At 69.2% G+C, this 56113-nt stretch carries 49 protein-coding genes and 1 tRNA gene; 24 read left to right on the top strand and 26 right to left on the bottom strand.

Annotation, left to right across the window (positions count from 1 at the left end; translation table 11 throughout):
• Window positions 1-62: 62 nt before the first annotated feature.
• From hemW to ABEA07_RS07175, 3 genes are all read left to right on the top strand, one after another.
• Window positions 63-1250: a radical SAM family heme chaperone HemW gene (hemW, locus tag ABEA07_RS07185; protein WP_345536946.1), complete on the top strand. Its 1188-nt coding sequence runs from the start codon at window positions 63-65 to the stop codon at window positions 1248-1250.
• 9 nt (window positions 1251-1259) lie between these two features.
• Window positions 1260-1952 (top strand): TetR/AcrR family transcriptional regulator, encoded by a 693-nt coding sequence (locus tag ABEA07_RS07180; protein ID WP_345536837.1) that lies wholly within the window; start codon window positions 1260-1262, stop codon window positions 1950-1952.
• A 36-nt stretch (window positions 1953-1988) separates the two neighbouring features.
• Window positions 1989-2076, top strand: a tRNA-Ser gene (locus ABEA07_RS07175).
• Window positions 2077-2102: 26 nt separating this feature from the next.
• On the opposite strand, the gene ABEA07_RS07170 is transcribed toward ABEA07_RS07175, so the two are convergent.
• Together ABEA07_RS07170 and ABEA07_RS07165 are read right to left on the bottom strand one after the other, a co-directional pair.
• On the bottom strand, window positions 2103-3557 hold the full coding sequence (locus tag ABEA07_RS07170) for an HlyD family type I secretion periplasmic adaptor subunit (protein WP_345536836.1): 1455 nt from the start codon (window positions 3555-3557) through the stop codon (window positions 2103-2105).
• Between the two features lies 1 nt (window position 3558).
• Window positions 3559-5745 (bottom strand): type I secretion system permease/ATPase, encoded by a 2187-nt coding sequence (locus ABEA07_RS07165; RefSeq protein WP_425584082.1) that lies wholly within the window; start codon window positions 5743-5745, stop codon window positions 3559-3561.
• A gap of 382 nt (window positions 5746-6127) precedes the next feature.
• Here ABEA07_RS07165 and ABEA07_RS07160 point away from each other — a divergent pair, with 382 nt between their 5' ends.
• Window positions 6128-12145 (top strand): Calx-beta domain-containing protein, encoded by a 6018-nt coding sequence (locus tag ABEA07_RS07160; protein ID WP_345536835.1) that lies wholly within the window; start codon window positions 6128-6130, stop codon window positions 12143-12145.
• On the opposite strand, the gene ABEA07_RS07155 is transcribed toward ABEA07_RS07160, so the two are convergent.
• The gene (locus ABEA07_RS07155) at window positions 12121-13092 is read right to left on the bottom strand and encodes a LysR substrate-binding domain-containing protein (RefSeq protein WP_345536834.1); all 972 of its coding nucleotides are present in this window, start codon (window positions 13090-13092) and stop codon (window positions 12121-12123) included. The two genes, ABEA07_RS07160 and ABEA07_RS07155, sit on opposite strands and share 25 nt — an antisense overlap.
• Before the next feature lie 135 nt (window positions 13093-13227).
• On the opposite strand from ABEA07_RS07155, the gene ABEA07_RS07150 reads away from it, so the two are divergent.
• The 5 genes from ABEA07_RS07150 (at window position 13228) to ABEA07_RS07130 (ending at window position 17757) form a co-directional block, all read left to right on the top strand.
• Complete coding sequence (locus tag ABEA07_RS07150) at window positions 13228-14079, top strand: HTD2 family dehydratase (RefSeq protein ID WP_345536832.1); 852 nt, start codon at window positions 13228-13230, stop codon at window positions 14077-14079.
• A gap of 28 nt (window positions 14080-14107) precedes the next feature.
• The gene (locus ABEA07_RS07145; RefSeq protein WP_345536831.1) at window positions 14108-15268 is read left to right on the top strand and encodes an acyl-CoA dehydrogenase family protein; all 1161 of its coding nucleotides are present in this window, start codon (window positions 14108-14110) and stop codon (window positions 15266-15268) included.
• 18 nt (window positions 15269-15286) lie between these two features.
• Entirely contained in the window at window positions 15287-16465 is a 1179-nt protein-coding gene (locus ABEA07_RS07140) for a CaiB/BaiF CoA transferase family protein (RefSeq protein ID WP_345536829.1), read from the top strand.
• 26 nt (window positions 16466-16491) lie between these two features.
• The gene (locus ABEA07_RS07135) at window positions 16492-17382 is read left to right on the top strand and encodes an HpcH/HpaI aldolase/citrate lyase family protein (RefSeq protein ID WP_345536827.1); all 891 of its coding nucleotides are present in this window, start codon (window positions 16492-16494) and stop codon (window positions 17380-17382) included.
• 159 nt (window positions 17383-17541) lie between these two features.
• A complete protein-coding gene (locus ABEA07_RS07130) occupies window positions 17542-17757 on the top strand; it encodes a hypothetical protein (protein WP_345536826.1) in 216 nt (71 codons plus the stop codon).
• 40 nt (window positions 17758-17797) lie between these two features.
• On the opposite strand, the gene ABEA07_RS07125 is transcribed toward ABEA07_RS07130, so the two are convergent.
• The gene (locus ABEA07_RS07125; RefSeq protein WP_345536825.1) at window positions 17798-18235 is read right to left on the bottom strand and encodes an Lrp/AsnC family transcriptional regulator; all 438 of its coding nucleotides are present in this window, start codon (window positions 18233-18235) and stop codon (window positions 17798-17800) included.
• A 121-nt stretch (window positions 18236-18356) separates the two neighbouring features.
• Between ABEA07_RS07125 and ilvB the strand changes: the two genes are divergently transcribed.
• Window positions 18357-20108 (top strand): biosynthetic-type acetolactate synthase large subunit, encoded by a 1752-nt coding sequence (ilvB, locus tag ABEA07_RS07120; protein WP_345536824.1) that lies wholly within the window; start codon window positions 18357-18359, stop codon window positions 20106-20108.
• A 54-nt stretch (window positions 20109-20162) separates the two neighbouring features.
• Here ilvB and ABEA07_RS07115 read toward each other — a convergent pair whose 3' ends face one another.
• From ABEA07_RS07115 to ureE, 4 genes are all read right to left on the bottom strand, one after another.
• A complete protein-coding gene (locus tag ABEA07_RS07115) occupies window positions 20163-20432 on the bottom strand; it encodes a hypothetical protein (protein WP_345536823.1) in 270 nt (89 codons plus the stop codon).
• Between the two features lie 139 nt (window positions 20433-20571).
• Window positions 20572-21219 carry an urease accessory protein UreG gene (gene ureG / locus ABEA07_RS07110; protein ID WP_345536821.1) on the bottom strand — a complete coding sequence of 216 codons (648 nt, stop codon included), beginning with the start codon at window positions 21217-21219 and terminating at the stop codon, window positions 20572-20574.
• A 16-nt stretch (window positions 21220-21235) separates the two neighbouring features.
• Entirely contained in the window at window positions 21236-21925 is a 690-nt protein-coding gene (locus ABEA07_RS07105) for an urease accessory protein UreF (RefSeq protein ID WP_345536820.1), read from the bottom strand.
• Window positions 21925-22527, bottom strand: coding sequence for an urease accessory protein UreE (gene ureE, locus ABEA07_RS07100; RefSeq protein WP_345536819.1), 603 nt, complete (start codon window positions 22525-22527; stop codon window positions 21925-21927). Before ureE ends, ABEA07_RS07105 begins: the two co-directional genes overlap by 1 nt.
• Window positions 22528-22595: 68 nt before the next feature.
• Here ureE and ABEA07_RS07095 point away from each other — a divergent pair, with 68 nt between their 5' ends.
• Together ABEA07_RS07095 and ABEA07_RS07090 are read left to right on the top strand one after the other, a co-directional pair.
• Entirely contained in the window at window positions 22596-22823 is a 228-nt protein-coding gene (locus ABEA07_RS07095; protein ID WP_345536817.1) for an AbrB/MazE/SpoVT family DNA-binding domain-containing protein, read from the top strand.
• Window positions 22820-23224 (top strand): type II toxin-antitoxin system death-on-curing family toxin, encoded by a 405-nt coding sequence (locus ABEA07_RS07090; protein ID WP_345536815.1) that lies wholly within the window; start codon window positions 22820-22822, stop codon window positions 23222-23224. The genes ABEA07_RS07095 and ABEA07_RS07090 overlap by 4 nt, the downstream gene beginning before the upstream one ends.
• A 3-nt stretch (window positions 23225-23227) precedes the next feature.
• Here ABEA07_RS07090 and ureC read toward each other — a convergent pair whose 3' ends face one another.
• From ureC to ABEA07_RS07070, 4 genes are read right to left on the bottom strand one after another with little or no spacing between them, the layout of a single operon-like run.
• Window positions 23228-24946, bottom strand: a complete 1719-nt coding sequence (gene ureC, locus ABEA07_RS07085) for an urease subunit alpha (protein ID WP_345536813.1) — start codon at window positions 24944-24946, stop codon at window positions 23228-23230.
• Between the two features lie 2 nt (window positions 24947-24948).
• Complete coding sequence (locus ABEA07_RS07080; RefSeq protein ID WP_345536812.1) at window positions 24949-25254, bottom strand: urease subunit beta; 306 nt, start codon at window positions 25252-25254, stop codon at window positions 24949-24951.
• Window positions 25251-25847 (bottom strand): HupE/UreJ family protein, encoded by a 597-nt coding sequence (locus ABEA07_RS07075; RefSeq protein WP_345536810.1) that lies wholly within the window; start codon window positions 25845-25847, stop codon window positions 25251-25253. The genes ABEA07_RS07080 and ABEA07_RS07075 overlap by 4 nt, the downstream gene beginning before the upstream one ends.
• Before the next feature lie 29 nt (window positions 25848-25876).
• The gene (locus tag ABEA07_RS07070; RefSeq protein ID WP_345536809.1) at window positions 25877-26179 is read right to left on the bottom strand and encodes an urease subunit gamma; all 303 of its coding nucleotides are present in this window, start codon (window positions 26177-26179) and stop codon (window positions 25877-25879) included.
• Window positions 26180-26275: 96 nt separating this feature from the next.
• Between ABEA07_RS07070 and ABEA07_RS07065 the strand changes: the two genes are divergently transcribed.
• The 3 genes from ABEA07_RS07065 to ABEA07_RS07055 all read left to right on the top strand — a co-directional run bounded on the left by ABEA07_RS07065 (window position 26276) and on the right by ABEA07_RS07055 (window position 31552).
• Window positions 26276-29788: a hybrid sensor histidine kinase/response regulator gene (locus ABEA07_RS07065; protein ID WP_345536808.1), complete on the top strand. Its 3513-nt coding sequence runs from the start codon at window positions 26276-26278 to the stop codon at window positions 29786-29788.
• On the top strand, window positions 29785-30801 hold the full coding sequence (locus ABEA07_RS07060) for a response regulator (RefSeq protein ID WP_345536807.1): 1017 nt from the start codon (window positions 29785-29787) through the stop codon (window positions 30799-30801). The genes ABEA07_RS07065 and ABEA07_RS07060 overlap by 4 nt, the downstream gene beginning before the upstream one ends.
• A gap of 82 nt (window positions 30802-30883) precedes the next feature.
• On the top strand, window positions 30884-31552 hold the full coding sequence (locus tag ABEA07_RS07055; protein ID WP_345536806.1) for a hypothetical protein: 669 nt from the start codon (window positions 30884-30886) through the stop codon (window positions 31550-31552).
• Between the two features lie 51 nt (window positions 31553-31603).
• Here ABEA07_RS07055 and ABEA07_RS07050 read toward each other — a convergent pair whose 3' ends face one another.
• From ABEA07_RS07050 to ABEA07_RS07030, 5 genes are all read right to left on the bottom strand, one after another.
• Window positions 31604-32089, bottom strand: a complete 486-nt coding sequence (locus ABEA07_RS07050) for a hypothetical protein (RefSeq protein WP_345536804.1) — start codon at window positions 32087-32089, stop codon at window positions 31604-31606.
• A 348-nt stretch (window positions 32090-32437) separates the two neighbouring features.
• Complete coding sequence (locus ABEA07_RS07045) at window positions 32438-33040, bottom strand: hypothetical protein (RefSeq protein ID WP_345536803.1); 603 nt, start codon at window positions 33038-33040, stop codon at window positions 32438-32440.
• 41 nt (window positions 33041-33081) lie between these two features.
• Window positions 33082-33969: an NUDIX hydrolase gene (locus ABEA07_RS07040; protein ID WP_345536802.1), complete on the bottom strand. Its 888-nt coding sequence runs from the start codon at window positions 33967-33969 to the stop codon at window positions 33082-33084.
• A gap of 6 nt (window positions 33970-33975) precedes the next feature.
• Complete coding sequence (recJ, locus tag ABEA07_RS07035; RefSeq protein ID WP_345536801.1) at window positions 33976-35697, bottom strand: single-stranded-DNA-specific exonuclease RecJ; 1722 nt, start codon at window positions 35695-35697, stop codon at window positions 33976-33978.
• Window positions 35697-36662 (bottom strand): hypothetical protein, encoded by a 966-nt coding sequence (locus ABEA07_RS07030; protein WP_345536799.1) that lies wholly within the window; start codon window positions 36660-36662, stop codon window positions 35697-35699. Before ABEA07_RS07030 ends, recJ begins: the two co-directional genes overlap by 1 nt.
• Before the next feature lie 91 nt (window positions 36663-36753).
• Between ABEA07_RS07030 and ABEA07_RS07025 the strand changes: the two genes are divergently transcribed.
• The 5 genes from ABEA07_RS07025 to ABEA07_RS07005 all read left to right on the top strand — a co-directional run bounded on the left by ABEA07_RS07025 (window position 36754) and on the right by ABEA07_RS07005 (window position 44213).
• Window positions 36754-38010, top strand: coding sequence for a lipoprotein-releasing ABC transporter permease subunit (locus ABEA07_RS07025; protein ID WP_345536798.1), 1257 nt, complete (start codon window positions 36754-36756; stop codon window positions 38008-38010).
• Window positions 38003-38692, top strand: a complete 690-nt coding sequence (gene lolD, locus ABEA07_RS07020) for a lipoprotein-releasing ABC transporter ATP-binding protein LolD (RefSeq protein WP_345536797.1) — start codon at window positions 38003-38005, stop codon at window positions 38690-38692. The genes ABEA07_RS07025 and lolD overlap by 8 nt, the downstream gene beginning before the upstream one ends.
• Before the next feature lie 18 nt (window positions 38693-38710).
• Complete coding sequence (locus ABEA07_RS07015; protein ID WP_345536796.1) at window positions 38711-41545, top strand: ATP-binding protein; 2835 nt, start codon at window positions 38711-38713, stop codon at window positions 41543-41545.
• 73 nt (window positions 41546-41618) lie between these two features.
• Window positions 41619-43043 (top strand): flavin-containing monooxygenase, encoded by a 1425-nt coding sequence (locus ABEA07_RS07010; RefSeq protein WP_345536795.1) that lies wholly within the window; start codon window positions 41619-41621, stop codon window positions 43041-43043.
• 36 nt (window positions 43044-43079) lie between these two features.
• Window positions 43080-44213 (top strand): hypothetical protein, encoded by a 1134-nt coding sequence (locus ABEA07_RS07005; RefSeq protein WP_345536794.1) that lies wholly within the window; start codon window positions 43080-43082, stop codon window positions 44211-44213.
• 18 nt (window positions 44214-44231) lie between these two features.
• Here ABEA07_RS07005 and ABEA07_RS07000 read toward each other — a convergent pair whose 3' ends face one another.
• The 4 genes from ABEA07_RS07000 to ABEA07_RS06985 all read right to left on the bottom strand — a co-directional run bounded on the left by ABEA07_RS07000 (window position 44232) and on the right by ABEA07_RS06985 (window position 46703).
• Window positions 44232-44432 carry a hypothetical protein gene (locus tag ABEA07_RS07000; protein ID WP_345536793.1) on the bottom strand — a complete coding sequence of 67 codons (201 nt, stop codon included), beginning with the start codon at window positions 44430-44432 and terminating at the stop codon, window positions 44232-44234.
• A 71-nt stretch (window positions 44433-44503) separates the two neighbouring features.
• Window positions 44504-45694, bottom strand: a complete 1191-nt coding sequence (locus ABEA07_RS06995; protein ID WP_345536792.1) for a PrnB family protein — start codon at window positions 45692-45694, stop codon at window positions 44504-44506.
• A gap of 347 nt (window positions 45695-46041) precedes the next feature.
• Window positions 46042-46473: a TA system VapC family ribonuclease toxin gene (locus ABEA07_RS06990; protein ID WP_345536790.1), complete on the bottom strand. Its 432-nt coding sequence runs from the start codon at window positions 46471-46473 to the stop codon at window positions 46042-46044.
• On the bottom strand, window positions 46470-46703 hold the full coding sequence (locus ABEA07_RS06985; protein ID WP_345536788.1) for a CopG family transcriptional regulator: 234 nt from the start codon (window positions 46701-46703) through the stop codon (window positions 46470-46472). The genes ABEA07_RS06990 and ABEA07_RS06985 overlap by 4 nt, the downstream gene beginning before the upstream one ends.
• A 233-nt stretch (window positions 46704-46936) precedes the next feature.
• Here ABEA07_RS06985 and ABEA07_RS06980 point away from each other — a divergent pair, with 233 nt between their 5' ends.
• Entirely contained in the window at window positions 46937-47821 is an 885-nt protein-coding gene (locus ABEA07_RS06980) for an NAD(P)-dependent oxidoreductase (RefSeq protein ID WP_345536787.1), read from the top strand.
• Here the strand turns inward: ABEA07_RS06980 and ABEA07_RS06975 are convergent, their stop codons facing one another.
• Genes ABEA07_RS06975 through ABEA07_RS06955 form a run of 5 tightly spaced genes read right to left on the bottom strand, consistent with a single transcriptional unit; the run spans window position 47822 to window position 53030 of the window.
• Window positions 47822-49045, bottom strand: coding sequence for a porin (locus tag ABEA07_RS06975; protein ID WP_345536785.1), 1224 nt, complete (start codon window positions 49043-49045; stop codon window positions 47822-47824).
• Window positions 49046-49067: 22 nt separating this feature from the next.
• The gene (locus tag ABEA07_RS06970; RefSeq protein WP_345536784.1) at window positions 49068-50036 is read right to left on the bottom strand and encodes a quinone oxidoreductase family protein; all 969 of its coding nucleotides are present in this window, start codon (window positions 50034-50036) and stop codon (window positions 49068-49070) included.
• A 52-nt stretch (window positions 50037-50088) separates the two neighbouring features.
• Window positions 50089-51057, bottom strand: a complete 969-nt coding sequence (locus tag ABEA07_RS06965) for a Bug family tripartite tricarboxylate transporter substrate binding protein (RefSeq protein ID WP_345536782.1) — start codon at window positions 51055-51057, stop codon at window positions 50089-50091.
• 19 nt (window positions 51058-51076) lie between these two features.
• Entirely contained in the window at window positions 51077-52135 is a 1059-nt protein-coding gene (locus ABEA07_RS06960) for a beta-keto acid cleavage family enzyme (RefSeq protein WP_345536780.1), read from the bottom strand.
• 46 nt (window positions 52136-52181) lie between these two features.
• Window positions 52182-53030, bottom strand: coding sequence for a TauD/TfdA dioxygenase family protein (locus ABEA07_RS06955; RefSeq protein WP_345536779.1), 849 nt, complete (start codon window positions 53028-53030; stop codon window positions 52182-52184).
• A gap of 117 nt (window positions 53031-53147) precedes the next feature.
• On the opposite strand from ABEA07_RS06955, the gene ABEA07_RS06950 reads away from it, so the two are divergent.
• The 3 genes from ABEA07_RS06950 (at window position 53148) to ABEA07_RS06940 (ending at window position 55886) form a co-directional block, all read left to right on the top strand.
• Window positions 53148-54173, top strand: coding sequence for an AraC family transcriptional regulator (locus tag ABEA07_RS06950; RefSeq protein WP_345536777.1), 1026 nt, complete (start codon window positions 53148-53150; stop codon window positions 54171-54173).
• 99 nt (window positions 54174-54272) lie between these two features.
• Window positions 54273-55178, top strand: a complete 906-nt coding sequence (locus tag ABEA07_RS06945) for a DMT family transporter (protein WP_345536776.1) — start codon at window positions 54273-54275, stop codon at window positions 55176-55178.
• 72 nt (window positions 55179-55250) lie between these two features.
• Window positions 55251-55886 carry a GAF domain-containing protein gene (locus tag ABEA07_RS06940; RefSeq protein WP_345536775.1) on the top strand — a complete coding sequence of 212 codons (636 nt, stop codon included), beginning with the start codon at window positions 55251-55253 and terminating at the stop codon, window positions 55884-55886.
• Window positions 55887-56113: the final 227 nt, after the last annotated feature.

Here is a 56113-nt window from a genome sequence, read left to right as displayed (position 1 = left end):
AGCAGCTGCCCCTGCAGGAGGGGGCAGGCGAAGCGGAGCGCGCCAACGACGTGCTGCACTGGATGCGCCCCGGTCCGCTCCAATTGACCGCCTTGCCCCCGCTCGCGCTCTACGTCCACATGCCGTGGTGCCTGCGCAAGTGCCCCTACTGCGATTTCAACTCGCACGAATGGCGCGGCATGGCCGATGACAGCGACGCGCCATGGCCGGAGCAGCGCTACCTCGACGCGCTGATCGCGGACCTCGATGCGGCGCTGCCGCTGATCTGGGGGCGCAGCGTGCACAGCGTCTTCATCGGCGGCGGCACGCCCAGCCTCTTCTTGCCGACCTCCATCGACCGCCTGCTCGGCGATCTGCGCGCCCGCCTCAAGCTGGCGCCCGACTGCGAGATCACGCTGGAGGCCAATCCGGGCACCTTCGAGCGCGATCGCTTCCGTGCCTACCGCGCCGCAGGGGTGACGCGGCTGTCCGTCGGCGTGCAGAGCTTCGACGACGCCCATTTGAAAGCGCTGGGCAGGGTCCACGACCGCGCCCAGGCCATCGCCGCCGTGGAGGAGGCCGCCCACGCCTTCGACACCTTCAACCTCGACCTGATGTATGCGCTCCCGGGCCAGACCCTCGAGCAACTCGACGCGGACCTCGGCCAGGCGCTGGCGCTCGGGCCGCCGCACCTGTCCGTCTACCACCTGACGATCGAGCCCAACACTTATTTCGCCAAGTTCCCGCCCGCGTTGCCGGACGACGACAGCGCCTACGCGATGCTCGACCGCATCACCGAACGCACCGGGCAGTCCGGGCTGGAACGCTACGAGATCTCCGCCTATGCGGGCAGCGGCCACCGCTGTGCGCACAACACCAACTACTGGCAGTTCGGCGACTACCTCGGCATCGGCGCGGGTGCCCACAGCAAGCTGAGCTTTGCCCACCGCATCGTGCGGCAGGTGCGCTTTCGCGAGCCGCGCCTCTACATGGACAAGGCCCTGGCCGGGCGTGCGGTCGCGCAGTGCGACGAGGTCGGCATCGCCGAGCTTCCTTTCGAATTCATGCTCAATGCCTTGCGTCTGAAGGATGGCTTCACGCTGGCCCAATTCGGCGAGCGCACCGGCCTGGCCGTCACGGCGATCCAGCGTGGCCTCGAGGAGGCCGAGCGCAAAGGCCTGGTCGAGCGCGACCTTGCACGCGTCTGGCCCACCACCCGCGGTTTCGATTTCCTGAGTGACTTGCAGACCATCTTCCTTCCCGACCGCTGAGAGTTCCCCATGTCGACCCGAACCATGCCGGACGAAGTCAAGCGCCGCTCGCGCGGACGTCCCAGCCCGGAACAGGCGGCCGCGCTGCGAGAGTCCTTCCTCGCCGCGGCGCTGAAGTCCTTCCTCGAACTGGGCTATGCCGCCACCAGCATCGAGGCCATCGCGCGCGATGCCGGCGTCGCCAAGATCACCATCTATCGCCAATTCGAAAACAAGGAGGCCCTGTTCCGCGAGGTTGTCCACCGGGCCGTCAGCAGTGCCCGCGAAAACATGCAGGCCCCCCTGGTGCGGACCGATGCGGACGAGCGGGAGGTGCTGCTCGACCTGGTCGAGCGCATGTACCTCAGCGCCACAGAACCGCAGACCCTGGCGTTGCTGCGCCTGGTCATCGCCGAAGCGGTGCGCTTCCCGGAACTGGCGAAGTCGCTGTACGCGGAGAACAGCTACGTGCTGGCGCCGGTGGTCGAGTACCTGGCCGAGGCGCACCGTGCCGGCAAGCTGTATGTGCCCGATCCGGAGCTGTCTGCGGTCCAACTCTCGACACTGGCTTTCGGCGGTGTGCGCTTCTTCATCTCCAAGCCCTTGGCCGGGCCCGAGGAGCGCCGCGCATGGGCCGAGGGCGTGGTGTCGCTGGTGTTGCGTGGCTGGATGCCGGCGCCCGCCGGCGCCGGTGCCGCCGACATGCCCGGCGGCGGGCACTAGAATCGATGCCGCGCCCGTGCAAAGCGGGTGCGCTCCGGAGAGTTGGGTGAGTGGTTTAAACCAGCAGTCTTGAAAACTGCCGACGGGCAACCGTCCGTGAGTTCGAATCTCACACTCTCCGCCACCTGCGGTACAGCACGGCTTGCGCTCTCAGCGTTCCTTCAGGCTCTCGTTGGCGTGCTGCAGCAGCGGGCTCAGAAAGTACTCGATGACGCGCCGCTTGCCGGTCTTGACTTCGACGGCGACGGCCATGCCCGGGCTCAGGTTGACCTTTCTGCCCTCGACCTGGACGGCAGCCTCCGACAGCTTGACGCGCATCGAATAGATCAACCCGCGCTTTTCGTCCTGAATCGCATCGTTCGACACGTGGTTCACCTCGGCAGGGATGACGCCGAACTTGGTGTATTCGAAGGTCTCCACCTTCACCGCGGCCTTCTGGCCTGCGTGAACGAAGCCGATGTCCTTGTTCTCGATGAACGCTTCGACTTCCAGCGCATCATCGCGCGGAACGATGACCATCAAAGCCTGTGCCGGCGTGACGACGCCCCCCACCGTATGAATCGCCAGCTGCTGCACGACGCCATCCACCGGCGACGCCAGCGTCATGGCACCGGCGCGCGAGTCCGCCTTGATGTGGTCCTGGCGCAGCAATTCGGACTTCTGCCGCGCCTCGTTGGCGCCGTCGTATGCCGCGCGCACTGCCTCGGCGACCGTGGCCTTGCGCTGCGCCCGTGCCTCTCGCAGCGATGCGTCGATCTCGCGCAAGCGACTGCGCTGTGTCGCCAGATCCGCTTCCAGTTCGATGCGCGCCTGCTCGCGCTCGAGGTAGCCGTGTCGCGACACGAAGTTCTCTTCGACCAGGCGCTTGTAGTCCTGCGCGCGCTGCCGCACGATCGGCGCGGTCTGCTCCAGCTTGCGCACCATGGCCGAGACCGTCTGCTGTTCCGCCTCGCGCCGCTCGATGTCGCTCTCGACGCGCGCGAGCTTGGTGCGCAGTTCAGCATACTGGGCGTCCAGCAGGGCCTGCGCCTGCGCCCGCTCATTCGGCGCTGTCCCGGGGACGGACCCCAGCCGCGGCGGCGCGGAGGCGCGGCCGAGTTCCAGAGGCCGCAGCGCGGCCAGGAGCGCCTCGGCGCGCGCACCCTGCAGATAGGCTGCAGTCAGTTCGCCGCCCACGCGGCTGACATCCGCCGACGCCGTGGTCGCGTCGAACTCCACCAGCACCTGCCCGGCCCTCACCGCCTGGCCGTCGCTCACCAGGATGCGCTTGACCAGCGCGGTCTCCAGCGGCTGGATCGTCTTGACCCGGTTGCCCGGCACGACCTTGCCCTGGCCGGTCGCCACGACATCGATCCTTCCGAAAACGGACCATGCCAGCGTGATGAACGCGAAGGCCATCAGCAACCACATGGTCACGCGAGGCAGGGGCGAAACCGGGGTCTCCTGCAGCGACAGCGCGGCCGGCAGAAATTCCGCCTCTTCCGGCAGCAGTCTGCGCGGCGCCATCGTCTTGCGCTGAGCCCATGCGAAGCCGAAGACTTTTCGATAGCGATCCAGCAAATCGCCAGCCGCCTGGAAGCGCTGCTTCATTCCCAAGGCGCTCATCTCAACCCTCTTGCATGCGGCACAGCCGCGCGTAGTAGCCGTCGTCGTTGGCTGCGAGCTCGGCGTGGCTGCCCGTTTCGACGATCTGTCCCCGGTCGATCACGACGATGCGATCGGCGTTGCGCACCGTCGACAGCCGGTGGGCGATGATCAGCACGGTGCGACCGCTGCAGATCGCCTTCATGTTGTCCTGGATGATCCGCTCCGATTCGTAGTCCAGCGCGCTGGTGGCTTCGTCGAAGATCAGGATGCCCGGGTTGGTCAGGAGCGCTCGGGCGATCGCGATGCGCTGGCGCTGCCCGCCCGAGAGCGAGGCGCCGTGCTCTCCCACCATCGTGTCGTAGGCGTCGGGCAACTCGCTGATGAAGTCGTGCGCGCCTGCCAGTTGCGCGACCCGGATCACCGCCCCCATCGGCGCGCCCGGGTCGGACAGCGCGATGTTCTCGCGGATGGTGCGGTTGAACAGCACGTTCTCCTGCAGCACCACCCCGATCTGGCGGCGCAGTGACGAGGTGTCGGCGAGCGCCAGATCCGTGCCGTCGATCAGCACCCGCCCGCGCTCGGGCACGTACATGCGCTGGACCAGCTTGGCCATGGTGCTCTTGCCCGAACCGGAGCGGCCTACGAAGGCCACCACCTGGCCCGGCTCGATGGTGAGCGACACGCCGCGCAGGACTTCGGGCGTGTTCGGCCGATAGCGGAACACCGTCTGATCGAACTCGATGCGGCCGCGCACGGCGGGCATTGCCGTCTTGTTGCCGACGATCTCCGTGCGGGTGTTGAGGATGTCGCCCAGTCGCTCCATCGAGATGCCGATCTGCTGGAACTCGGTCCACATCTGGGCGAGGCGCATCACCGGGTTGGCCACGTGGCCGGCGAGCATGTTGAACGCGATCAGCTGGCCGACCGTCAACTGGCCGTCGATCACGAGCTTGGCGCCCATCCACATCGTGGCCACCGTCACGAGCTTGCCCACCAGGTTGATGCCGCTGCCCGCCACCGTGGAGATCGACACGGCGCGCAAGCCGGCCTTGACGTAGGCGGCGAGCTGGTTGTCCCATTTGCGCGTCCACTGCGGCTCGACCGCCATGGCCTTGATCGTGTCGATGCCGCTGACCGACTCCACGAGGAAGGACTGGTTGTCCGCGCCGCGGTTGAACTTCTCGTTCAACCGGGCGCGCAGCGCCGGCGTGAACAGCAGGGACAGCATGAAATAGCAGGGCAGCGAGAGCACGACGATCAGCGTCAGCCACGCGCTGTAGTACAGCATCACGCCCAGGAAGACGACGGAGAACACGAGGTCCAGCACGACGGTGATCGCGTTTCCGGTGAGGAAGGAGCGGATGTTCTCCAGCTCACGCACCCGCGCGACCGAGTCGCCCACGCGCCGCGCCTCGAAGTAGGCCAGCGGCAGGGCCAGAAGGTGGCGGAAGAGCCTGGCTCCGAGCTCCACGTCGATGCGGCTGCTGGTGTGCGCGAACACGTAGCTGCGCAGCGCGCCCAGGATCACTTCGAAGATGCTCACCACGAGCAGGCCGACCGCGATCACGTCCAGTGTCGAGTAGCCCCGGTGCACGAGCACCTTGTCCATGACCACCTGGAAGAACAGTGGCGTCACCAGGGCGAACAGCTGCAGCACCAGCGACACGAACAGGACTTCGAGCAGCAGCTTGCGGTACTTGACCACCGCGGGAATGAACCAGCTGAAGTCGAACTTGGCCAGCTCGCCCGCCAGCGAGGCCCTCGATGCGAAGAGGATCATCTCGCCCGACCAGCGCTCGGCGAAGGCCTGCACGGTCATCAGCTCGGGCCGGCCGACCTGTGGATCCTGGACCAGGACCCGCGCCTCTTCTCCTTCACCATGGCAACGGCCGACGATGAAGAAGGTGCCGTCCTTGCCCGTCGCGATGGCCGGCAGCGGTGTGGTCGGCAGGCGGGACAGTGCCGGCCGCACGCGCCTGGCCTGCAGGTCCAGCTTCTTGGCCGCGAGCAGGATCTCGAACGGACCCAGCGGCTTGCCCGATTCCGTGAACTCGTGCGCGATCTGCATCGGATCGACTGCCACTGAATGAAACCGGGCGATTGTCACAAGGCATGCCAGCCCGGTATCAGGAGGCGCCGTTGCTTGCGCGGTCGAAGCTCCATGCGGGTCCAGGGCCGCCGCAGCCGGCATGACGGTGCTAGTCATTCATCTCTTCGCTCGCTTTGCAGCGCATGAGCCGGCTGAGTTGCCGATCTTGGAAGGGTCCCCGAGGGTGGACGGTAGGCCCCGGAAAATTACATGCAAGCTACACATCGCGGACGAGGCGGACTTTGCAAACTTTGCAACGATGCCGCGCGACGCGCGCACTGGGTTCGTTCACTAGTTCTCATCCTGACCGACCTCCTTGGTCGCGTATGGCATCGGTAACGGGCGTGGCTCTACCTTGGCAGGGTGCGGGTTCATACCGCAGCGTGGAGAACGTGGTTCACCGGTCTGCCCTTGCTGCTCCGCTCGTCGAATCCAGGTGTTCGCCTTCCTCGTCATGCCGCGCGGCTTGAACCGGTCGCACGGGCCTCAGGAGCCCTGAATGAGCGCTTCCGTTTTTTCCTTCGTTCCCTTCGTCGGCGCCGGTTTGGCCTCGATCCTGTCCGCGCTCGAAGACGTTCGCGAGACGCAGGCAGGCAGCGACATCTTCCAGTTGCGCAGCGCCGACCCTGGCGACCTCGCGGGCCTCGCCGAGGCGCTGCAAGCCGCCGGCACGTTGAGCGCTCCGGCATCGGCCTCGACGGCCAGCATGCTGACCGCAGCCGACTTCATCTGCTGCCTGCGCGTCGAAAGTGCTGACGTTCACAAGCTCTACATGACGCGATCGGCATGGCGCAGCGCCATGCTGGCGCTCGATGCGCTCGTGGCCGACGCGCAGCTCGGGCCGGCATTGGCATTGCTGCGCAGTGCGGCAGGCACCGATGACAGCGGGACGGGCGATGTCGTCTGCATTTCTGCGGACGGCAGCGCGGCATTGACCGAGCTCTGGGACCGCCTCCAGTCGGTCGGCGCCGTCAGCGATTCGCAATGCATCCAGACCGATGCCGCATTGAGCGCCCCGCCGCTGACGGCCATGGCCTTGCTGCAACGCATCGCCAGCGCGGCGGCTGCCGCGGGCGTGAGCTCCAACGTCGTCATGCTGGACCCGGCCATCGCCGACGAGGACCGGTTCCTCGCCAATGGCGTGCTGGTGCGCCGGCAGGCCACCTCCACGGATCTGTTCCTCAGCCGCTCGCTGTGGGGCTGCTTTGCCGGCGCATTCCCGAATTCATTCGTCCTGGCCAACGTCACCGAACTGGCTGGCGCAACCGGCATCGTCAGGCTGAGCGGGGGCACTGCAGAGATCGACGCGTTGATCCAGCAGCTCGAGCAGCGTGATCTCGCGCAGGCATCGCAGTTCATCGACGTGGGCAGCGGCTCTGCCGACCCCACCTCGGCCGCCAGCTTCGCCACCCTGGTGCAGACCCTGGCGCCCGAGGACTTCCCGTCTATCGGTGATTCAACCCTCTATATGTCGGGCGAGACCGCACGCCGTCTCGCGGAAGGAGCGACCCGGGGTGCTCTCGAAGCGGGGGCCGCCTGGCTGGTGGATGCGGCAACCAGGTTGCAGACAGTCCAGGCTCACACGCAGGGCAGCACGGCGGATGCCGGCGGGTGGATCAGCTTCTTCGTTCCGCCCGACCAGGTGGCGCCGTGGCGTACCTGGCTTGCGAACGACCCGCTGCTGAAGAACGCCTTCCTGGACGGCAGCTCGCTGCGCAAGGAAGCGACCGACGGAACACTCACCGGCGTGCTGGCCCGACCGCTGCGCGCGGGCCAGAGGCTGCAGATCAGGGTCGATGGCACCCTGTACAGCTTGCCCGGCAGCGACACGCTGGCCATCACCTCCTGGAACGTCATCACCGGCATCACCGACACCGGCCCGCACGCAGTCACCGTCGTTCTCACCGACACCGCCACCGGCGAGAACACCCCCGTGGAGCAGTACCAGGCCGCGTTCAACCAGGCGCAGTCCCGTCTGCTGATCCAGCAGTCCGTGGCCGAGCAATGGGCCGCGCAGGGCCAGGCCGACCTGCCCAAGGCGGTGGCCGCCTTGTTGCGCGCCGCGGCGGCCTGGTCTGGCACGCCCCAGGCCGGCCAGGCTCCCACCGGCACCGACACCGTGTCCCTCGAAGCCCTGGACGATCTGCTCGCAGACGCCAACGTCCGCAGCATGCTGGCCGCGCACGGTCTGCACCTGCCCGCTGTCGTGAGCGGCGCGCTGCCCACCAGCCCCGTCGATGCCTTCGGCGAGCTCTACGAGGACAACGGCATCGAGAAAGCGACCCGCGAAACCGTGCTTGGCTGGGCCAACCTGCTGGAGCAGGGGGGTGGGTACCAGGCGCTGCCACCCGATCCCTTTGCGCCGTCAGCCGATGGCCGGCGACTGGAGAGGCCGCGCGCCCTGACATCCGGCGAAGTCGCGGCCTTGACGTCCGCAGTGGCGCAGGCTGCATCGTTGTCGACCCTGCCAGCGCCGGTCCGGGTCGCTCAGTCCATCGACCTCGCCTTCGCCTCGGGCGGAACGGCGACCGGCGGCGGCGTCGACTATGGCTTCGTCCAGGGCGTGGCGGACAACGACCTGGAAATCTCCACCGACGGCGGCCTGACCTGGCACGCACCTGGCACGGTCACCACCCTCACGGGCTCCGAAGTCATTCTTGCGCGCACACCCATCACCCGGGACAACGTCAGCGACGTCGGCGAAACAGTCGGGCTGTCCGTCACCCAGACCGGGACGCGCAGTTCGGCGGCACTGAACACGTCTGCTTCATTGGCGACAGGCGACATGCCTGTCATCACGGAGGCCGGCCTGCCCCGGCTGCGGATCTACGGCGACGTCGTGGCGCGCGATGCGGGCTATGCGGTCTTCACGCTGGTGCTGTCCAAGCGCCTCACCCAGGCCACGGCTTTCGACCTGTCGCTGGTGGATGGCACCGCGCAGGGCCAGGGCGTCGACTATGGTTCCAGTGTCGCGAACGACAGCCTGGAAGTCTCTTATGACGGGGGACAGAGCTGGACCAAGACAAGTGCCGCCACCTTCCAGCCAGGCAAGACACTGGTACAGGTACGCACGCAGGTCGTTCCCAAAGTCACCGACGAGAAGCTCGACTTCCAGCTGAAGGCCGACCTGGCCTCGACACAATCCGGGCTCCTGGCCCTGCCTTCCGCGACAGGCCAGGCCACGCTGGAGTACGTTCCCCCGCCCACGATCAGCGTCGACAGCGAACGCGTCGGCCAGGCCGAGGGGGCTGCGATCTTCCACGTCCGCCTCGACCGCGCGCGCGATGCGGACACCTGGCTCAGCCTGAGCTTCACCCGCAACAACCTCACGTTGAGCCAGTACGCCGTCTCCACCGACTACGGCAGGAGCTGGAGCCAACTCACGGTCGACAGCAACGACACGGCCACCCTGTCGCTGCCCGCCGGCTCGGCGGAGCTCATGGTCCGGGCCTCGTTCCAGGGCTACCCCGACGGCGCGGATGCCGTGCCGGTCGCGCTGGGCGCCACGGTCACGACCGCCGGCGCGACCGCGAACACCAGTGCGACCGGCACCGTCACGGTCTTCAGGCACGGCACGACGCCGCAGGTCTGGGTGGACGACACCGAGGTCGACGACGACGCCATGGCAGCCACCTTCCGCGTCAAGCTGTCGGGCCCGGCCACCGTGCCCATCACCGTGGACTACGGCACCGCGGAAGGCTCCGCGACACTGGCCGATGACTTCGTGCAGGCAACGGGCAAGCTCACCTTCGCGGTGGGCGAGACGGAGAAGCTGGTCACGGTTCAGTTGCGCAGCAACCGCAGCTACACGGTGACGGACCCGCAGTTCACGCTCAACCTGAGCAACCCGCTGAACGCGAACCTGGCCGATGGCAGTGCCACCGCCACGCTCAAGGCGGAGAAGCCCGTGGTGCTCGTCTCCAACACCTACGCGCGGGAAGACCGCAACGGCGGTGCCGACAACTACGCCACCTTCTCCGTGGGGCTTTCGCATGCGAGCGCCACGGACGTCACGGTCGGCCTGCGCCTGATCGAGGGCACGGCCAAGAAGGTCGCCGGCACCGGCACTGCCGCCAGCGGCGACTATGACGAGGAGCTGCTCTATCAGGCCGGCGACGGCACCTGGCAGACTGCGACCAACGCTCAGCTGACCTTCGCCGCGGGGCAGACCCACACGCTCGTGCGAGTGAAGCTCCATCCGCGCGAGAGCACGACCTCCGGCACCACCACGACCGTGGCCCGCGAGGCCGACGAAACCTTCACGCTGCAGGCCAGCGTCGCGACCGGCAGCAACGCCGTCGCCGACGAACGCAGCGCGGGCCGGGCGACACTGCTCGGCAACGCGCCGACGCTGCGCGTGCAGGCGCTTGCGCCCGAGGCCGCCGAAGGCGGCTACGCACGGTACAGCGTGCAGTTGGCCGACCAGGACTGGGTCGACACGGCCAGGCTCGGCACCGGCGTGAGCGTCGAAACACTGATGGCGGCTGCCGGCCTGCCGATGCAGGACTGGCTTACCCGCACCGTCGCGGACGACGCGGCGAATCCTGTTGTTGCCATGGACCAGGAGCGGCTCGGCCGGATCGAGGGTGCGGCGCAGCGCCGAGGCGAGGCCGCCGAGCTGCGGCTGCGCCTGGATGGCGCGATCGCCGCCGCCGGCAGGACCGTCTCGGTGCAGGTCAACGGCCAGGCGCAGGACTGGTACGACCTGGGCGAGTACGACGGCCGGGGCAACGGCGCCGCCGACAAGATCTACGCGGCCGCGGCCGTCGCGAGCAAGGCCGCCGGCGGCGTCTATGCGGTGCTGCCCGAGGCCCGAATCGGCGAGGCCGCGGACAAAGGCGCCCCGGTCACTCACGACATCGGAGGCCAGCCGCACCTGATCGTCGACGCGGCCACGTTGCAGCAGTGGACCCAGCGCATGCAGCTGGACTGGGAAAAGCAGAACAGCTACGCGCTGGAGGCGCGGATTCTTGCCATCCGGCCCGACGACGACAAGGTGCTCGTCGACCTCGGCATCTCCCTGGCCGACACCGACGGCGACGGCGTCGGGGAGGGCGCGGGCGACCGGTTCCTGGCCAGTCTCGAAGACGGCCACGCCGTCATTTCCGATCCCTCCACGGCGGGCTTCGACCCCCACGCCATCGGCGTGCCCTTCAAGCTCAAGGGCGAGGACGGCAACGAGCACCTGTATGTGAGCCAGGCCACGCTGGACGCATGGAGCGTCGAGCTGAGCCTGCGCGGCGCCATGGCGGAGGAAGCGGCCTCGGGCGGCAGCACCGACTGGGTCATGGCCTACACCAGCCATCGCAGGGCCTTGCCCTACGGCAGGCTGCCGAAGAGCAACAACACCGGTTACGACACCGACAACCTCAAGTACGACATCTCCGGCGCGAAGTACGACCTGACCAAGGCGCGTACGGAATACGCGATGGTCACGCTGATGCGCAATTTCGTCTGGATACCGAAGAACATGGCGCAGGAGCAGCGGCGCTGGTACCAGGCCCAGCTCAACAAGACCGTGTCGGAACTGCTGGAGCGCCAAGACCTGGTCAATGATTCCGCCATCGGGTCCGAACTCCAGGCCGACGTGCTGATGAGCGTCAACCGCAGAGTCACTGCCACGGGATCTCCGGCCACCAGGCTCAAGCTCGCGGAGCTGTACCACGACCAACAGGCGGCCCATGCCGCCTATCTGGAGGCAAGGAACAGCGTCCTCGCGCACGAGATGAGCGCGGAAGACTTCATCGCCCGGGGCAACGAGCTCACCCTGCAGGGCGGGGCGGGCAGCGACGGCCTCTCCGGCGGTGCGGGCAACGACGTGCTGGACGGCGGCGCCGGCGCGGACCGCATGGCAGGTGGTGCGGGCAACGACACCTACGTGGTGGACGACGTGGGCGACGTGGTGAAGGAGAACGCCAATGAAGGCACGGACACGGTGCAGTCGAGTGTGAGCTGCACGCTGGGTGCGAACGTGGAGAACGGCACGTTGATGGACGGGGGCGACACCAGCATCACGGGCAATGCGCTGGCCAACATCCTCACCGGCAACAGCGGCAACAACGTGCTGGACGGCGCCGGCGGCGCGGACCTGCTGTCCGGCGGCGCGGGCAACGACACCTACAAGTTCGGCCGCGGTGGCGGGGCTGACTGGATCGTCGAGTCCGGGGGCACGGCCGACGAACTGGACTTCTCACTCACCGGGGGCGCGGCGGGGCGGATCGACTTCGATCAGCTGTGGTTCAGCCATGAGCAGGGCTCGTCCGACCTGACCATCACCGTGATGGGCACCGGCGACAGCGTCAGAATCGCCGACTGGTATGCGGGCGGGTCGCACCAGGTGGAGTCCATCCTGGCGGCTGCGAACGCGGATGGCACCTCGCGCACCTTGTCCAGCGCAGACGTGGATCTGCTGGTCAGCGCCATGGCCTCCATGGCCCCTCCGACCGGCGCCACCAGTTGGGCCGCCTTGGGCTCCCAGCAGCAGTCCCAGCTTCAGGCGCTCGCGGTCTGGCGCTGAACCGGCTGCCGAGCTCCCTTGCCGGCGTCGATCCAGCGGGCGGGCCAGGCACCGGAAAGAACCATCTGCCGCAGCACGCCCCGCACCAGCGCGGCGACGGCTGACTTCGCCACGCTCTCGGGCCGCGCCGCGTTCGTGGAGAAGACGACGCGCCGGGACATGGCCGGGCTGTCGAGCGTGGCGGTCCGCAGGCGGCCCGCCGCCACTTCTTCGGCGACGGCGCCCAGGGTCAGGATGGTTTCGCCGATCCCCGCTTCCGCGGCGCGCTTGACGCTGGCCAGCGACTCGACTTCCGCCACCACGTCCAGCTGCAGCTTCAACGGTGCGCATGCGTCGTCGATGATGCGCCGCAGGCCATGGTCCTTGCCGGGGAGCAGCAAGGGGCGACTCGCCAGGGCCGTCAGCGGAAGTTTCTTCGGCAGGCGCCGGCGCGACACGCCCGAGACCAGCACGAGCTGCTCGTCGAGCAGGGGATGCTTGACGAGCCCGGCTTCAGGTTCTTCACCGTACATCAGGGCCAGGTCGAGCCGGCCCGATTGAAGCCATTCGCGAAGAAAGCCGCTGTAGGCCTCGATGACCTTGAGCCGGACCTGCGGCAACTGGGCACGGCATGCGGCCAGGATGGGAAGGGTGGCGGTCAGGCCCACGGTGGTGGTCAGGCCGATCGCGACCTCGCCGCGCGGCACCGAGCCGAAGTCCTGCACCGCGGTGCGGGCGCGCTCGAGGTCGGCGAGCACGACCTTCGCATGCGCGAGGAAGACCTTGCCGGCCTCGGTGAGGCTGATGCCCCGGCTCGAACGGTCGAACAACTGCGCGCCGATCTCGCTTTCCAGCGCGGCGATCTGATGGCTGAGTGCCGGCTGGGCCACGTGCAGCGTGGCCGAGGCCTTGAGCAGGCTGCCCGCTTCGCTCGCACCGATGAAGTACCGAAGTTGTCGCAGTTCCATGGCGATCCAGGTGAGGCGGTCGATCGGTGCATTATGGAATGCTGCTATCGCCCGCCGCGATAGCCGATAGCGGTAATCCGTATTTCCCATATATCGGGGCCCCACCCAGAATCGAAGCGACAGGAGACACGTTTCATGACTCTCGACATCGACCACCTGCGCACGTGGATCGGCCGCACGGCCGTCATCGACGATGTGGTGACCCCTGTGCCGTTGCATGCGCTCACGGCCACCCTCGACCGGGACGATCCACCGGTGACGCCGTCAGACCACCTGCCGCCTTGCTGGCACTGGCTCTACTTCCTGCCGATCCACCGCCAGTCCGAGATCGGTCCCGACGGGCATCCGAAGCGGGGTGGCTTCCTGCCGCCCGTGCCGCTGCCGCGCCGGATGTGGGCGGGCAGCCAGCTCCAGTTCAAGGCGCCGCTGCGGGTCGGCCAGGCGATCTCGCGCAGCTCGCGCATCGCCGACGTGCGCGTCAAGGAAGGGCGCACCGGCCCGCTGGTGTTCGTCAACGTCGATCACGAGATCCGCGCGGACGGCGAACCGGCGATCCTGGAACGCCACGACATCGTCTACCGCGACAACCCGAGGCCGGGCGACCCCACGCCGGCACCGCAGGCTGCGCCGGCCGATGCCGCATGGTCGCGGGAGATCGTGCCCGACGACGTCCTGCTGTTCCGCTACTCCGCGCTCACCTTCAACGGCCACCGCATCCACTACGACCGCAAGTACGTGACCGAGGTCGAGGGCTATCCGGGCCTGATCGTGCATGGGCCCCTGATCGCCACGCTGCTGCTGGACCTGCTGCGGCGCCGACTGCCCGATGCGTCCGTCAAGTCCTTCTCTTTCCGCGCCGTGCAGCCGCTGTTCGACGTCGCGCCCTTCAGCGTCTGCGGCCGGCAGGAGGATGCCGAGACCGTCAGGCTCTGGGCGCGCACGCCGGACGGCCACCTGGCCATGGATGCCACGGCGCAACTGTACTGACGACGATCACTGTTCAAGGAAGCACCCCATGTTCAACGAAGCCGACGACTACCAGGACATCCGCGACGCCGTGCGCAGCCTGTGCAGGCAGTTCCCCGACGAGTATTTCCGCAAGGTCGACGAGCGGAAGGCCTATCCCGAGCAATTCGTCGATGCGCTGATGGAGGCCGGCTGGCTGGCCGCCATGATCCCGGAGGAGTACGGCGGCACCGGCCTCGGCCTGGGCGCTGCGACCGTGATCATGGAAGAGATCAACCGCTCGGGTGGCAACGCCGGCGCGGTGCACGGCCAGATGTACAACATGGGCACGCTGTTGCGCAACGGCAGCCAGGCGCAGAAAGAGAAGTACCTGCCCGGCATCGCGGCCGGCAAGCTGCGCATCCAGTCGATGGCGGTGACCGAGCCCACCACCGGCACCGACACCACCAAGATCAAGACCACCGCGGTCAGGAAGGATGGCCGCTGGGTCGTCAACGGCCAGAAGGTCTGGATCTCGCGCGTGCAGCACTCCGACCTGATGATCCTGCTGGCGCGCACCACGCCGCTGGCCGAGGTGAAGAAGAAGTCCGAGGGCATGTCGATCTTCATCGTCGATCTCAAGCAGGCCATCGGCAGCGGGTTGACGGTGCGGCCCATCCCCAACCTGGTCAACCACGAGACCAACGAACTCTTCTTCGAGAACCTGGAGGTCCCGGAAGAGAACCTGATCGGCGAGGAAGGGCGGGGCTTCAAGTACATCCTCGACGGCCTGAACGCCGAGCGCACCCTGATCGCCGCCGAGTGCATCGGCGATGGTTACTGGTTCATCGAGCGGGCGCGCAAGTACGCCAGCGAGCGCATCGTGTTCGACCGCCCCATCGGCAAGAACCAGGGCGTGCAGTTTCCGATTGCCGATGCCTTCATCGAGGTCGAGGCGGCCAACCTGATGCGCTTCGAGGCGGCCCGCCGATACGACGCGCACCAGGACTGCGGCGCCCAGGCCAACATGGCCAAGTACCTGGCGGCCAAGGCGAGCTGGGAGGCCGCCAACGTCTGCATGCAGACCCACGGCGGCTTCGGCTTCGCCAACGAATACGACATCGAGCGCAAGTTCCGCGAGACCCGGCTCTACCAGGTGGCGCCGATCTCCACCAACCTGATTTATGCCTACGTGGCCGAGCACATCCTCGGGTTGCCGCGATCGTTCTGATCCGGCGAGGTGATTCTCATGACACGACCTTTGGATGGCGTGACGGTCATCACGCTGGAACACGCGATCGCGGCGCCCTTCTGCACCCGCCAGCTGGCGGACCTGGGCGCCCGGGTGATCAAGGTGGAACGGCCCGGCGTGGGCGACTTCGCCCGCGCCTACGACGAACGGGTGCGGGGCATGGCCTCGCACTTCGTCTGGACCAACCGGTCGAAGGAGAGCCTGACGCTGGACGTGAAGCAACCCGTCGCGCAGGAGGTGCTCGGCAAGCTGCTCGAAGGCGCCGACGTGCTGGTGCAGAACCTGGCGCCCGGCGCCGCGGCCAGGCTGGGGCTTTCCTTCGAGGCACTGCACGAGAAGCATCCCCGGCTCATCGTGTGCGACATCTCGGGCTATGGCGACGACGGGCCGTACCGCGACAAGAAGGCCTACGACCTGCTGATCCAGAGCGAGTCCGGCTTTCTGTCCGTCACCGGTTCGGATGCCGAGCCGGCGAAGGCAGGCTGCTCCATCGCCGACATCGCCGCGGGCATGTACGCCTATTCGGGCATCCTGGCCGCGTTGCTCCAGCGCGGCAAGACCGGCAAGGGCAGCCGCATCGACGTGTCGATGCTGGAGAGCATGGTGGAGTGGATGGGCTTTCCCATGTACTACGCCTTCGAGGGGGCGGCCGCGCCGCCGCGCGCGGGGGCCTCGCACGCCACGATCTTCCCCTACGGTCCCTTTCCCGCCAGCGACGGCACGGTCATGCTGGGCCTGCAGAACGAGCGGGAGTGGGGCCTGTTCTGCAAGACGGTTCTGCAGCAGCCCGAGCTCGCCGGGGACGAGCGCTTCGCCTCCAACACCCGGCGCGTGGCACACCGCAACGCGCTGCGCGCCCTCATCGTCCAGGCCTTTTCTTCGCTGACCGCGGAGCAGGTGGTGGGGCGGCTGGAAGCGGCCCAGATCGCCAATGCCAGCGTCAACGACATGCACGACGTCTGGAAGCATCCCCAGTTGAAGGCCCGCGAGCGGTGGACGCAGGTCGCGACGCCCGGCGGCCTCATCCCGGCGCTGCTGCCGCCCGGCACGACCCAGGCCTTCTCGCCGCGCATGGATGCGGTGCCGGGACTGGGCGAGCACACCGACGCCATCCTGCAGGAATTGGGCTGCTCGAACGAAGCCATCGCCTCCATGCGCGGCGCGGGCGCCGTCTGAGATCCCACCGAAACCCGGACATTCCCATGAAGACACTTCCCACGCCACCGACTGCCGGCGCCATTGCGCTCGCGAGCGCGCGAACCTTCCTGTTCGTGCCCGGCAACCGCCCCGAACGCTTCGAGAAGGCATTGCGAAGCGGCGCCGATGCGATCGTCATCGACCTGGAGGATGCCGTGCCGCACGCCGAGAAGGCGGCGGCGCGCGAGGCCATCGGGGCGCGCTGGGCGCAGCTGGATCGGCAAGCGGTGCCGCTGGTGCTGCGCATCAATCCCGCCGACACTCCGCTGGGCCTGCAGGACCTCGAATGGCTTCGGGGCCTGGGCGCGCCGGCCGCGGTGATGGTGCCCAAGGCCGAATCGCCGGAGGTCTTGTCGCAGGTGGCGGTCAGGCTGCCCGGGACGGCGATCCTTCCGCTCGTCGAGACCGCGGCGGGCTACGCGGCGGTCCATGCACTGGCGGGCGCCCCCCAGGTGCTGCGCCTCGTGGTGGGCCACATCGATTTCATGGCCGACACGGGCGTGCGTTGCACGGAAGGGGAGCCCGAGTTGCTGCCCCTGCGCTTCGCTGTGAACATCGCCACCCGCCTGAACAGGCTCGCACCGGCCGTCGATGGCGTCACCGTCGACATCGGCAACGACGCACTGCTGCGGGCCGATACGCAACGCGCACTGAACCTGGGCTTCGGCGCCAAGCTGTGCATCCACCCGCGGCAGGTCGCGGTCGTGCACGAGGCCTTGTCGCCCTCGGCGGAGGAGATCGCGTGGGCCGAGCGCGTGCTGGCCGCGGATGCCGCGTCGGGCGGCGCCGCAGTGCAGCTCGATGGAAAAATGGTGGACCTGCCGGTCGTGCTGCAGGCGCGGCGCACCATGGCGCGGCTCGGCGACCGCGGGCTCGCGGCACCGGCAGATAAGTAACTGCGCCGGCAACATGCCCATTGGCTGGCGCCCGGCGCGGTGCGCGACCCATAATGCCCGTCCGCGGCCGAGCCGGGGCCGCGTTCGACGCGATGAAAGACTGCACCTCTCCGGCGCAGTGCTGAGGTCTTCGTTTTCCGGCGCTCAAGGACGACCACGATGAGTTCATTGCAGAAGTTGCTGCCGGCCTGCGAGCCGGCGCGCAGCGAAGCCTTGGCGCTGCTGGCCAAGGCACACCATCTGCCGAGGCACCTGGTGAAGGGTATTGCGAGGCGCGGCGTGGCGGTCGACGGCGTGCCGCCGTTGCATCAGGAGCAGCAGCAACAGGGCGCCGTGCAGGGCCAGCAGCCACAGGCACCCCGGCAGCCGAGCTGATTTCTTTTTCTTCGTCCGCCCTCCGCGGCGCGCCCGCGCCTCAGATCAGCGGGGCGCTCGCTTCCTTGAGCACGCGCAGCACGAAATGCGACTGGCTGTGCCGGATGCCGGGGATCTTGTAGAGCTTCTCCCTCAGGAGGCGCTCATAGTCCCGCGTGTCGCGCACGGCAATGCGGATGTAGTAGTCGTAGTCGCCTGACACCAGGTAGGCCTCCTGGATCTCCGGGATGGCGGCCAGCGTGCGGCCGAACTCGTACAGCGTTTCGTCGCTGTGGCTCTCCAGCGTGAGCTGCACGATCACCGAATCCTGGTAGCCCAGCTTCCCGGCATTGACGTCGACCGTGTAGCGCTTGATGACGCCGCTGGCCTCCAGCTTCTTGATGCGATTCCAGCAGCTGGTGGCCGCCAGGCCCACCTCGGCGCCGATCTCCTGCAGCGTCTTGCGCGAGTCGGCCAGGAGCACGCGCAGGATCGCCATGTCGATCCGGTCGAAAGATTCTTCGCCTTCTTGCGATGATTTGCGATGGTTTTTCAAAGGAAGTGCCGAATGATTCCGAAATAAGAAGCAAATTCTGCGTCAGAACCAGAAAAATCGACGCATGCAATCCCTCGCTCCCACCCCCGCGCTGCTCCAGTTGCGCAACGGCGCCCAGGCCCTGCTGCAGACCCTGGTCGAATGCGGCGTCGACACCGTGTTCGGCTATCCCGGCGGCGCCGCGCTGCCGCTCTACGACGCGCTGCATGGTGAGCCTCGCCTGCGCCACGTCCTGGTGCGCCACGAGCAGGCCGCCGTCCATGCAGCCGAGGGCTACGCGCGCAGCACCGGGCGGGTCGGCGTGGTGCTGGTGACCTCCGGCCCGGGCGTGGGCAACACCATCACCGGTCTGCTGGACGCGATCAGCGACTCGGTGCCGCTGCTGTGCATCAGCGGCCAGGTGGCCAGCACGGTGATCGGCACCGATGCCTTCCAGGAAAGCGATGCCCTCGGCATGTCGCGGCCGGTGACGAAGTGGAATTGCCAGTTGCGTTCCGCCGGCCAGGTGCCGGCGCGGGTGCGGCAGGCGCTGGAGATCGCGGCCTCCGGCCGGCCCGGGCCGGTGTTGCTGGACATGCCCAAGGACGTGCAGCTGGCCATGATCGGCGAGGAAGAGGCTGTGCCGGCGCGGCGTCCCCCGCGTGGTGTGCCGCAGCGCCTGCCGCAGTCCAGCCTCGAGCGCGCGGCCGACCTGCTCTCCACCGCGCGCAGGCCGGTGCTCTACGGCGGCGGCGGCCTGGTCAACGCCGGCCCGGCCGCCTGCGAGGCCTTCACCTGCCTGGTGCGAAAGCTCGACGCCCCCTGCACGCTGACGCTGATGGGCCTGGGCGCCTTTCCGGCCTCCGACCCACGCTACCTCGGCATGCTGGGCATGCACGGCACGCTGGAAGCCAACCTCGCGATGCACCAGGCCGACCTGGTGCTCTGCGTCGGCGCGCGCTTCGACGATCGCGTGACGGGCAAGCTGGCCGAGTTCTGCCCGGACGCGCGCAAGATCCACATCGACATCGACCCGGCCAACATCAACAAGGTGGTGAAGGTCGACGTGCCCATGGTCGGCGACTGTGGCGCGGTGCTGGACGCGCTGCTGCGCATGCCGGCGCTCGACGGCCTGGCTCCCGGGCGCCTGGCGTCCTGGTGGCGGCGCATCGAAGGCTGGCGCGAAGCGCGTTGCCTCGACTACGTGCCGCGCGACGGCGCGATCTTGCCGCAGCAGCTCATGGCCTCGCTGCGCAAGGCGCTCGTGGGCCGCGACCCCATCGTCTCCACCGACGTGGGCCAGCACCAGATGTGGGCGGCGCAGCACCTGCGCTTCGAGCGGCCGCGCCGCTGGCTGACCTCGGGCGGCGCCGGCACCATGGGCTATGGCCTGCCCGCCGCGATCGGTGCCCAGCTCGCGCACCCCGGCGCGCTGACCGTGTGCGTGAGCGGCGACGCCTCGGTGCTGATGAACATCCAGGAACTGTCCACTGCCGTGCAGCACCGCGCGCCGGTCAAGCTGGTGCTGTGCAACAACGGCTACATGGGCATGGTGCGCCAGTGGCAGGAGCTCAACCACGGCAACCGCCTGAGCCACAGCTGGAACGAGGCGTTGCCCGACTTCGTCGCGCTGGCCCGCGCCTTCGGTTGGAGCGCGCGGCGCGTGGCCGACCCATCCCAACTGGAAGAGGCACTGGCCGAATGCCTGGCCGCCGAGGGGCCCTTCTTCCTCGACGTGCAGGTGGCGGCGCAGGAGAACTGCTTTCCCATGATCCCGGCCGGCGTCGGCCACCACCGGGTGATGCTGGCCAAGGACCGGTGGTACGAGGAGGGCTGAGCCTGAGCGTGCGTCAACGGCCCGGTGCGGCCGCCCGCCGAGCCGCGGCCCGAGTTAGAACCCGCTCGCCTGGAAATCCGTGCTGTGCAGGCAGATCGCCGCCCTCGGGTTCTCCCGGTAGCGGGCGGTGGCGAGCGCGTCGATCGAATCGGCGTTCTCGTCGTAGGTACGCACCAGTGCCGATTCGCCGTCAGGTGCATGGAAGCGCGCGTGCAGCGCCTCCTCGTCGATCCTGGCGATGATCCGGGCCCCGTCGTACCCGTCGGGGTAGATGGCGAACTGGACGCTGCCAGCCGCGGGAAGAAAGATGGCTTCGGAGGGCATGATTGTTCGTAGGAACTTTGGTACTCGTTTCGAAGTATCAAACTTCCACCTCCTGCAAAAAATACGCCCGAAGCACTATGCCGCTTACCATGTGTGACGTATTTCACATTCGTTCCGCCTTTGCAGGCGGCCACCGGGCCTACTCCTCCAGCATTCCCCGGTCCTCGATGAAGGCGATGACTTCGGCCAGTCCCGCCTTCGTCTTGAGGTTGGTCATCACGAAGGGCCGCTGCTTGCGCATGCGCTTCGTGTCGGCCTCCATCACGGCCAGATCGGCACCCACATGGGGCGCGAGGTCCGTCTTGTTGATGACGAAGAGGTCGCTCTTGGTGATGCCGGGGCCACCCTTGCGCGGGATCTTCTCGCCGGCCGCCACGTCGATCACGTAGATCGTCAGGTCGCTGAGCTCGGGGCTGAAAGTGGCGGCCAGGTTGTCGCCGCCGCTCTCGACGAACACCACGTCGGCATCGGGAAACTCGGCCAGCATGCGGTCGATGGCCTCGAGGTTGATCGAGGCGTCCTCGCGAATTGCGGTGTGCGGGCAGCCGCCGGTTTCCACGCCCATGATGCGCTCGGCCGGCAGCGCGCCGGCGACCGTCAGCAGGCGCTGGTCTTCCTTGGTGTAGATGTCGTTGGTGATGGCGATCAGGTCGTACTTGTCGCGCATCGCCTTGCAGAGCATTTCCAGCAGCGTGGTCTTGCCGGAACCCACCGGCCCGCCGATGCCCACGCGAAGCGGCGGCAGTCTCTTGGTGCGGTTGGCGATGTGGTGAAGGGCGGCGCTCATGGTGGCAGTTGCGGGTTCAGCTTCGGAAGAGTCGCGAGTACTGGGTTTCATGCCGCGCCGACAGCACGGCGAGCATGGGCGAAAAAGCCTGGCGTTCATCATCCGCCAGGGCGAGGGCCTGGTCCACTGCCGCGGGGATCTCGGCGGCCAGCCGGCCGAGGATGCGCTGCCCGGCGCTCTGGCCCAGCGGTACCGCCTTGACCGCGGCGGCCGCCATGTTCTCGGCCCAGCCGAAGGCGAAGGCCAGGCAGGCGTCCGGTGCCGGTGCCTCTGTTCGGCTGGCGGCGAAGGCGAAGGCGACCGGGTAGCTGGCCGGCAGGCTGTCGAAGACCGCGGCGGCATCGGCATGGCGCAGCTTGAGCCATTCGACGAAGGAGCGACCCATCTGCTCGGTCTGCAGAAGGAACTCGGCCGATTCGCGAGTGCGGAACACCCAGTCGTTCAGGGCGCGGACCCGGGCCAGGTCGCCCGCGCGCCAGGCGTGCACGGCCTGGCCGACGACGGCGAGGTCGCTGCGCGCGAGGCTCATGTGGAGCTGATCGGCGAGCCAGTCGGCCGCGGCCTGCTCGGTCGTGACGCCGGCCCATTCGATGGCGGCCTCCAGCCCCTCCGAATAGGAAAAGCCGCCGACCGGGAGGGCGGGTGAGGCGAGCCAGATCAGCTGCAGCAGGCTGGCCGCGGGCAGGGCGCCCGGCGCGTCATCCATCAGTGCGAATGGCCGTGGGGGTGGCCGTGCGAATGGGTGTGATCGTGGCCAGGGTGCTCGTGCTCATGCGGTGCGGCATACGCATCCGGATGCAGCACCGGCCCCAACGGTGCGCTGCCGCCATGCGAATGACCGTGGCCGGCGCCGTGGGCGCCGTAGGCCCCGCCCTCGGGCTCGAAGGCTTCCTCCGCTTCCCGCACGATCAGGTGCATCGAGCGCAGCATGCCGGCCAGCACATGGTCGGGTTCGATCTTCAGGTGGTCGGGCTGCAGCTCGATCGGCACGTGCCGGTTTCCCAGGTGGTAGGCCGCGCGCATGAGGTCGAAGGGCGTGCCGTGCTCGCTGCAGTGCGTGATGACCAGCACCGGCTGCTTCGCCGCGATCACCTTCACCAGCGAGCCGTCTTCCGCCACCAGCACGTCGCCGCCGCGCACCGCCGTCCCGCGCGGCAGGAACACGCCGAGCTGGCGGCCCTGCGAGTCGGTGGCATCGAAGCGGCTTTTCTGGCGCACGTCCCAGTCGAGTTCGACCGTGGCGGCGCGCTTGAGCAGCACCGGCGCGAGGCCGCCGCCGCGGGGCATGAGTTTGTTGGCTGTGAGCATGACCATTGCGATCGGGGTATCGGGCGGATAATATAACGGTTGTTATAACTTAACCGCGTGGAGGTCCCATGTCTGCCCTCAAGCTCACACAGATCGGCAATTCGGTCGGCCTCATCCTGCCCAAGGAGGTGTTGGCAAAGATGAACGTGGGCAAGGGGGACACGGTGTATTTGACGGAGTCCGCAAGCGGGGGATTCAACCTCACGCCGTACGACGATGAGTTCGAACGGCAGATGGAAGCGGCACGCCGCATCATGAAGAAGCGGCGAAATGTCTTGCGCGAGTTGGCCAAATGACGGCGGCCAACGAAGCCTGGACTTGGTTGAGCGTCGAACTCATCCGCGCGGCGCACGAAGAACAGCTGGTAGAGCACGGCGGGCCGCCCGGCATTCGCGACGAAGGCTCGCTGGCCTCTGCAGCCGGGCGCCCTCAGCATCGCGCGGCATACGGGACGCCTGATGCGGCCGAACTCGCTGCGTGCTATGCCTTCGGCATTGCGCGAAACCATCCATTCGTTGACGGCAACAAGAGAACCGCCTTCGTGGCGATGGAAGTCTTTCTCGACCTCAACGGATGGGAACTCGGCGCCTCCGACGAGGCGTGCGTCTTGTCGATGCTCGCGCTTGCCTCCGGTCAGTTGGAGGAAGAGGCTCTCGCACAATGGATTCGCGAACATCTCCGATCGCGCGGCGCCTGACATTCAGAATAGAAAGTACCGCTGCGCCATCGGCAGCACCACCGCCGGATCGCAGGTGAGCAGTTGCCCGTCCGCCCGCACCGCATAGGTCTGCGGATCGATCTCCATCTTCGGCGCGTAGCCGTTGTGGACCATGTCCTTCTTGCGCACGTTGCGGACGTTCTTCACCGCGCTCAGTGTCTTCGCCAGCCCATAGCGCTCGCCGATGCCCGCCGCCAGCCCCGCCTGGGAGACGAAGGTCAGCGAGCTCCTGGCGAGCGCGCCGCCGAAGGCGCCGAACATCGGGCGGTAGTGCACCGGCTGCGGCGTCGGGATCGAGGCGTTGGGGTCGCCCATCGCCGCCATCGCGATCGTGCCGCCCTTGAGAATGGTGAAGGGCTTGATGCCGAAGAAGGCCGGCTTCCACACCACCAGGTCGGCCCATTTGCCGACCTCGATGCTGCCCACCTCGTGCGAGATGCCGTGCGCGATGGCCGGGTTGATCGTGTACTTGGCCACGTAGCGCCTCGCGCGCGCGTTGTCGTGGCGGCTGCCGTCCTCCGGCAGCTTGCCGCGCTGCGCCTTCATCTTGTGGGCGGTCTGCCAGCAGCGGATGATCACCTCGCCCACCCGCCCCATCGCCTGGCTGTCGGAACTGAACATGCTGATCGCGCCCAGGTCGTGCAGGATGTCCTCGGCCGCGATGGTCTCCTTGCGGATGCGGCTTTCGGCGAAGGCCAGGTCCTCCGGGATGCCGGCGTCCAGGTGGTGGCACACCATGAGCATGTCGACGTGCTCGTCCAGCGTGTTCACCGTGTAGGGCATGGTGGGGTTGGTGGAGGAGGGCAGGAAGTTCTGCTCGCCCACCACGCGCAGGATGTCCGGCGCATGGCCGCCGCCCGCGCCTTCGGTGTGGAAGGCGCAGATCGCGCGGCCCTTCACCGCGGCGATGGTGTTCTCCACGAAGCCCGATTCGTTCAGCGTGTCGCTGTGGATCGCGACCTGCGTGTCGGTGGCGTCGGCCACGTCCAGGCAGTTGCTGATCGCGGCCGGCGTGGTGCCCCAGTCCTCGTGCAGCTTCAGGCCGATCACGCCGGCCTCGATCTGCTCGTGCAGGCCCGCGGGCCGGCTCGCATTGCCCTTGCCCAGGAAGCCGAGGTTCATCGGGAAGGCGTCGGCCGCCTGCAGCATGCGCTCGATGTGCCAGGGGCCCGGCGTGACGGTGGTGGCGAAGGTGCCGGTGGCCGGCCCGGTGCCGCCGCCCAGCATGGTGGTGACCCCCGAGGCCAGCGCCTCCTCGATCTGCTGCGGGCAGATGAAGTGGATGTGGCTGTCGATGCCGCCGGCGGTGACGATGTTCCCTTCGCAGCTGATGATCTCGGTGCCCGGGCCGATGACGATGTCCACGCCCGGCTGCACGTCCGGGTTGCCGGCCTTGCCGATGGCGACGATGCGGCCGTCCTTCAGGCCGATGTCGGCCTTGACGATGCCCCAGTGGTCGAGGATCAGCGCGTTGGTCATCACCGTGTCGACCACGCCCTCGGCACGCGTGCGCTGCGACTGCGCCATGCCGTCGCGGATGGTCTTGCCGCCGCCGAACTTGACCTCCTCGCCGTAACCGCCGGCGCGCAGGGTGTAGTCCTGCTCGACCTCGATCACCAGGTCGGTGTCGGCCAGGCGGACCCGGTCGCCCACGGTGGGGCCAAAAATTTCGGCGTAGGCGCGCCGCCCGATCATGGCCATGTTCAGAGCTTTCCTTGCACGAGTCCGCGAAAGCCGTAGACCACGCGGTCACCGGCGAAGTCGACCAGCTCGACCGTGCGCTGCTGCCCCGGCTCGAAGCGCACCGCGGTGCCCGAGGCGATGTTCAGACGCATGCCGCGCGCGGCCTCGCGGTCGAAGTCCAGCGCGCCGTTGGTCTCGGCGAAGTGGTAGTGCGAGCCGACCTGGATGGGACGGTCGGCCGCGTTGCGGACCACCAGAGTGAGCGTACGGCGGCCGGGGTTGAGGGCGTGGTCGCCCTCGTCGGCGATCAGCTCGCCGGGGATCATGCGAGGCCGCCGAGGAGTACGACGCCGAAGATCGCAACGGCCGCACCGGCGAGGCGAGGCATCCAGCGATCGCCGTGGCGCAGCGCCCAGCCGAGGGCGATGCCCGCGGCATGCAGCAGGACCGTCGCGGCGAGCATGCCGGCCAGCGTCAGCGCGGCGCCCGATCGGTCCGCGAGTTCCTGCCCATGGGCCACACCGTGGAAGACTGCGAAGACGCCGACCAGCACCCCGGCTGCGAGTGCCGGCAGCCGGCGTTGCGTGAAGACCAGCAGCCCCAGCACCAGCAGGGAGGCCGCGATCATGGGCTCGACCGCCGGCCACCCCACGCCCGCCCGGCCCAGCAGCGCACCCACCAGCAGCATCAGCGCGAAGCCCAGCGGCGCGGCCAGCAGGTCGGGCCAGGCACGGCGCGCGGTCAGCGCGCTCCACAAGCCCACCGCCACCATCGCCGCCAGGTGGTCCGGCCCGGTCAGCGGATGCAGGAAGCCGGCCGCGAGGCCGTGGTGCAGACCCGCATCGGCGCCGGTGTGGGCCGCTGCGGCCAGCGGCATGGCCGCGGTCAGAAGGAGGGAGGCCGTGCGAAGAAGGCGCATGAGGTTCTTTCTTGCTTGTGCGGGTGAATTCAGACGATCGGCTGGTGCACGGTCACGAGCTTGGTGCCGTCGGGAAAAGTGGCTTCGACCTGGATGTCCGGGATCATGTCGGCCACGCCTTCCATCACGTCCGCGCGCGAGAGGACGCTGCGGCCCTCGCTCATCAGCGCCGCCACGGTCTTGCCGTCGCGCGCGCCTTCCATCACGGCGGCCGAGATCAGCGCCACCGCCTCGGGGTAATTCAGCTTGAGGCCGCGCGCCCGGCGCCGCTCCGCCAGCAGGGCCGCCGTGAAGATCAGCAGCTTGTCTTTTTCGCGCGGTGTCAGTTCCATGGGAGGGCAGGGGAGGTCGAAAAGGCAGCCATTATCAGCAAGCCCCCACCATTGCAACAGTCGTGCCGATGGCATGGAACCTGCAGCCTTGCCGTCGTGGAAACGCCCCCCCTCCCCGCCGCCGGCGAAGAAGCGCCGCAGCGCATTGTCAAAGTTCGGCGCGACTACAACAGCTGGGTCGCCCGCGAGACGCTGGAAGACTACGCCCTGCGCTACACGCCGCAGCGCTTCCGCCGCATGTCCGAATGGCGGGTGGCGAGCACGGCCTTCGGCGGCGCGGCCTCCTTTCTGATCCTGGAGGCCGTGGGTGCCACGCTGCTGGTGCAGTACGGCTTCGTCAATGCCGCCTGGGCCATCCTGGCCACCGGGCTGATCATCTTCCTGGCCGGCCTGCCGATCAGCGTCTACGCGGCGCGCTACGGCGTGGACATGGACCTGCTCACCCGCGGCGCCGGCTTCGGCTACATCGGCTCCACGCTGACCTCGCTGATCTACGCCTGCTTCACCTTCATCTTCTTTGCGCTCGAGGCCGCGGTGATGGCCTATGCGCTGGACCTCGCCCTGGGCATCCCGGTGGTCTGGGGCTACCTGGTCTGCGCGCTGGTGGTGATCCCGCTGGTCACGCACGGCATCTCGGCCATCAGCAGGCTCCAGGTGTGGACCCAGCCCATCTGGCTGCTGATGCTGGTGGTGCCTTTTGCCTATGTGCTGGCGCGCGATCCTGGTGCGTTCGCGGGCGTCGTGCACTACAACGGCGTCAAGCCGGGCCAGATGGGGTTCGACATGCGCCTTTTTGGTGCCGCCTTGACGGTTGGCATCGCGTTGATCACCCAGATGGGGGAGCAGGCCGACTACCTGCGGTTCATGCCGGTGCGCACCGCGGCCAACCGGCGGCGCTGGTGGGCCGCCGTGTTGGCGGGCGGACCGGGCTGGGTGGTGCTGGGCGTGCTCAAGATGCTGGGCGGCGCGCTGCTGGCCTACCTCGCCATCCGCCACATGGTGCCGCCGGAGCGCGCGGTGGATCCGAACCAGATGTACCTCGCGGCCTACGAGTACGTCTTCCCCCGGTACGGCTGGGCAGTGGCCGCCACGGCGCTGTTCGTGGCGATCTCGCAGATCAAGATCAACGTCACCAACGCCTATGCCGGCTCGCTGGCCTGGAGCAACTTCTTCTCGCGCGTGACCCACAGCCATCCCGGCCGTGTGGTGTGGGTCGTCTTCAACGCGCTCATCGCCTTCATGCTGATGGAGATGAACGTCTTCGAGGCGCTGGGCGACGTGCTGGGCCTGTACGCCAACGTCGCCATCGCCTGGATGATGGCGGTGGTGGCCGACCTGGTGGTCAACAAGCCGCTGGGCCTGTCGCCACCCGGCATCGAGTTCAAGCGTGCCCATCTGTGGGACATCAACCCGGTGGGCGTGGGTGCGATGGCGCTGGCCTCGGCGCTGTCCATCACCGCGCACCTGGGCGTGTTCGGGCCGATGGCGCAGGCCTTCTCGGCCTTGATCGCGCTGGGCACCGCTTTCGTCGCGGCGCCGCTGATCGCCTGGGCGACGCGGGGCCGGTTCTACATTGCGCGGGTCTCGCAGCAGGGTGGCGCCGCCCCCTTCGGGCCGGCCGAAGGCCCGCGCACGGTGCGCTGGGCGCGCGTCGCGCCGGCGGCCGGCGGCGGTCGCGTGCTCACGCAGCGCTGCGTGATCTGCGAGCGCGAGTACGAGGGACCGGACATGGCCCACTGCCCCGCCTACCAGGGCGCGATCTGCTCGCTGTGCTGCACCCTGGACGCCCGCTGCGGCGACCTGTGCAAGCGCGAAGCGAGCCTGGCGGCCCAGTGGTCGGCTGCGCTGCGCTGGCTGCTGCCGCGCCGCGTCTGGCCCTACCTGGACACGGGCCTCGGCCATTTCCTGCTGATGATGCTGATCGTGGTGCCGCTGCTGGCCGCCGTCTTCGGCGTGCTCTACCAGCAGGAGCTGCGGGGCCTGGGGGAAGGGCTGATCGCCGATGCGGCGCACGCGCCCGCCGCGCTGCGCGCCGGCTTCCTCAAGGCCTACATGGCCTTGCTGCTGATCGCCGGCATCGTGGCCTGGTGGCTGGTGCTGGCACACCAGAGCCGCAAGGTGGCGCAGGAGGAGTCGAACCGCCAGACCCACCTGCTGATGCGCGAGATCGAACTGCACCGCGAGACCGACCGCGCGCTGCAGGCCGCCAAGCGCATCGCCGAGCAGGCCAATCAGGCCAAGAGCCGCTACATCAGCGCCATCAGCCACGAGCTGCGCACGCCGCTCAACAGCATCCTCGGCTATGCGCAATTGATGGGAGAGGACGCGGCCGTGCCGCCGCACCGGCGGCAGGCGGTGGCGGTGATCAAGCGCGGCGGAGAGCACCTGCTGTCGCTGATCGAAGGCACCCTGGACATCGCCCACATCGAGGCCGGCAAGCTCACGCTGCAGGCCCGGCCCATGCAGTTCGCCGACCTGATGCGCGAGCTGGCCGACATGTTCGAGCTGCAGGCGGCGGAGAAGGGCCTGGCCTTCCACTTCGAACCCGAGGGCGAGCTGCCCGCGCTCGTGCGTGCCGACGAGAAGCGGGTGCGGCAGATCCTGATCAACCTGCTGGGCAACGCGATCAAGTTCACCGCCGGCGGGCGCGTCGTGCTGCGCGTGCGCTATGCGCGCGAGTTCGCGGCCATCGAGGTGGAGGACACGGGGCCCGGCATGTCGGCCGAGGCACTGGGCCGCATCTTCGAGCCCTTCGCGCGCGGCGCCCATGCCGGCGCCTCGGCGCCGGGCGCGGGCCTGGGCCTGACCATCGCGAAGATGCTGATCGATCTGATGGGCGGCGAGATCAAGGTGCAGAGCACGCCCGGCGTGGGCTCGGTGTTCTGCCTGCGCCTGTTCCTGCCGCGCGTGCACGAGCCGCACGGGTTGCGCCGGCGGCTTCGGCCCGCCTCGCCCGCGCCGCGCGTGCGCCGCGGCTACACGGGGCCGCGCCGCCGCCTGCTGGTGGTCGACAACGAGGAGGCCGATCGCGAACTGCTGGTCAACGTGCTCGCGCCCCTGGGCTTCGAGCTGCGCACCGCCGCCAGCGGCCACGACGCCCTCGACCTGATCGCGGCCGGATGGTACCCGGATGCCATGTTCGTGGACCTCGCCATGCCCGGCATCGACGGCTGGGAAACCATCCGCCGCGCCCGTGCGATCGGCCTGGCCGGCGCCCAGGTCGCGATCGTCTCGGCCAATGCTTTCGACAAGCGGCTGGACAACGACGTGGGCATCGCGCCCGAGGATTTTTTCGTCAAGCCCGTGCGCCACAGCGAACTGCTCGACTGGCTGGAGCGGCGCCTGGCGCTGCAGTGGACCGACAGCGCCGCGGCCCCGCAGCCCCAGCCTGCCGAGCCCGCCGGCGCGCTGCCCGATGCCCCGCGCCTGCGCGCGCTCGGCGAGGCCGTGAGCCTGGGCTACTTCCGGGGCATCATGAACGCCCTCGATGCCATCGACGCCGCGCAACCCGAATGCGCGGCCTGGACCGCCGCGCAGCGCACGCTGGCGCGCCAGTTCCAGTTCGAGGCGATGAGCCGTGCGCTGACCGCCGCAGCGGGGACCTCATGAACGACATCGACAACACCCCACCCCTGGTCCGGACCCTGCGCGAGCACGCCGGCACCGGCGACCTGGTGCTGATCGTCGACGACGTGCCCGACAACCTGGCGGTGCTGCACGATGCGCTGGACGAATCGGGCTACGCGGTGCTGGTCGCCACCAGCGGCGAGCAGGCGCTGCAGCGCGCCGCCCAGGCCCGGCCCGACATCGTGCTGCTCGACGCGATGATGCCCGGCATCGACGGCTTCGAAGTCGCGCGCCGGCTCAAGGCGGACGCGGCGACGGCGCACATCCCCATCGTCTTCATGACCGGCCTGACGGAGACCGAGCACCTGGTCGCCGCGCTGGAGGCGGGCGGCGTCGACTACGTCACCAAGCCCATCAAGCCCAAGGAAGTGCTGGCGCGCATGAACGTGCACCTGCAGGGCGCGCGCCGCGCCCGCCAGGCCCAGCAGCAGGCCGGGCAGGCGCGCAACGCGCTCGATGCCTTCGGCTACGCCAGCTTCATGGTGCGCATGCCCGAGGGCCGGCTGGTGTGGCAGACGGCGCTGGCGCGCGAACTGCTGCAGCGCTACTGCGGCAGCAGTGCGCCGGCCACCCCGCCGGCGGTGCTGGAGTGGCTGCGCCGGTACCTGCCCGATGCGCAGCAGCGCCAGATCGAGCCGCCGGTGCTCACCATCGCGCAGGGCGCCGCCTCGCTCAACCTGCGGCTGCACCAGCAAGCCGGCCAGGACGAGGGCGGCGACGACTGGCTGATCATCATGCGCGAGGTCTCCGACGCCGCCGTCATCGAGGCCATGAGCCTGAGCCTCAAGCTCACCGCCCGCGAGGCCGAGGTGCTGTACTGGGTGGTCAAGGGCAAGACCAACAAGGACATCGGCGAGATCCTCGGCGCCAGCCCGGCCACCGCCAAGAAGCACCTGGAGCGCGTCTTCGTCAAGCTGGGCGTGGAGACGCGCACCGCGGCCGCCGGGGTGGCGATGAAGCGCATCCGGGAGCTGCAGCCGCAGTTCGAGTTGTGACTGGCTCTCCCCCAGGCTCCCCCACGTCGTGTGGTCCGCCACCTCCCTCTCCGGGATGGGCGGCTTCTAGAATGGCGCGGCCATGATCCGAGGTCCCTGGATGCTTCCTGTTTGGCTGGCCGCGGCCTCGGCCCAGGCCGGCGGGCATTTCGACGTGGACGATGCGGGCACCCTCGATCCCGGACAGTGCCAGTACGAGGCCTGGGGCCAGCGCGTGCGGCAGCTTCAGACCACGCTGTGGCACCTGGGCCCGGCCTGCCGCGTCGGCCCGGTGGAGCTGGGCCTCAACCTCGACCGCATCTCCGTGGCCGGCGAGCACAGCCTCGTGCTCGGCCCGCAACTCAAGTGGACCTTCATGGGCCGGCAGCCCGAAGCGCGCTGGAGTGCCGCCTTGTCGGCGACCGTCAGCGCCGCGCGGCCGCGCCAGGGCGGCCGGACGGGCGGGCAGTTCGTGGTGCCGGTGAGCTGGCGCGCGACCGACAGTCTGACCGTGCATGGCAACCTCGGCGCGGACTGGGCCGTGGGCACCGGACTGCGCAGTGGCCGCGGCGGGCTGGCCGGCGAATGGGCGCTCGACGGCACGGTGTCGCTGATCGCGGAACGCAACCGTGCCTTCGGGCTCTGGACCTCGCGCATCGGCGCGCGCCTGTCCATCACGCCGCTGATCAGCATCGACATCAGCGCGGCGCGCACCGGGCCTGCGGGGATCCGCACCCTGACGGTCGGGCTGAACCACGAGTTCAGCCGTTGAACCGCGCGTGGCGGCGCAGGGGGTGCTCCCCTGCGGCGCCCGGCCCGGCGCTCAGCGGACGAGCTTCAGGCTCGTGGGCGCGCAGAAGGCCGTCTTGGCGAAGCTCGACTCGGACCCGTCCTTCGGCGCCGGCTCGGCCTTCAGGCTGACCGGGGCGAAAAAGGCGGTCGGCGCGTCGCTCGACTCGGTGGTGGCTTCCTGGGCCGGCTCCGGGTTCGGGCCGGGCAGGTCGAAGAAGTCGGTCGGCGCGAAGGGGGCGGCGCCAGTGTCCCTGTTGTCCTTCGGTGCCGGTGCGGCCTTGGCGGGTGCGAAGTCCAGGAAGTCGGTGTGCGTGAAGCCGATGTCGCGGCGGGCCTGCGCTTCGGCCTGCGCCTGCGCCTTCAACTGCGCGTGGCGCTCCTTGGCGTTGGCGCGCAGGCGGGCCAGATCGGCGCGGACCTCCTCGAGGGAGCGCATCTTCCTGGCATGCGCATCATCCGCCTCGGCGGGCATCGGAACGGCGACGGGTGCCGCCGGCGGCGCGACCGCCAGCTTCAAGGGCGCCGGCCTCGGTGCCTCACTTCGTCCCTGGCCTTGCTCGAACGCGGCGATCACGCTGCGCGGTCCGGCCTCGGACGCCGGCCGCGGGGGCGGGATGACACGGGCCGGCTGCGTCGGGGCACGTCTGCCGAAGAGGCCTCCGATACCGATGAAGAGACGTTGAAGCGTTCCGAAAACGAGGGATGCTTCCATGGTGGGAGGCCTTCCGAGTTGTTTTGCGAGATTTTGGAAGGCAAGCTGTTGAGAACCAATCGGTTAACTGATTGGGCAACTGCGCTGACCGCAAACAATTGCACGAAGCTCGGCGCTGATTGCGGCCCCCATGGGGGAGTGCCGGTTCGGGTTCTAGCGGCCGACCAGCGCCAGGTAGTCCCGCCGCGTCGCCGGCGCCACCGCCTCGATCAGCTGCGCGTAGGAGGTCTTGTGGCCGGCCAGCATGCGCGCCGAGGCCACCGCCTTGGAGCGGCAGTACCAGTGGCAGGTGTGCTGCAGCAGGAACAGTTCGGCCGACATCAGGTAGGCCTTGCTCTTGGCCGTGTGCTGCTGCGTGTTGGCGGCGGCCTCGGCGATGCCGCGCGCGTGGATGGCCAGGGCGCGGCGCATGTCGAAGCTGGCGCCGGGCAGCGACAGGGCGAAGGGCAGGGCCAGCGGCAGCTTGCTCACCCGCGCGGCCGCCTCGTCCACGCGGGCGAACTCGGCGGCGAAGCGCTCGATCTGGGCCGCCAGCCGGTCGGCGGTGTCGTCGAGCAGGGCCCAGATCTGCTGGCGGCGCGCCGGGTCGTCCTCGCCGAGGCAGCGCAGGTAGCCCTCGGTCAGGTTTTCCATCAGCTTCTCGATGTCATAGCGGGCCAGGTGGCTGGCGAGCAGCCGGATGCGCTTCTTCTGCGCATGGCTCTTGAGCAGGTAGGCGGCCACGAAGAAGACGGCGGCCAGGGTGAGAGTTTCCATGGGCGGGACGGCGGGGCAGGAGGGCGGCGGGACTCGGGCTCTCAGGTCCAGAGTTCGTCGAAGGCGCCGCCGGGCGGCTCCAGCCGGCGCCCGCGCAGCATCAGCCGCGAGGGGCCGGGCATCACGCGCACGCGCTCCGGGTGGCGCTCGTCGCCGGGATAGGCGGCGACGCGCACCCCGTCGACCTCGAAGGTGACCGGGCGCACCACGCAGGGCGGGCGGTTCCGGGCCTCGGCCAGGATCGAGGCCACGCTGCGGTGCCGCGCCAGGTGCGCCAGGCTCATGACTTGCGGGCCGGCCAGCACGATCTCGCCGGCCCAGTAGCGCTCCAGCGCCGACCGTGGGCGCAGCCAGGCGCACAGGACCGCCTCGTGGTCGTCGTGCAGTGGCTCCTGAAAGGGCGGCGCCTCGGCGACGAAGAAGCGCGTGTCGAAGCGCTTGCCGGGCGAGTGCAAGGGGTTGACCGGCGTGATCCAGCGCGACCAGGGGTGCATCGCGTCGGCCATCAGGCGCAGGCCCAGCCGGCCCAGCATCTCGTTGAAGGGCACGCGTTGCGCGGCCAGCGCCGCGGCCCGGCCCGCGCCCTCGGCATCCAGCCCGTGGGCCATCAACAGGCCGCATTCCTCGAACACCTCGCGAACGGCGGCCACGTGCAGCGCCGTGGCGGTGGCGGCATCGATCTCCAAATCGGCCAGGCGCGTGTGCAGCTCCGCGGGCGGCACGTCCAGGTGCAGGGCTGCGTCGAGCTGCGCGTCCGCTGCGTCCAGCTTGCCGCCTGGAAAGACGTAGGAGCCGCCGTGCACGTCGGACAGTGCATGGCGCTGGATCATCAGCACCTCCGGCCCGCCCTCGCTGTCGCGGCAGAGCAGCACGGTGGCAGCGGGGCGGATCGGGATGGGCAACGCCGGTTCGGGGGAAGGGTTTTGCATGGTGTGTCAGATCTCCGCGCCTTCGACCAGGAAACGCACCCGCCGCACGCCCTGCCACTCGTCGGCGTCGAGCCGGAAGGCGAGCAGCACCCGCGGCGGCAAGGGCTCGGTGCGCCCGAACCAGATGCCGTCCACCGGCCGGCCCTGGTGGCGCAGCTTGAGGGCCAGGTGCTTTTCGCCCACCAGCCGTTGCGATACCACCTCCACCTCCTCGCTGAAGGTCGGCGGCGCGAAGCCCTGGCCCCAGACCTCGCGATGCAGCGTGTCGACAAGCTCCACGCGCAGGTACTCGGGCGGCAGCGGGCCGTCGGTGTCGAGGCGGCGGGTGAGGGCGGCGGTGTCGAGCCACTCGGCCGCGACCTGGGCCAGGGCGCGCTCGAAGGTCTCGAAGTGCTCCTCGGCCACCGTGCAGCCGGCCGCCATCGCATGGCCGCCGAAGCGCAGCAGCACGCCGGGATGGCGCTTGGCCACCAGGTCCAGCGCGTCGCGCAGGTGGAAGCCGGGGATGGAGCGTCCGGAGCCCTTGAGCTCGTGCTCCTTGCCCGGCGCACCGCTGGCGGCGAAGACGAAGGTGGGCCGGTGGTAGCGGTCCTTGATGCGCGAGGCGACGATGCCCACCACGCCCTCGTGGAACTCGGGGTCGAACACGCTGATGGCCGCGGGGAGGGCCTCGCCGCCGTCGCCATCCGCCTCGAGCAGCGACTCGGCCAGCAGCAGCGCCTGCTCGCGCATGCCGCCCTCGATGTCGCGCCGCTCGCGGTTGATGCCGTCGAGCAGGCGCGCCAGTTCCTCCGCGCGCGCGCTGTCGTCGGTCAACAGGCATTCGATGCCCAGCGTCATGTCGGCCAGGCGCCCGGCCGCATTGATGCGCGGCCCCAGCGCGAAGCCGAAGTCGAAGGTGGTGGCGATCGAGGCGTTGCGGCCCGCGGCCTTGAACAGCGCCGACAGGCCGACGGGCATGGCGCCCGCGCGGATGCGTCGCAGGCCCTGCGCGACCAGGCGGCGGTTGTTGGCATCGAGCTTGACCACGTCGGCCACCGTGCCGAGAGCGACCAGCGGCAGCAGCACGTCGAGCTTCGGTTGCGTGGCCATGTCGAACACGCCGCGCGTACGCAATTCCGAGCGCAGCGCGAGAAGCACGTAGAACATGACGCCCACCCCGGCGATGCACTTGCTGTCGAAGCCGCATTCGGGCTGGTTCGGGTTCACCAGCACGTCGGCCGCGGGCAGGGCCGGGCCGGGCAGGTGGTGGTCGGTCACCAGCACCGCCAGCCCGCGCGCCTTGGCGGCGGCCACGCCCTCGACGCTGGCAATGCCGTTGTCCACCGTGATCAGCACGTCGGCGCCGGTGTCGGCCACGCGCTCGGCGATCGGCGGCGTCAGGCCGTAGCCGTCGACCACGCGGTCCGGCACCAGGTAGCTCACGTGCTGCGCGCCCAGCAGCCGCAGCCCGCGCACGGCCACGGCGCAGGCGGTGGCGCCGTCGCAGTCGTAGTCCGCCACGACGCACAGGCGCTTGTGGTCGCGGATCGCGTCGGCCAGCAGCACCGCGGCCTCGCGCGCGCCGCGCAGGCCGTGAGGTGCCAGCAGGCGCCCGAGGCCGTCGTCCAGTTCCTCCCGGTTGTGCACGCCGCGCGCCGCATACAGGCGCGCCAGCAGCGGATGGATGCCCGCCTGCTCGAGCGCCCAGGCGCTGCGCGGCGGGATGGTGCGGGGCACGATTTTCATCACAGCGCCTCCAGCACGGCCGGCGCGCTCGGCCGCTGCACGAGCGATCTCGCCCAGGCCGTGAAGCCGCGCGGCTGCACGCCGAAGCGGCGGGCGGCGCGGTCGCCGCAGAGGGTGAGCTTCACCTGCGCACCGGCGTGGTAGGCGGCCAGCAGTTCGGCGACCGGGCCTGCATCGAGCGCGGTCCAGGCCTGCGCCCAGGCCACGCCGTCGTCGCGCAGGGCGGCCTCCCGCAAATCCTCGGCAACCTTGGGCGGCGCCTCCTGCGGCCGCGGATCGGCGGGGAGGCGGCCGGTGCCGCTGAGCCAGAAGGAATTGATGGGCGGTTCGCCGCGCGCGGTGCGCTCGTCGTTGACCCGCTCGGTGTAGAGCAGCATCTGCATCTCGTTCTGCAACCGGCGCAAGGGGCGTGCGCCGTCGTCGAGGGGCGACCATTGAGCGATCGGGTGGCCGATGGCGCGGTCGAGGGAGGCGGTGGCGAGCCCGTCGAACACGGGGCCCTGCACCAGCCAACGCCCCGGCGCGGCGCCGGCATGGAGCGCGATGCCGTCCTCCTCGAAGTAGGGGCGGGCGAGGTCGAGCAGGGCGTCGGACTCCGAGGCATCGATCCGGATCGCCCCCGGATCGCCCAGGACCACGTCGTCGATGCCCACCTGCCAGTGGCACAGGGTCGCGATGCCCCAGCTGCCGCCGCTGCCGTCGAGCCCGGCGCTGCGGGCCTCCAGCGCGCCCCAGGGGATCTGTCCATCCGGCGCCGCGATGCCCAGTGCCGAAGCCAGGGCCCGTTCGTGGGGCGGGGACAGGGTCCCGTCGTCCTGGATGTCCTCTTCCTCCAGCGCGAGGCGCGCGAGCAGGCTTTCGAGCCTGGGCAGGCGCAGCGACTTCGTGGCCTCGCGGCACGCCGGCGTGCTGCGGCCGGCGAAGGGAATCAGGAGGTGGGTGGAAGACGCGGAGGACACAGGCATGGCCACCGATTGTCGTGCCCCGCGGAGTCCGGCCGGTTGCGAGGGGGCCATTCCCGGCCCGGGACGCCGGCGATGCCACAATCCGCAACCTATGCGACTCCCTTACGAATTGCAGCTCGGCTGGCGCTACACGCGCGCGGGCCGGGCGACGCGGCGCAACGGCTTCATCAACTTCATTTCCGGCGTCTCGATGCTCGGCATCGCCCTGGGGGTGGCGGCCCTGATCATCGTGCTGTCGGTGATGAACGGCTTCCAGAAGGAGGTGACCGACCGCATGCTGGCCGTGATCTCCCACATCGAGATCCTGTCGCGCGACGGCCAGGCGCTGGCCGACATCGACGCCATCGCGGCGGCCGCACGCAAGAACCCCAACGTGGTCGGCGTCGCTCCCTTCATCGCCGCGCAGGCGCTGATCGCGCGCGGCGAGGACATGAAGGGCACGCTGGTGCGCGGCATCGAGCCCGCGCTGGAGCCGCAGGTGACCGACATCTCCACCACCGCGCAGAAGGGCGCACTGGAAAAGCTGGTGCCGGGCGAGTTCGGCATCGTGCTGGGCGTGGAGCTGGCGCGCTCGCTCTTCGTGCGGCCGGGCGACCAGGTCACGCTGATCGCGCCGGGTGGGCAGGTCACGCCGGCCGGCGTGGTGCCGCGGCTGAAGCAGTTCACCGTGGTCGGCACCTTCGATTCCGGCCACTACGAGTACGACTCGGCCCTGGCCATGATCCACGAGCAGGACGCGGCGCGCGTGTTCCGCCTCGAAGGCCCCAGCGGCCTGCGGCTCAAGCTCAAGGACCTGCACCAGGCGCGCGAGGTGGCCGAGGAACTGGCCGTCACCCTGCCGGGCGATTTCCTGATCCGCGACTGGACGCGGCAGAACCGCACCTGGTTCGCCGCCGTGCAGGTCGAGAAGCGGATGATGTTCATCATCCTCACGCTGATCGTGGCGGTGGCGGCCTTCAACCTGGTCTCCACGCTGGTGATGACGGTCACCGACAAGCGCGCCGACATCGCGATCCTGCGCACCCTGGGCTCCAGCCCGAAGAGCATCATGGGCATCTTCGTGGTGCAGGGCGCGATGGTGGGCGTCATCGGCACGCTCGGCGGGCTGCTGCTGGGCCTGGGCATCGCCTACAACATCGACGTCATCGTGCCGGCGCTGGAGCGGCTCTTCAACGCGCGCTTCCTGCCGCAGGACATCTACCTCATCAGCCGGATGCCCAGCGACCCGCAGCGCGGCGACATCGTGCCGATCACCCTGATCTCGCTGGCGCTGGCCTTCGTCGCCACGCTGTACCCGAGCTGGCGCGCCAGCCGCGTGAATCCGGCGGAGGCCCTGCGCTATGAGTGAGGCCCCTCGGAACGGCGTCGTCCTGAAGGTCCGCGGGCTCACCAAGCGCTTCCACGAAGGCCGCATCGACCTGACCGTGCTGCACGGCGTGGACCTCGACGTGCGCGCCGGCGAGACGCTCGCCATCGTCGGCGCCTCCGGCTCGGGCAAGAGCACGCTGCTGCACCTGATGGGCGGGCTGGATGCGCCGACTTCCGGCAGCGTGGAGCTGCACGGCAAGAACATCGCGCACGTCGATCCGGCCGAGCAGGGCCGGCTGCGCAATGCCCACCTGGGCTTCGTCTACCAGTTCCATCACCTGCTGCCGGAGTTCAGCGCGCTGGACAACGTGGCGATGCCGCTGAAGATCCGCCGCACGCCGCCGCAGCAGGCCGCCGAGGCCGCCGCGCAGATACTGGCCGCCGTCGGCCTGGCCGAGCGCGTGCACCATCGTCCGGCCGAACTCTCCGGCGGCGAGCGACAGCGCGTCGCGATCGCGCGTGCGCTGGTCACCCAGCCCGACTGCGTGCTGGCCGACGAGCCCACCGGCAACCTCGACCGGAGCACCGCCGATGGCGTGTTCGCGCTGATGCTCGAGCTCGCGCACGAGCGGCGCACCGCCTTCGTGGTCGTCACGCACGACGACGGGCTGGCCAGGCGCTGCGACCGCACCCTTCGCCTCTCCGCGGGCCGGCTCGGGTAAGTTTCAAGACCCAGGGGCATGCGAACCATCAAGCTGCAGCGGCGCCTGTTGCTGATCGTCACCGCGGCGATCCTGCCGCTGGCCGTCGTGTGCGGCCTGGCGCTCGACGCCCTGCTGAAAGCCCAGCGGGTGCAGACCCAGGCGTCCATCCTCGGCGTGGCCAGGGCGGTGGCCACTGCGGTCGACAGCGAATTGCGCATGACCATCGCCTCGCTGCAGGCCCTGGCGCTCACCGACCCGCTGGGTGCCACCACGACGGAAGGCCTGGCCGACGCCTACGAGCTCGCTGGCGCCATCCGGCTGTCCCATCCGGAATGGCTCGATCTTCTGCTCGCTTCCCCGGACGGACGCGTCCTCTTCAGCACCGAGCGCGGGCTCGACCTGGGCGATGTCCGGGTCATCGAGCCGGGGAGCCTGCAGGAGGCGGTGCGGGCGCGGGAGCCCGTCATCGGCCCGATGACGCCGGGACCCCGTGGCCGGCAGGCCTTTCCGGTGCGCGTGCCGATCCTGCGCGACGGCGAGGTCCGCCACGTGCTCACCGCGGTCGTCGAACCGGAAGCCATCACCGCGGTGTTGCAACGCCAGAGCGCGCCGGAAGGCTGGACCGTCTCGGTGTTCGACGGCCGCCAGCGGCGCGTCGCGCGCAACGTGGACGACGACCGCATGCGCGGCAACGCGCCGAGCCCCACCCTGCTCGACCTGCTGGCCCGGCTGGGGCCGCGGCGCGAAGGCGTGGGCGCCACCACCAACGTGGAGGGCGTGCGTTCGCTGACGGCCATTGCGCGCATGGACACGGCCGAGTGGATGGTCGTGGTCGGCGCGTCCGTCGCCTCTTCCGAAGCCGCGTCGCGCCGGCTGTTCATGGCCTACGGCGGCGGGCTGCTGGTGTCCCTTCTGTTCGGCGGCCTGGCCGCCTGGTGGATCTCGCGCGGCGTGACCCGCCCCATGGCGCTGCTGCGCACCCAGGCCGACGCCATGGGCCGCGGCGAAACCCTGCCCGCGCAACGGTCGGGCGTGACGGAGGTGGACGCGGTGGCCGAGGCCCTGGCCACCGCCTCCGAGCAGCGGCGCCGCAGCGAAGCCGAGCGCCAGAAGCTGCTGGAAGCCGAAAGCCTGGCGCGATCGACCGCACAGGCGGCGCAGCAGCGGCTGGCGCGTCTCGGCGACGTGAGCACCGTGCTCTCGCAGTCGCTGGAAGAGGCCTCGACCCTGGCGGCCATCGCCCAGGTGATCGTGCCGGCCATTGCCGATCTCTGCCGCATCGATCTGCTGGACGAGCACGGCGTGCTGCAGCGCAAGCTCACCCACCACGCCGACCCCGCGCGCAGCGAATTCATCGCGAAGATGGTGAACGGCCGCAGTGCGCCCAGCGACGCGCCGGGCTCCTTCCCCTGGGCCATCGCCACCGGCAAGGTGTTCCTGATGAACCTGGAAGGGGAGGCGTCGATCGCCCGGCTCGAGCCCGGCCTCCAGGAGTTCGTCCGGATGCTCGGGCTCACGGCCGGATGCGTCGTTCCCCTGGTGGCGCGCGGCCGCACCATCGGCGTGATGGCCGTGCTGCAGGCCGAGTCGCAGCGCCACTTCAGCGCAGACGACGGCGCGCTCATCGTCGAACTGGCGCAGCGCGTCGCCCTCGCGCTGGACAACGTCCGCCTGCTCCAGGAGGCGCGCAGCGCGCAGCTGCAGGCCGAGCAGGCCAACCGCTCGAAGGACGAATTCCTGGCGATGCTGGGGCACGAGCTGCGCAATCCGCTGGCCCCCATCTCCCTGGCGCTGCAGCTCATCGCGCGGCGTGATCCGCAGGCCTTCGCGCGCGAGCGGCAGATCATCGAGCGGCAGGTCAAGCACCTCTCGCGCCTGGTCGACGATCTGCTGGACGTCTCGCGCATCGTGGCCGGCAAGATCGCGCCGAAGTTCGAGCCGGTCGACCTGCGCGACGTGATCGCCCGCGCGCTGGAACTCACCCTGCCGGCGCTCCAGCAGCGCGAGCGCATGCCGCGGGTGCAGATGCCCTCGACCCCCGTCCCGGTGCGCGGCGACCCGCTGCGCCTGGCGCAGATCGTCGGCAATCTGTTGAGCAACGCGGCCAAGTTCACCGCGCCCGGTGATGCCATCCGCATCCTGCTGGCGACCGACGATACGCCGCAGGGACCGCAGGCGGTGCTGCGCGTGGAGGACGAGGGCATCGGCATCGCGCCCGAACTGCTGCCCCGTGTCTTCGAGCGCTTCGTGCAGGGTGAGCAGGCGCTGCACCGCGCCGCCGGCGGGCTGGGGCTGGGCCTGCCGATCGCGCAGAGCCTGGCCCGGCTGCATGGCGGGGCGATCACCGTGGAAAGCAAGGGGCCTGGGCTCGGCACGTGCTTCGAGCTGCGCCTGCCCGTGCAGGCGGCGCAGGACGCACCTGCCGCGGCGGCAGACCGTGTGGCGGCCGTGACGCAGTCCCTGTCGCTGCTGGTCGTGGACGACAACCGGGATGCGGCCGAGGCGCTGGCCAGCTGGCTGGAGATCGAGGGCCAGCAAGTCCGCGTGGCCACCTCGGCCGAGGAAGCCCTGGAACGGCTCGCCGAGGAGCGCTGCGACGGCGCCATCATCGACATCGGCCTGCCCGGCATGAGCGGCTACGAACTGGCGGCCCGTCTGCGCGCCGACGCGGCGACGCAGTCGATGGCCCTGGTCGCCCTGACCGGCTATGGCCGCGAGGCCGATCGGCAGCGCGCCCTCGAGGCCGGCTTCGATGACCACTTCGCCAAGCCTGCACAGCCGGAGATCCTGCTGGCGTGCCTGGTCCGCGTGTGTGCGCAGGGGCGGGGCGCTGCGACGATCGGCGACAAAGCGACGTCGCCATCCGCGTAAGATCGGCCCCGCTTGGGGCGATCCGGCCGCAACCCGAAGCGCTTGAACACAACGAGCCGGGGAGGATGAAGTCATGACAAGGGTTGCCATCGTCGGCGCGGGGCCAGGCGGACTGGTCGCGGCGCGCTATCTGCGATCGGAAGGGTTGACTCCCGTCGTGTTCGACAAGTCCCCGCTGTGCGGCGGCCAGTGGACCGGCCTCTCGGGCTCCAGTGGCGTCTGGCCGTCCATGCGCACCAACACCAGCCGCGTGCTCACCCAGTTCAGCGACCTGCCGCACCGGCCGGACGTGGCCCTCTATCCCTCCGCCGACCAGATCCGCGCCTACCTGCTGCGCTACCGGCAAGACTTTCTCCCAGGGCTGCCGATGCACACGGACGCCACCGTGCACGAGATCGAAGCGGTGCCCGGCGGCTGGGCGGTGCGGCACGACCGGGGCGAGGAGGTGTTCGAGAAGGTGGTGATCGCGACCGGCCGCTTCCAGCATCCGGAGGTGCCGGACGTGCCGGGCCTGAAGACCTTCTCGGGAAGGATGGGCATCGCGCACTCCAGCGCCTACCGGGGCACGCGGCGCCACCGGAACGGCCACTTCCTCGTGGCCGGGTGTGCCATCAGCGCGCTGGAGGTCGCGAGCGAGCTGTGCATGTCGGGCGCGCGCCGGGTGGTCGTGTGCTACCGGCGGCAGCGCTACGTGCTGCCCAAGCTCAAGGCCGGCGTGCCGACGGACCATCTGCTCTTCACGCGCGAACAGGCGGAGGCCGAGGACGCGCTGCCGCGCGGCGAATTCGGCGCGCGGCTGAAGGCCTTGGTGCTGGCGTCGGGCGGCAGTCCGGAGCAGTACGGCTTGCCCCGGCCCGCCGACGACATCTTCGAGGCCGGCCTCACCTTGAGCCAGCACTACCTGCCGCTGGTGGCCGAAGGCCGCATCCAGGTGCGCCCGTGGATCGACCGCATCGAGGGCACCGAGGTGCGTTTCCGGGACGGCCGGGCCGAGTGCTTCGACGGCATCTACTTCGGCACCGGCTTCGCGCTGCACCTGCCCTTTCTGGCCCCGTCGGTCCGCGCGACGCTCAACCTGGGCCCGCAACGCATCGACCTGTTTCGCCACACCTTCCACCCGCAGTTGCCGGGGCTCGCCTTCATGGGCCTGTGGGACCAGTCTGGACCGTACTTTCCGCCGCTCGAACTGCAGGCCCGATGGATCGCCTACACCTGGAGCGGCGCCATCGCGCCCCCGACCGCCGACGAGATGGAAGAAGGCCTCGCGGCATGCCGCGCCCGCGGCGATGCGCCCCCGAAAACCAGGATGAACCTGGTGGCGCTGGACTTCGCGCGCGCGGCCGGCGTGGAGCCCGATCCGAAGCGCTGGCCCGGACTGGCGCGCGCGCTGTGGTCCGGCCCACTCGCGCCGGTGTCCTTCCGTCTCGAGGGCCGCGACGCGCTTCCGGATGCCGCGGCCCGCTTTGCCGCCGAGGTGCCGGAACTGGTCGAGCACTGACGCAAGACTGCGAGCGGCTCTGGTAGAAGAAGCGCCATGACCGCACCGCTCACGGCTTCCATCGTCGAACTGGCGCTCGGCCTGGTGCTCGACAGCACCGATTCCGCCGCCGGCAACCGCTGCGCGCTGGAGGGCCTGGTGCTCTCACCGGGGCCGGATGGCGTGATCGAACTGCGCGCGAATAGCCTGGAGGCCTCGGCGCTGCGCTTGACGGCGGGGCCGCTCGTCATGGAAGTCGGCCGCATCGCCGTGCGTGAGCTCGCGGCCGCGGTGCGGGCCGAGGGCGGCGCGATGCGCCTGTCGGCCGTCGATGCGGCGGAGGTCGAGTTCTCCGGCGTGAAGCTGCACGGCCCGGTGCTCGTGCCGGCTGCCATCCGGCACGTGTGGGACGCCGCGCACGCGGCGGATGGGTCGGCAGCGGCACCTGCACCTGCGCCTGCGCCTGCGCCGGCTGCGGCCGACGCGTGGTCCCTCGGCCCTCTCGGCGAGGCCGAAGGCACGGTGCACGGGAAAATCACCGACGCGCACCTGCTCTTCGATGCCGATGTGACGGTCCCGATCCGCTTCGGCCAGGTCGACTTCAACGACGCCACCGTCGAACACGTCGGCCCCGACTCGCGCATGGGCGTGAGCCGGATGGGTTTCTATGTCGATGCGCCGAACGGGCGCAGCTACCTGTACCAGTTCGCCTCGGCGCCGCTCGCCGGCGTGGAGTTCGAGCGCCGCGGCGCCATGCTCAGTCCCTGGGTGTCCGAGCGCGGCAAGTTGCGGCTGCAGCCCTTCGTCGAATCGATGCTGCAGGGTGGAGCGGGCCACGGGTTGACCGAGCAGTCGCGGCTGCTGCTGAACCGCACCGCCTTGTCGGGTACCTTGCAACTGGGCGATGGCGTCCTCGCCGTGCCCGGCTTGCAGGCGCATCTGGAGGGGCGCGATCAAGGGCGCAATGCAGTGCGCCTGCAGTCCGAGGCTGTGGGGCGTGCCCTGGGCATCGAGATGGCTTCGCTCGCGGCGCACGACGTATCGGCGAGTTGGCAGCGTGCCCGGATTGGCTGCGAAAGGATTGCGGCGCGCCTGAAGCTCCAGTTGACCGTCGACGGTGCGCAACTCCGCTTCGCCCTCGAGCTGGCGGATGGCCGGCTCACGCGCCCTCGGTACCACGTGGCCGCCTGAGGCAGTCCTTCATAGCATCTAGAAGTCCCGCCAGCCCGTGGTCTGGCTGCACGTCGGCGGGCCATTGCGATGCACCATCGGCTGCGCCGGCGCCTCGACGAAGAGCAGCACGGCGCCCGCGATGAGCGCGGCGAGCGCGAGCAGCATGCCGAAGCCGAAGGTGTAGACGAGCCACCCAGCGCCGGCGGTACACAGCAGAAGTGAAAACGGCTTGACCATGCAAGGAGTTTGACCCGGGGTCGCCGATCCCCGGTGTGAACTATCTCGCTAAATCTTCGCCTGACGACAGATCAGTCCAAATGGACTGGCGGGTCTGGCGGGGAGACGGACGCGGCGCCTGGTGGGGTGGATGGCACCTGCGCATCGATCGTCTCGCGCCGCGTGTCGCGCAGGAATTCGACGAAAGCGGTGCCGCCCGTGCCCTTGGTGTCGGCGTCGTGGCCGGAGGGCTTCGCCACGTAGTCGTGGGCCAGGCGCACGTGCAGCGTGCGGAAGCGCGTGACGCTTTCCACGGCGGCGTTGTACGCCTCGCGCAAGGCCGCATCGGCCGAGCACGCGACGAAGCTGCGTACGCGCGACAGGCGCTCGCAGTCGTCGACGAAGCGCCGGTGCGCGGGCGGCATGTAGTCGCGCAGCAGCCGCAGGTAGGTGCCGGTGCTCGGTTTGGGATGCTCGATGCCGAGCACCGCGTCCAGCGACTGGATCACCGAGCTCTGGCCGGCGCTTCCGCCGACCAAGGCGCGGGGCTGGTCGGACACGCCCTCGTAGACCACGCCGGGCGCCGGCCAGCCCTGGACGTAGGGCCGCACGCGGTGGAAGAACACATGCGGATCGGTCCACTCGCGCTGGCGTTCGAGCGCCGCATGGATGGCGGGCATCCCTTGGGCGATGGCCGCGAGGTGCGCGCCGAGGCGGCCCTCGTCCTCGCGTGCCGCGGCATCGACGGCGCCGTGCGCGGCCACCAGCACGGGCGCGGCCCCCAGCTCCAGGTCGAGGTTGGCGATGTAGAACCAGGTCTCGTCCACGCCGCCGAGGAACTGCACCAGCAGCTCGGCGTTGTCGGCCGAGAGAGGCCGCGACTTGTCGATGCGGCGGAAGTTGTAGAGCTGCATGCCGGCGTAGTGGACGATGGGCTGGCGGCCCATGGCGTCGCAAAGCCCGCACAGCGGCACCGCCAGCGTCGCGGGCAGGCGCAGCGCCGGCTCGTCGAGGCCCCACACATAGGCGTTCGCGAAGACACACAGCAGCGTGATGGCGCGCTCGCGTTCTGGGCGGCCGTGCAGCAAGCGCCAGTCCAGCAGCGGAAGCGCTTGAATGCGTTCGCGGATGCGGCGGTTGCGGATCCAGTGCCCGAGTTGCGATGCCAGTTCGTCCCAGGCTTCGAAGGCGGGGTCGAAGCGCTCGAGTGGCTCCCAGTGGGGCATGAAGCCGGTCTGGGGGTCCATGTCGTAGCTTCGCAGTGGATCAAGGGTGTCAGTCATGATGCTCCATCGCTCGCAGTCCGACGTCGCGCGGTCGTAAGCCCCAGCCTTGCGATGACGGACAAGAAGGACTCGGCCTTCGTTCTCGACAATGACGCCAGCGGCAAGTCGGTGCTTGATGCAAAGAGCGCTCTCACGTGAGTTGGGCGACGACCATCATATGCAATCAAGTCGCGCAGATCCCGGCGCTCCAGCCAATACATCCTCGCAAATTGTGCTCAGGCAGCCTCTTGGGCTTGGCGACGTCGTCATGGGCCTTGTGGACGTGCAAAGTGCGGAGGTGCGGAGGTGCGGAAGTGCGTGACCCCCTCAAGGGCTTCGCCATGGCGAGTTGTTCAGACCTTTCCCTAGATCAAGGTCAGGGTGGACTTCCCGTCGGTGACAACCTCTGTCGCCAGCTTGCGATCCATGGTTGCCAGTTTTCCCTTGTGCTCTTTTGCCAGCGCAAGCAGGTAGCCGTCTGTCACCCGGCTATGGCTCGACAAGAGATCCGAATCCACCCAGGGACTGCCCACAAGGCTGATGCTGTCGGGCCAGAAAGCGTGTCCGGGCAAGCCACGTATGGCGGCCAGCGCCGCTACCACCACGCTCGGGGGGCCGGGGGAGTTCGGGTACTTGGGATGGCCGACGATTCGCAGCAGGCCGTTCTCAGTGACAGGGCAAGTGGCAAATGCCTTGTGTCCGACCCGACCGAACCAGTCATGGACCTGATCGTGCTGGACATGCGCAGGATCGATGAGTGCGATGAGGACATTCACGTCCAACAAGTGGCGGCTCACGGCTGCTCGTCGCGCAGTTGGTTCACAAGTTCGAGCGTGACCGGCACGGCGGACTTTCGACTCGGAAGAAGCGGAATGCCGTTGCGTTCCGCCCTGGTGCTCCGAGTCCCGCGAGACAGCCCTTGGCGGGCAAGCGCCGAAATCACTTCGCCGATGCTTTTTTGTTCTCGCTCCGCAAGGTGCCTGGCTGCCGCCAGGACATCATCGTCGATGGCAAGTGTGGTTCTCATGGCGTCGCTCCGCTCGATGGGCGTGATGCGTCGCATCATACATCACGCATCGACCAAGGGCCGGGCCCGGGGCGTTTTCGTGGACGCGGACAGTTCCGCGCCGCCGACGCGATCTCGCCGGTCTGGCAGCACCGCGCGGGCGGGCGGCCACCGTCCCCGCGGGGCTTGCCCGGGGGCGAAGCGTTGCCCGACGGGGTACGCTCGGGCGTTCAGCACAGAAGAAAGGCGAAGCAATGAAGAACATCGGCATGGTGGGCATCGGCATGATGGGCCACGGCATCGCGAGCAACATCGTCAAACTCAACTACGCGCTCGGCCTGTTCGAGCACCCCGGCAACCAGCCGCTGGAAGACCTCCAGGCCGCGGGGGCCACCACCTTCACCGGCCTGAAGGAACTGGCCGCGCGCTCCGAGGCGATCATCCTCGTGCTGACCGGGTCGCCCCAGGTGGAGGCCGTGCTCCAGGGTGCCGGCGGCCTGCTCGAAGGCCTGCGACCGGGCACCGTGGTCATCGACTGCTCCACGGCCATTCCCTCGTCGAGCGTGCGCATGGCGCAGGCGGTGGAGGCGGCCGGCGGGCGCTTCCTCGACAGCCCGATGACGCGCACCCCCAAGGAAGCGGCCGAGGGCCGGCTCAACCTGCTGGTCGGGGGCGACGCTGCCTTGCTCGAGGAATGCCGGCCGCTGCTGGCTTGCTTCGCCGAGAACATCACCCACGTGGGCCCGGTCGGGGCGGGGCACAGCATGAAGCTGCTGCACAACTACGTGTCGCTGGGCATGGTGGCGCTGCTGTCGGAGGCCGCGGCCTGCGCGCAGCGCAACGGCGTGGCGCCCGAGGCCTTCGTCGACGTGCTGGCCAAGGGCGGCGGCGGCGGGGTCGCGCTGGAGCGGCTCAAGCCCTTCCTGCTGTCGCAGGACACCTCGGGCCTGCGCTTCTCGGTGGCCAACGCGCGCAAGGACCTCGACTACTACAACACCATGGCCGGTGACGCCGGCTCGCACAAGGACATCGCGGCCGCGGTGTTGGGCACTTTGGAGCTTGCGCTGGCGCGCGCCCCGGAATCGCTCGTGCCGGAACTGCCGGCGATCCTCGGCGCCGCGCGCGCGCCGCAGGGGTGATCAGAACGCGTGCCGGATGCCCACGTCGTAGCCCGTGGCGCGGCGCGGCTCCAGCCCGCCGGTGCTGACGTAACCGGGCTGCGGCAGGATCGCGCGCACACTCAGCACCAGGGGCGTGACGCCCACCACCGACGGGTTGTTGCGGCCGTTGCGGATGTCGATGCGCGCGACCGAGGCGTAAAGCGCCGTGCGCTTGGACAGGTGGTGCACGTAGCCCAGCGCCAGCTTGTTGACCGAGGCGTCGCTGCCCGGCAGGCCGTTGCCGTCGTCGAACTTCACCCGCCCGTACGAGGCGCGGATGACGCCCGCGCCGACCGGCACGTTCACGCCGGCCACCACGCCGTCGTAGCGGTCGGTGAGCCGCGCGGCCAGCGGCGCGGTGCCGTCGCGGACATCCCGCACGCGCGACCATTCGCCGAAGAGCTTCACCGTCCCCAGGTCGTAGCTGGCGCCGATGTTGAGGCTCTTGATCTTCTCGGCCGTGGGCGCGGTGCTCGACAGCGTGCTCTCGCCGTAGCCCAGCGCCACGTCGGCCTTGCCGTCGGTCCAGCCGAAGCGCGCACCCGCATAGCGGCCCCGCCGTGAGCTGCCGGTGGCGGCACTGCTGTCCCTCACGTTCTCGTGCAGCGCGTACTGCACCTGGCCGTAGAAGCCGCCGAGGTTTGCCGGCAGGAAGTAGCTGATGGCATTGCTGGTGCGCAGGTAGCTGTCGGTGCCGGCGGAGAGCCCGCCGTTGAGCAGGCCGCCGGTGGCCAGGGCGCGCACGGCTGCCAGGTTGCTGTTGACCACCGCGATGAGGTTGGTGCCCACGCCATTGACGCCGAAGGGGTCGAACACGGCGTCGTTCCAGAAGGAGGCGGTGTAGTCGCGGCCCAGGCGCACTTCGCCGAAGGGGCCCGACAGGCTGAGGGTGGAGCGGCGGCCGAAGTTCGCGATGCCGCTGGCGCCCGAGTCGTTGGCCACCGGTGCCTCCAGCCAGAAGCTGGCCGCCAGCCCGCCGCCGAGGTCTTCGGTGCCGCGGAAGCCGATGCGGCTGGAGTTGTAGCCCGAGCTCGACAGGGCCGTCTGGCTTTGGGTCACCTGCTGCTGCGTCCCGTTCCAGGACCGGCTCTTGGTGGTGTAGCGGCTCACGCCGGCATCGACCACACCGAACAGGGTGAGGGACGATTGGGCCGCGGCCGTGCCGGCGGCAAGCGCGGACAGGGCCAGGACGAGGTGTTTCATCGGATGGACTTCCTCGTTGGCCTCAGGGCACCAAGACGGTGGAGCCAGTGGTCTTTCGGCCTTCGAGCGCACGGTGCGCCTCGGCCGCGTCTGCCAGCGCGAAGGCCTGCTGGGGCTCGCTCGTGATGCGCCCGGCGAGCACGTGGCCGAACAGCTCTGACGCCATCTCCAGCATGTGCGCGCGCGGCTGGATGTAGTGCACCATCGCCGGCCGCGTGAGCCAGATCGACTTGGCGGCGAGCTGCCGCGTGTCGATCACCACCGGGCCCGACGAGGTGCCGTTGCTCACGAGCGTGCCGCGCGGCTGCAGGCAGGCCAGCGAGGCCTCCAGCGTGTCCTTGCCGATCGAGTCGTAGACCACCGGCACGCCCTTGCCCTCGGTGATCTCCCTGACCCGCTCCGCGATGTCCTCGCGCGAGCTCACGATGGTGTGCGTGCAGCCATTGGCGCGGGCCAGGGCCGCCTTCTCGTCGGTGCTGACGGTGCCGATCATGGTCACGCCCATGGCGCGCGCCCACTGGCAGGCGATCAGGCCCACGCCGCCGGCGGCCGCGTGGTAAAGGATGGTCTCGCCGCGCTGCAAGGGGCGGACCTGGCGGAACAGGTACTGCGCCGTCATGCCCTTCATCATCAGCGTGGCGGCGGTGCGATCGGCGATGCCCTCGGGCAGCGGGATCAGCACCTCCGCGGGCATCACCCGCGCTTGTGCATAGGCGCCTTGCGGGCCGATCAGGTAGCCCACGCGCTCGCCCACACGGATGTCCGTCACACCGGGGCCGACGGCCTCGACCACGCCCACCGCATCGGAGCCCAGCCCGTTGGGCAGCGGCAGCGGGTAGCGTCCGGTGCGGAAGTAGATGTCGATGAAGTTCAGCGCGATGTAGCTGTGCCGCACGCGCGCCTCGCCGGGGCCGGGGTCGCCCACCTCGACGTCCTGCAGCTTCAGCACTTCGGGACCGCCGGTCTCGTTGAAACGGATGGCCTTGACCATGGGATGTCTCCAGTCTTTTGTCGGTTCGGGAGGGGGAGGGCTTTCAGGGGCTTCAGTTGAGCTTGATGCCGAAGCTCCGCACGATCCCGGCGTTGCGGTCGTGCTCCTCGCGCAGCTCGGCCTGCGCCTGTGCCAGCGAACGCTCCGCCATCGGCTCGAAGCCGACGCCGACCAGCCGCTCGCGCACGGCGGCGTTGGCCGCCACCTTCTGCAGCGCCGCATGGATCTTCTCGGCGAGCGGGGCCGGCATCTGCGCGGAGGCGACCACGCCGACCCAGTTGCTGAAGTTCAGCTCCGGGTAGCCGAGCTCGGCGAGCGTGGGCACGCCCGGGAAGTCCGGCAGCCGCCCCTTGGCCGCGATGGCCAGCAGCCGCACCTTGCCCGCCGCGATCGGCGCCTTGGAGGTCACGGCACCGTCGAACATCAGCGGGATCTGCCCGCCCATCACCTGCGCCAGCGCGGGCGCCGAGCCGGGGTAGGGCACGTGCTGCATGTCCAGCCCCGCCGCCTTGTTCAGGATCTCGCCCGCATACTGCGACGCGGTGCCGGCGCTGTAGGAGGCGAAGGACACCTGCCCGGGATGCGCCTTCACGTAGGCGATGGCCTCCTTCGCGTCCTTGGCCGGAAACTGCGGCGAGGCGATGAAGAGCATCGACGAGCGCGCCATCAGCGCCAGCGGCTTGACGTCCTTGAGCGGATCGAAGCCGCCCTTGAGCACGTGCGGCACTTCGGTCAGCACGTTGCTGGCCGTCACCATCAGCGTCTGCCCGTCGGCCGGCTGCGAGATCAGGTACCTGGCGGCGATGGAGCCGCCGGCGCCCGGCTTGTTCTCCACCACCACCGGCTGGCCGATGTCGCGCGAGAGCTGGTCGCCCACGATGCGCGCCATCACGTCGATGGTGCCGCCCGGCGGTGCGGGCACGATCAGCTTCACCGGCTTGTCGGTGAAGGCGGCTGCAGGCGACGCGGCCAGCACGGCGAGGGCGGTGGTCAGCAGGGAGGTAATGGCGGCGCGCTTCATGGTCGCTCCAGTGCGCGGATCAGGCGGCCTTGCGCAGGAAGCCCTGCTGCGCGCCGTTGCGGTTGGGCGCGAAGCCGTTGGCGAGCAGCGTCTCTTCCACCGTGTCGTAGAAGACGCCGATCTTGCAGATCTCGCGCGCCTGCGCCGCCGTCGCAATGGGCCTGCCGAATTCGCGCGAGATGCGCACCAGCTGCTCGATCTGCGCCACCGTGCCGATCTTGGCGGTGCGCGACTGGTTCCAGAGGTTGTCCTCCGTGCCGCAGCGCACGTGCAGCCCCATGGCGATGCCCATCATGTTGACCGGCAGCACGTTGAGCACCGAGCTCTCCACCGTCAGCATCGCGCCGTCGGGCACGGCCCGCACGAAGTTCGCCAGGTTGTAGATGTTGGGCGCATCCATCCCGCCGCCGATGGCCACCCAGTTCAGCGCCAGCGGGCCCTTGTAGATGCCGCGCCGGATCAGCCGCTCCACCGATTCGAAGCTGTTGATGTTGTAGCACTGGAAGGCGCTCTGGATGCCCGCGGCCGACAGGCGCCGGATGTGCTCCTCGGCCCAGCCCGGCTGCGCGGGCACGGTCATCTCCTTGTAGGCGTTGAAGACGGCCGGGTCCTCCATCGAGGTGCCCTGGATGTCGCGCATGTCGAACTGCTCCAGGATGTTCATCTGCGAGGTGTTCACCGTCACCGTCACCTGGTCGGGCTTCGGGTCCAGCTCGGCCAGCATGTGGCGGGTGTCGTCGCTCAGCCACCTGGCGGCCGCGCCCTCGGTCTCGGGGGCGAAGCTGATGGAGCCGCCGACCTGGATGATCATCTCCGGCACACGCTCGCGCACGCCGGCGATCAGCTCGTTGAACTTGGACAGGCGCTTGCTGCCCTTGCCGTCCGGTTCGCGCACGTGCAGGTGCAGCACGGTGGCGCCGGCCTCGTAGCAGTCCACCGCTTTCTGGATCTGCTCTTCCATCGTCACGGCGATCTCGCCGGGGAAGTCCGAGGGCAGCCACGAGGGCGCATAGGGGGCAGCGGTGATGACCAGGGGCTGCTGGTTCTCGGGGAACAGGTGACCGTCGAGGAAGTTCATGTGGGGCTCCGTGCAGGCAAGGCAGAAAGGAAAGCGAAGAAGAGAGTCAGGCAGTGGGCGTGCCGACGATGCCCGCGCGTTCCATCTTCCGGTGGCAGGGCGGGTAGTCCATCACGGCGTAGTGCTGCGTGGCGCGGTTGTCCCAGATCGCCACGCTGTCCGGCTGCCAGCGCCAGCGCACCTGGTACTCGGGGATGGCGGCCTGGCTGATCAGGTACTGCAGCAGCGACGAGGCGCCCTGCGTGAAGTCCTGCCCGTAGCGCACGTTGGCCGGCGTGTGGAAGTTGGTGAAGTGGGTGGTGAAGCCGTTGACGAACAGCACCTTCTCGCCGGTCTCGGGATGAACGCGCACCACCGGGTGCTCGGCATCGGGGAACTGCTGCTTGAGCGCCAGCCGCTTTTCGATGGGCATCGCGGCGCCGAAGGTGCACTCGATGCTGTGGCGGGCGCGCAGCGGCGCGATCACGGTCTTGACGTGCTCGGGCAGCCGTTCGTAGGCCAGCGCCATGTTGGCCCACATCGTGTCGCCGCCCACCGGCGGGCACTCGATGCAGCGCAGCACGCAGCCCATCGGCGGCACCTCGCGCCAGGTGGCGTCGGTGTGCCAGCTGTTCTCGTAGCGGTCGTTGGGCGTGTCCGGCGTCTTGTAGATGCGCACCAGCCCAGGGTGCTCCGGGTCGCTGCCGGCGACGGGATGGTCCTCCAACTCGCCGAAGCGGCGGGCGAAGGCCACGTGCTCCGCGCGGCTGATGGACTGCCCGCGCAGGAACAGCACCTTGTGGCGCAGCAAGGCCGCCTTGATCTCGGCGAACAGCTCGTCGTCTCGTGCCGCATCGGCCAGGCTGACCCCCTTCAGCTCGGCACCGATGGCGCAGGTCAGCGCTTCGATCTTCATATGAATGTCTCCGTGGTGGGTGGCCAGACTGTAGGAGCCGGGCCCTGTTCCGGCTTTGCATTCGATGCCAGGCGTTTGACATTTCATGCCAGAATGAATTTGCACAGGGGACGACCCATGACGGCTCTGGTACGCGCGGCGGCGCTCACGAACTTCTCGGAAGTGGCTCAGGAACTCGGCCATGACCCGGCCGCGGCCCTGCGCAAGGCGGGACTGAGGGCGGCGCTGATCCGCCAGCCGGACCAGCTCATCGAGGCGGAGCGCGTCGCCCGGCTGCTCGAGGACGCGGCGCACAGCACCGGCTGCGAATCCTTCGGCCTGCGCGTCGCGGCCCGGCGGCAGCTGTCGAACTTCGGCATCGTCAGCCTGCTGCTCATGCACCAGCCCACGCTGCGCCAGGTGTTGCTCACGCTCATCGAGCACCTGCACCTGCTCAACGAGCAGTTGGCGATCCAGGTGGAGGACGTGGGCAAGCTCGTCATCCTGCGGGAGGAACTGCTGGTCGCGATCGAGGCGCGGCAATCCATCGAACTGGCGATCGGCGTGCTCTACCGCATGGGTGAGGCCTTGCTCGGCGAGCGCTGGCAGCCGGTCGGTGTGAGCTTCACCCACGAAGCGCCGGCCAGCCTCGGCTTCCATCGCGGCTTCTTCAAGTGCCGCATCGAATTCGACGGCAGCTTCAATGGCCTGGTGTGCCGCGCCGCCGATCTGGACGTTGCCAACCCCGCGGCCGACCCGGTGCTGGCGGACTACGCCAGGAAGATGATCGAGGCGCTGCCCGACGACCGGCAGCGCGCCATCGACCAGGAAGTGCGCAAGGCGATCTACCTCATGCTGCCGGCCGGGCGGGCCACCTGCAAGTCGGTGGCACAGGGCCTCGGGATGAGCGTGCGCACCCTGCAGCGCGAACTCGACGGCAAATCGCTGAACTTCAAGCAGTTGATCAACGAGGTCCGGCACGAACTGGCCCCGCGCTACGTGGCCAACAACCGCCACAGCCTGGGCGAGGTGGCCGCGATGCTGGGCTACGGCAGCCACAGCGCTTTCACGCGGTGGTTCGGCATCCAGTTCGGCTGTTCGCCGGAGGCCTGGCGCGGCGGGCAGTCGGGTGTGCGCAAGCGCAAGCCCTTGGCCAGGCCATAGCGAGAGCGTGGGGTGTGGCAGGATCAGGGGCGGTGTGGTTCTCGTGACGAGGCGCCGTCGCGCGCTTCGGTCTCTTTCATGTTGCAGCCCTTGTCCTCCTTGACCTCTCGTTCCTCCGCCCGCGTGAACGCGCGTGCCATCGCCGCCATGATCGGCGCCATGGCTTGCTTCGTCTCCAACGACGCGCTGGTCAAGCATGTCAGCGAGTCCCTGCCCGCTGCGCAGCTCATCTTCCTGCGCGGGCTGATGGCCTCCGCGCTGGTGCTCGGGGTCGCGCACCGGCTGGGCGCGCTGCGCCAGGCCGGCGCGCTGCTGCATCCGCGGGTGGCGCTGCGCGGGGCGGTCGATGCCTGCGCCACCATGCTGTACCTGTTGTCGCTGTTCCGCCTGCCGATCGGCAATGCCACGGCCATCAACCTCGCCGCGCCGCTGTTCATGACGGTCTTCGCCGTGCTCTTCCTGCGCGAGCGTGCCGGTGCGGCGCGCTGGTCTGCCGTGGTGCTGGGCTTCGTGGGCGTGCTGTGCATCGTGCAGCCCAGCGGAGGCGACTTCAATGCGTGGGCCTTGCTGTGCCTGCTCGGCACGCTGTTCCACGCGATGCGTGACCTGATGACGCGGCGCATCGATCCGGCCATTCCCTCGATCATCATCACGCTGGCAACCGCGCTCGCGGTCACCCTGCTGGCCGGTTGCCTGAGCCTGCTGGGCGAGTGGCAGCCGATGGCCTGGGCCGATCTGGCCCTGCTCGCCGTCGCGGCGGCCTTCCTCGCCGGCGGCTACTTCCTGCTGGTGCAGTGCATGCGCGCGGGCGAGGTCACACTCACCGCGCCTTTTCGCTATACGGCAGTGCTCTTTGCGATGGTGCTGGGCTATGCGGTCTGGGGCGAGGTCCCCAGCGGATGGGCCTGGACGGGCATCGCGTTGCTCGTGAGCTCCGGCCTGTACATGCTGTACAGCGAGCGGGGGCGCAGCCGCGCGGCCGCGCTGGATGCGCAGCCGGAATAGCCGCCATCTGGCGGACAGCCCGCCGAGTGTGTAGGCCAACACCGCGTCGGCTGGACCTGGCGCCCGTCAGGCTTGTCAGGCGCGCGCCTTGCCCATTACATTTGGACGCGAATCCAGAGCATGGGAATGAACATGGGCGGTGAGGTGAGCAGCGGTGCATCCGCAGCGCCAGCACATGGCGTATTCGAAGCCTTCGAGTCGGCGCTGAGGTCTTTCGCGATCGTCACGTCCGACGCCGGCGATGACCGGGTCGACCGCGCGGTGCGCGACGTCCTGCGCCTGGTACGCGAGCACCTGAACATGGACCTGGCCTTCGTCTCCTGCGTCCAGGGCGGCCTGCGCTTCTTCCGCAACGTGGACCCGCCGCACGGCCTGCAACTCCTGAAGGAAGGCGCATCGGACCCGGAGGAAGAAAGCTTCTGCCGCCAGGTCCTCGACGGCCGGCTGCCTGAGCTGGTGAGGGACGTGAGCACCTATCCCGGGCGCGATGCACTCCCTGCGACGCCGTTCCGCATCGGTGCGCACATGAGCACGCCGATCCGGCTGGCGGACGGGTCGATCTACGGGACGCTGTGCTGCTTCAGCTTTGCCGCCAATCAGGAACTGGCGGAGCGCGATCTGAAGCGGCTGCAGATGGCGGCGCAGATGACGGCGCGGCTGATCGATCAGGCGCGGCGGAATGGCAATGACTTGAGTCAGGTTGCCTAGCGACCACCGGGCGTCCGGTCGAGGCGCGCGGCTGCGCGAGCAGCAACGCTGGCCAAGTTTGCAAGCGAGCAGCAAGTGAACTTTCTTCGTGTCTGGTGTGCGTTGTTGTGTTTGCCTATGATCCGCGCCCACCGATGAGGTGAAGGCGTGCGGGCACTGTTGCCACGGTGCCTTTCCTCGCCGGACTGCGCCGCCGCGAGCGGTCAAGGGCCGCGAAGGCGGCGACG

Origin of the sequence: Variovorax defluvii (assembly GCF_039541515.1) — a bacterium.
Taxonomy (GTDB): Bacteria; Pseudomonadota; Gammaproteobacteria; order Burkholderiales; family Burkholderiaceae_C; genus Variovorax; species Variovorax defluvii.
Note: the sequence above shows the minus strand (reverse complement) of the source record. Positions and strands in the feature narration are given on the sequence as shown.

Coding starts and splice junctions, on each gene's coding strand:
- hemW (WP_345536946.1), top strand. CDS start 63: ATGCGCCCCGGTCCGCTCCAATTGACCGCCTTGCCCCCGCTCGCGCTC.
- ABEA07_RS07180 (WP_345536837.1), top strand. CDS start 1,260: ATGTCGACCCGAACCATGCCGGACGAAGTCAAGCGCCGCTCGCGCGGA.
- ABEA07_RS07170 (WP_345536836.1), bottom strand. CDS start 3,557: ATGAGCGCCTTGGGAATGAAGCAGCGCTTCCAGGCGGCTGGCGATTTG.
- ABEA07_RS07165 (WP_425584082.1), bottom strand. CDS start 5,745: ATGACTAGCACCGTCATGCCGGCTGCGGCGGCCCTGGACCCGCATGGA.
- ABEA07_RS07160 (WP_345536835.1), top strand. CDS start 6,128: ATGAGCGCTTCCGTTTTTTCCTTCGTTCCCTTCGTCGGCGCCGGTTTG.
- ABEA07_RS07155 (WP_345536834.1), bottom strand. CDS start 13,092: ATGGAACTGCGACAACTTCGGTACTTCATCGGTGCGAGCGAAGCGGGC.
- ABEA07_RS07150 (WP_345536832.1), top strand. CDS start 13,228: ATGACTCTCGACATCGACCACCTGCGCACGTGGATCGGCCGCACGGCC.
- ABEA07_RS07145 (WP_345536831.1), top strand. CDS start 14,108: ATGTTCAACGAAGCCGACGACTACCAGGACATCCGCGACGCCGTGCGC.
- ABEA07_RS07140 (WP_345536829.1), top strand. CDS start 15,287: ATGACACGACCTTTGGATGGCGTGACGGTCATCACGCTGGAACACGCG.
- ABEA07_RS07135 (WP_345536827.1), top strand. CDS start 16,492: ATGAAGACACTTCCCACGCCACCGACTGCCGGCGCCATTGCGCTCGCG.
- ABEA07_RS07130 (WP_345536826.1), top strand. CDS start 17,542: ATGAGTTCATTGCAGAAGTTGCTGCCGGCCTGCGAGCCGGCGCGCAGC.
- ABEA07_RS07125 (WP_345536825.1), bottom strand. CDS start 18,235: ATGGCGATCCTGCGCGTGCTCCTGGCCGACTCGCGCAAGACGCTGCAG.
- ilvB (WP_345536824.1), top strand. CDS start 18,357: ATGCAATCCCTCGCTCCCACCCCCGCGCTGCTCCAGTTGCGCAACGGC.
- ABEA07_RS07115 (WP_345536823.1), bottom strand. CDS start 20,432: ATGCCCTCCGAAGCCATCTTTCTTCCCGCGGCTGGCAGCGTCCAGTTC.
- ureG (WP_345536821.1), bottom strand. CDS start 21,219: ATGAGCGCCGCCCTTCACCACATCGCCAACCGCACCAAGAGACTGCCG.
- ABEA07_RS07105 (WP_345536820.1), bottom strand. CDS start 21,925: ATGGATGACGCGCCGGGCGCCCTGCCCGCGGCCAGCCTGCTGCAGCTG.
- ureE (WP_345536819.1), bottom strand. CDS start 22,527: ATGCTCACAGCCAACAAACTCATGCCCCGCGGCGGCGGCCTCGCGCCG.
- ABEA07_RS07095 (WP_345536817.1), top strand. CDS start 22,596: ATGTCTGCCCTCAAGCTCACACAGATCGGCAATTCGGTCGGCCTCATC.
- ABEA07_RS07090 (WP_345536815.1), top strand. CDS start 22,820: ATGACGGCGGCCAACGAAGCCTGGACTTGGTTGAGCGTCGAACTCATC.
- ureC (WP_345536813.1), bottom strand. CDS start 24,946: ATGGCCATGATCGGGCGGCGCGCCTACGCCGAAATTTTTGGCCCCACC.
- ABEA07_RS07080 (WP_345536812.1), bottom strand. CDS start 25,254: ATGATCCCCGGCGAGCTGATCGCCGACGAGGGCGACCACGCCCTCAAC.
- ABEA07_RS07075 (WP_345536810.1), bottom strand. CDS start 25,847: ATGCGCCTTCTTCGCACGGCCTCCCTCCTTCTGACCGCGGCCATGCCG.
- ABEA07_RS07070 (WP_345536809.1), bottom strand. CDS start 26,179: ATGGAACTGACACCGCGCGAAAAAGACAAGCTGCTGATCTTCACGGCG.
- ABEA07_RS07060 (WP_345536807.1), top strand. CDS start 29,785: ATGAACGACATCGACAACACCCCACCCCTGGTCCGGACCCTGCGCGAG.
- ABEA07_RS07055 (WP_345536806.1), top strand. CDS start 30,884: ATGATCCGAGGTCCCTGGATGCTTCCTGTTTGGCTGGCCGCGGCCTCG.
- ABEA07_RS07045 (WP_345536803.1), bottom strand. CDS start 33,040: ATGGAAACTCTCACCCTGGCCGCCGTCTTCTTCGTGGCCGCCTACCTG.
- ABEA07_RS07040 (WP_345536802.1), bottom strand. CDS start 33,969: ATGCAAAACCCTTCCCCCGAACCGGCGTTGCCCATCCCGATCCGCCCC.
- recJ (WP_345536801.1), bottom strand. CDS start 35,697: ATGAAAATCGTGCCCCGCACCATCCCGCCGCGCAGCGCCTGGGCGCTC.
- ABEA07_RS07030 (WP_345536799.1), bottom strand. CDS start 36,662: ATGCCTGTGTCCTCCGCGTCTTCCACCCACCTCCTGATTCCCTTCGCC.
- ABEA07_RS07025 (WP_345536798.1), top strand. CDS start 36,754: ATGCGACTCCCTTACGAATTGCAGCTCGGCTGGCGCTACACGCGCGCG.
- lolD (WP_345536797.1), top strand. CDS start 38,003: ATGAGTGAGGCCCCTCGGAACGGCGTCGTCCTGAAGGTCCGCGGGCTC.
- ABEA07_RS07015 (WP_345536796.1), top strand. CDS start 38,711: ATGCGAACCATCAAGCTGCAGCGGCGCCTGTTGCTGATCGTCACCGCG.
- ABEA07_RS07010 (WP_345536795.1), top strand. CDS start 41,619: ATGACAAGGGTTGCCATCGTCGGCGCGGGGCCAGGCGGACTGGTCGCG.
- ABEA07_RS07005 (WP_345536794.1), top strand. CDS start 43,080: ATGACCGCACCGCTCACGGCTTCCATCGTCGAACTGGCGCTCGGCCTG.
- ABEA07_RS07000 (WP_345536793.1), bottom strand. CDS start 44,432: ATGGTCAAGCCGTTTTCACTTCTGCTGTGTACCGCCGGCGCTGGGTGG.
- ABEA07_RS06995 (WP_345536792.1), bottom strand. CDS start 45,694: ATGACTGACACCCTTGATCCACTGCGAAGCTACGACATGGACCCCCAG.
- ABEA07_RS06985 (WP_345536788.1), bottom strand. CDS start 46,703: ATGAGAACCACACTTGCCATCGACGATGATGTCCTGGCGGCAGCCAGG.
- ABEA07_RS06980 (WP_345536787.1), top strand. CDS start 46,937: ATGAAGAACATCGGCATGGTGGGCATCGGCATGATGGGCCACGGCATC.
- ABEA07_RS06975 (WP_345536785.1), bottom strand. CDS start 49,045: ATGAAACACCTCGTCCTGGCCCTGTCCGCGCTTGCCGCCGGCACGGCC.
- ABEA07_RS06970 (WP_345536784.1), bottom strand. CDS start 50,036: ATGGTCAAGGCCATCCGTTTCAACGAGACCGGCGGTCCCGAAGTGCTG.
- ABEA07_RS06965 (WP_345536782.1), bottom strand. CDS start 51,057: ATGAAGCGCGCCGCCATTACCTCCCTGCTGACCACCGCCCTCGCCGTG.
- ABEA07_RS06960 (WP_345536780.1), bottom strand. CDS start 52,135: ATGAACTTCCTCGACGGTCACCTGTTCCCCGAGAACCAGCAGCCCCTG.
- ABEA07_RS06955 (WP_345536779.1), bottom strand. CDS start 53,030: ATGAAGATCGAAGCGCTGACCTGCGCCATCGGTGCCGAGCTGAAGGGG.
- ABEA07_RS06950 (WP_345536777.1), top strand. CDS start 53,148: ATGACGGCTCTGGTACGCGCGGCGGCGCTCACGAACTTCTCGGAAGTG.